This is a genomic window from Pinisolibacter aquiterrae (genome assembly GCF_019160155.1).
Taxonomy (GTDB): domain Bacteria; phylum Pseudomonadota; class Alphaproteobacteria; order Rhizobiales; family Ancalomicrobiaceae; genus Pinisolibacter; species Pinisolibacter aquiterrae.
In genome coordinates, this window is record NZ_JAFNIH010000018.1 from 55,975 (window position 1) to 112,485 (window position 56,511).

At 68.4% G+C, this 56,511-nt stretch carries 53 protein-coding genes (1 of these 53 only partly in view); 33 read left to right on the forward strand and 20 right to left on the reverse strand.

Going from position 1 to position 56,511, the window contains the following annotated elements; all coding sequences use genetic code 11:
* Positions 1 to 171, reverse strand: the 5' portion of a protein-coding gene (locus J3S89_RS03355) for an efflux RND transporter periplasmic adaptor subunit (protein ID WP_217926062.1). The gene continues 885 nt to the left of window position 1, outside the view; the window shows 171 of its 1,056 coding nt (coding positions 1–171); its start codon is at positions 169 to 171; its stop codon lies off the left edge, out of view.
* A gap of 249 nt (positions 172 to 420) precedes the next feature.
* Between J3S89_RS03355 and J3S89_RS03360 the strand changes: the two genes are divergently transcribed.
* Positions 421 to 624, forward strand: coding sequence for a YgaP family membrane protein (locus J3S89_RS03360; protein ID WP_217926063.1), 204 nt, complete (start codon positions 421 to 423; stop codon positions 622 to 624).
* A 93-nt stretch (positions 625 to 717) separates the two neighbouring features.
* Here the strand turns inward: J3S89_RS03360 and J3S89_RS03365 are convergent, their stop codons facing one another.
* The 4 genes from J3S89_RS03365 to rpiA form a co-directional block, all read right to left on the reverse strand.
* Positions 718 to 2,724, reverse strand: a complete 2,007-nt coding sequence (locus J3S89_RS03365; protein ID WP_217926064.1) for a potassium transporter Kup — start codon at positions 2,722 to 2,724, stop codon at positions 718 to 720.
* Positions 2,725 to 3,021: 297 nt separating this feature from the next.
* Positions 3,022 to 4,389, reverse strand: a complete 1,368-nt coding sequence (gene gorA, locus J3S89_RS03370; RefSeq protein ID WP_217926065.1) for a glutathione-disulfide reductase — start codon at positions 4,387 to 4,389, stop codon at positions 3,022 to 3,024.
* A gap of 81 nt (positions 4,390 to 4,470) precedes the next feature.
* Positions 4,471 to 4,968, reverse strand: a complete 498-nt coding sequence (locus J3S89_RS03375; protein ID WP_217926066.1) for a DUF2059 domain-containing protein — start codon at positions 4,966 to 4,968, stop codon at positions 4,471 to 4,473.
* A 91-nt stretch (positions 4,969 to 5,059) separates the two neighbouring features.
* Positions 5,060 to 5,752 (reverse strand): ribose-5-phosphate isomerase RpiA, encoded by a 693-nt coding sequence (rpiA, locus tag J3S89_RS03380; RefSeq protein WP_217926067.1) that lies wholly within the window; start codon positions 5,750 to 5,752, stop codon positions 5,060 to 5,062.
* Between the two features lie 203 nt (positions 5,753 to 5,955).
* Here rpiA and J3S89_RS03385 point away from each other — a divergent pair, with 203 nt between their 5' ends.
* Complete coding sequence (locus J3S89_RS03385) at positions 5,956 to 6,627, forward strand: HAD hydrolase-like protein (protein ID WP_217926068.1); 672 nt, start codon at positions 5,956 to 5,958, stop codon at positions 6,625 to 6,627.
* 13 nt (positions 6,628 to 6,640) lie between these two features.
* Here the strand turns inward: J3S89_RS03385 and rpe are convergent, their stop codons facing one another.
* The 3 genes from rpe to J3S89_RS03400 all read right to left on the reverse strand — a co-directional run bounded on the left by rpe (position 6,641) and on the right by J3S89_RS03400 (position 9,493).
* Positions 6,641 to 7,339, reverse strand: a complete 699-nt coding sequence (rpe, locus tag J3S89_RS03390) for a ribulose-phosphate 3-epimerase (protein WP_217926069.1) — start codon at positions 7,337 to 7,339, stop codon at positions 6,641 to 6,643.
* A 60-nt stretch (positions 7,340 to 7,399) separates the two neighbouring features.
* On the reverse strand, positions 7,400 to 8,446 hold the full coding sequence (locus J3S89_RS03395) for an acyltransferase family protein (protein WP_274383120.1): 1,047 nt from the start codon (positions 8,444 to 8,446) through the stop codon (positions 7,400 to 7,402).
* Between the two features lie 195 nt (positions 8,447 to 8,641).
* Positions 8,642 to 9,493: a hypothetical protein gene (locus J3S89_RS03400; RefSeq protein WP_217926071.1), complete on the reverse strand. Its 852-nt coding sequence runs from the start codon at positions 9,491 to 9,493 to the stop codon at positions 8,642 to 8,644.
* Positions 9,494 to 9,591: 98 nt separating this feature from the next.
* On the opposite strand from J3S89_RS03400, the gene J3S89_RS03405 reads away from it, so the two are divergent.
* From J3S89_RS03405 to J3S89_RS03435, 7 genes are all read left to right on the forward strand, one after another.
* On the forward strand, positions 9,592 to 9,867 hold the full coding sequence (locus J3S89_RS03405; RefSeq protein WP_217926072.1) for a metal/formaldehyde-sensitive transcriptional repressor: 276 nt from the start codon (positions 9,592 to 9,594) through the stop codon (positions 9,865 to 9,867).
* A 35-nt stretch (positions 9,868 to 9,902) separates the two neighbouring features.
* Positions 9,903 to 11,030 (forward strand): S-(hydroxymethyl)glutathione dehydrogenase/class III alcohol dehydrogenase, encoded by a 1,128-nt coding sequence (locus J3S89_RS03410; RefSeq protein WP_217926227.1) that lies wholly within the window; start codon positions 9,903 to 9,905, stop codon positions 11,028 to 11,030.
* Positions 11,031 to 11,110: 80 nt separating this feature from the next.
* Positions 11,111 to 11,953, forward strand: a complete 843-nt coding sequence (gene fghA, locus J3S89_RS03415) for an S-formylglutathione hydrolase (RefSeq protein ID WP_217926073.1) — start codon at positions 11,111 to 11,113, stop codon at positions 11,951 to 11,953.
* A gap of 221 nt (positions 11,954 to 12,174) precedes the next feature.
* A complete protein-coding gene (locus tag J3S89_RS03420) occupies positions 12,175 to 12,459 on the forward strand; it encodes a hypothetical protein (protein WP_238483830.1) in 285 nt (94 codons plus the stop codon).
* Positions 12,460 to 12,577: 118 nt separating this feature from the next.
* A complete protein-coding gene (locus J3S89_RS03425) occupies positions 12,578 to 12,964 on the forward strand; it encodes a COG4315 family predicted lipoprotein (protein ID WP_217926229.1) in 387 nt (128 codons plus the stop codon).
* A gap of 46 nt (positions 12,965 to 13,010) precedes the next feature.
* Positions 13,011 to 13,523 carry a sigma-70 family RNA polymerase sigma factor gene (locus J3S89_RS03430; protein ID WP_217926074.1) on the forward strand — a complete coding sequence of 171 codons (513 nt, stop codon included), beginning with the start codon at positions 13,011 to 13,013 and terminating at the stop codon, positions 13,521 to 13,523.
* Between the two features lies 1 nt (position 13,524).
* Positions 13,525 to 14,337, forward strand: a complete 813-nt coding sequence (locus J3S89_RS03435; protein WP_217926075.1) for an anti-sigma factor family protein — start codon at positions 13,525 to 13,527, stop codon at positions 14,335 to 14,337.
* 134 nt (positions 14,338 to 14,471) lie between these two features.
* On the opposite strand, the gene fba is transcribed toward J3S89_RS03435, so the two are convergent.
* The 3 genes from fba to J3S89_RS03450 form a co-directional block, all read right to left on the reverse strand.
* Positions 14,472 to 15,536 (reverse strand): class II fructose-bisphosphate aldolase, encoded by a 1,065-nt coding sequence (gene fba / locus J3S89_RS03440; RefSeq protein WP_217926076.1) that lies wholly within the window; start codon positions 15,534 to 15,536, stop codon positions 14,472 to 14,474.
* 188 nt (positions 15,537 to 15,724) lie between these two features.
* Positions 15,725 to 17,731, reverse strand: a complete 2,007-nt coding sequence (gene tkt / locus J3S89_RS03445) for a transketolase (protein WP_217926077.1) — start codon at positions 17,729 to 17,731, stop codon at positions 15,725 to 15,727.
* Between the two features lie 282 nt (positions 17,732 to 18,013).
* On the reverse strand, positions 18,014 to 19,027 hold the full coding sequence (locus J3S89_RS03450) for a class 1 fructose-bisphosphatase (protein ID WP_217926078.1): 1,014 nt from the start codon (positions 19,025 to 19,027) through the stop codon (positions 18,014 to 18,016).
* A gap of 293 nt (positions 19,028 to 19,320) precedes the next feature.
* Between J3S89_RS03450 and J3S89_RS03455 the strand changes: the two genes are divergently transcribed.
* The 4 genes from J3S89_RS03455 (at position 19,321) to J3S89_RS03470 (ending at position 24,860) form a co-directional block, all read left to right on the forward strand.
* Entirely contained in the window at positions 19,321 to 19,968 is a 648-nt protein-coding gene (locus tag J3S89_RS03455) for an LbetaH domain-containing protein (protein ID WP_420801294.1), read from the forward strand.
* 177 nt (positions 19,969 to 20,145) lie between these two features.
* Positions 20,146 to 21,993: a PHA/PHB synthase family protein gene (locus tag J3S89_RS03460; RefSeq protein WP_217926080.1), complete on the forward strand. Its 1,848-nt coding sequence runs from the start codon at positions 20,146 to 20,148 to the stop codon at positions 21,991 to 21,993.
* A 206-nt stretch (positions 21,994 to 22,199) separates the two neighbouring features.
* Entirely contained in the window at positions 22,200 to 23,831 is a 1,632-nt protein-coding gene (locus J3S89_RS03465) for a fumarate hydratase (RefSeq protein WP_217926081.1), read from the forward strand.
* Between the two features lie 417 nt (positions 23,832 to 24,248).
* Complete coding sequence (locus tag J3S89_RS03470; RefSeq protein ID WP_217926082.1) at positions 24,249 to 24,860, forward strand: L,D-transpeptidase; 612 nt, start codon at positions 24,249 to 24,251, stop codon at positions 24,858 to 24,860.
* Between the two features lie 97 nt (positions 24,861 to 24,957).
* On the opposite strand, the gene J3S89_RS03475 is transcribed toward J3S89_RS03470, so the two are convergent.
* Positions 24,958 to 25,323, reverse strand: a complete 366-nt coding sequence (locus J3S89_RS03475) for a gamma-butyrobetaine hydroxylase family protein (protein ID WP_217926083.1) — start codon at positions 25,321 to 25,323, stop codon at positions 24,958 to 24,960.
* A 128-nt stretch (positions 25,324 to 25,451) separates the two neighbouring features.
* Between J3S89_RS03475 and moaA the strand changes: the two genes are divergently transcribed.
* The 5 genes from moaA to J3S89_RS03500 all read left to right on the forward strand — a co-directional run bounded on the left by moaA (position 25,452) and on the right by J3S89_RS03500 (position 31,655).
* Entirely contained in the window at positions 25,452 to 26,495 is a 1,044-nt protein-coding gene (gene moaA / locus J3S89_RS03480) for a GTP 3',8-cyclase MoaA (protein WP_217926084.1), read from the forward strand.
* 125 nt (positions 26,496 to 26,620) lie between these two features.
* Positions 26,621 to 27,541, forward strand: a complete 921-nt coding sequence (locus J3S89_RS03485) for a DMT family transporter (RefSeq protein ID WP_217926085.1) — start codon at positions 26,621 to 26,623, stop codon at positions 27,539 to 27,541.
* 83 nt (positions 27,542 to 27,624) lie between these two features.
* On the forward strand, positions 27,625 to 28,692 hold the full coding sequence (locus tag J3S89_RS03490) for a DUF475 domain-containing protein (protein WP_217926086.1): 1,068 nt from the start codon (positions 27,625 to 27,627) through the stop codon (positions 28,690 to 28,692).
* 199 nt (positions 28,693 to 28,891) lie between these two features.
* Positions 28,892 to 29,584, forward strand: a complete 693-nt coding sequence (locus J3S89_RS03495) for a TRAP transporter small permease subunit (protein WP_230488933.1) — start codon at positions 28,892 to 28,894, stop codon at positions 29,582 to 29,584.
* 67 nt (positions 29,585 to 29,651) lie between these two features.
* Positions 29,652 to 31,655: a TRAP transporter large permease gene (locus J3S89_RS03500; protein ID WP_217926087.1), complete on the forward strand. Its 2,004-nt coding sequence runs from the start codon at positions 29,652 to 29,654 to the stop codon at positions 31,653 to 31,655.
* A 94-nt stretch (positions 31,656 to 31,749) separates the two neighbouring features.
* On the opposite strand, the gene J3S89_RS03505 is transcribed toward J3S89_RS03500, so the two are convergent.
* From J3S89_RS03505 to mobA, 3 genes are all read right to left on the reverse strand, one after another.
* Positions 31,750 to 32,844: a TRAP transporter substrate-binding protein gene (locus tag J3S89_RS03505; protein WP_217926088.1), complete on the reverse strand. Its 1,095-nt coding sequence runs from the start codon at positions 32,842 to 32,844 to the stop codon at positions 31,750 to 31,752.
* Positions 32,845 to 33,146: 302 nt separating this feature from the next.
* Complete coding sequence (locus J3S89_RS03510; RefSeq protein WP_217926089.1) at positions 33,147 to 34,244, reverse strand: TRAP transporter substrate-binding protein; 1,098 nt, start codon at positions 34,242 to 34,244, stop codon at positions 33,147 to 33,149.
* Positions 34,245 to 34,409: 165 nt separating this feature from the next.
* A complete protein-coding gene (gene mobA / locus J3S89_RS03515; RefSeq protein WP_217926090.1) occupies positions 34,410 to 35,033 on the reverse strand; it encodes a molybdenum cofactor guanylyltransferase MobA in 624 nt (207 codons plus the stop codon).
* Positions 35,034 to 35,182: 149 nt separating this feature from the next.
* Between mobA and dusA the strand changes: the two genes are divergently transcribed.
* Positions 35,183 to 36,199, forward strand: coding sequence for a tRNA dihydrouridine(20/20a) synthase DusA (gene dusA, locus J3S89_RS03520; RefSeq protein ID WP_338019775.1), 1,017 nt, complete (start codon positions 35,183 to 35,185; stop codon positions 36,197 to 36,199).
* 9 nt (positions 36,200 to 36,208) lie between these two features.
* Here the strand turns inward: dusA and J3S89_RS03525 are convergent, their stop codons facing one another.
* Together J3S89_RS03525 and cobS are read right to left on the reverse strand one after the other, a co-directional pair.
* A complete protein-coding gene (locus J3S89_RS03525; protein ID WP_217926091.1) occupies positions 36,209 to 36,445 on the reverse strand; it encodes a DUF1289 domain-containing protein in 237 nt (78 codons plus the stop codon).
* 71 nt (positions 36,446 to 36,516) lie between these two features.
* Positions 36,517 to 37,326 (reverse strand): adenosylcobinamide-GDP ribazoletransferase, encoded by an 810-nt coding sequence (cobS, locus tag J3S89_RS03530; RefSeq protein WP_230488934.1) that lies wholly within the window; start codon positions 37,324 to 37,326, stop codon positions 36,517 to 36,519.
* A 135-nt stretch (positions 37,327 to 37,461) separates the two neighbouring features.
* Between cobS and cobT the strand changes: the two genes are divergently transcribed.
* A complete protein-coding gene (cobT, locus tag J3S89_RS03535; RefSeq protein ID WP_217926092.1) occupies positions 37,462 to 38,475 on the forward strand; it encodes a nicotinate-nucleotide--dimethylbenzimidazole phosphoribosyltransferase in 1,014 nt (337 codons plus the stop codon).
* A gap of 342 nt (positions 38,476 to 38,817) precedes the next feature.
* Here cobT and J3S89_RS23470 read toward each other — a convergent pair whose 3' ends face one another.
* A complete protein-coding gene (locus tag J3S89_RS23470; RefSeq protein WP_338019776.1) occupies positions 38,818 to 40,368 on the reverse strand; it encodes a sensor histidine kinase in 1,551 nt (516 codons plus the stop codon).
* 114 nt (positions 40,369 to 40,482) lie between these two features.
* On the opposite strand from J3S89_RS23470, the gene J3S89_RS03545 reads away from it, so the two are divergent.
* From J3S89_RS03545 to J3S89_RS03560, 4 genes are all read left to right on the forward strand, one after another.
* A complete protein-coding gene (locus tag J3S89_RS03545; protein ID WP_217926093.1) occupies positions 40,483 to 41,034 on the forward strand; it encodes a thermonuclease family protein in 552 nt (183 codons plus the stop codon).
* Positions 41,035 to 41,056: 22 nt separating this feature from the next.
* Positions 41,057 to 41,719 carry a uracil-DNA glycosylase family protein gene (locus J3S89_RS03550; RefSeq protein ID WP_217926094.1) on the forward strand — a complete coding sequence of 221 codons (663 nt, stop codon included), beginning with the start codon at positions 41,057 to 41,059 and terminating at the stop codon, positions 41,717 to 41,719.
* Positions 41,720 to 41,820: 101 nt separating this feature from the next.
* Positions 41,821 to 42,315 (forward strand): Lrp/AsnC family transcriptional regulator, encoded by a 495-nt coding sequence (locus tag J3S89_RS03555; protein ID WP_476643701.1) that lies wholly within the window; start codon positions 41,821 to 41,823, stop codon positions 42,313 to 42,315.
* Between the two features lie 111 nt (positions 42,316 to 42,426).
* A complete protein-coding gene (locus tag J3S89_RS03560) occupies positions 42,427 to 44,820 on the forward strand; it encodes a hybrid sensor histidine kinase/response regulator (RefSeq protein WP_217926096.1) in 2,394 nt (797 codons plus the stop codon).
* Here the strand turns inward: J3S89_RS03560 and dorR are convergent.
* On the reverse strand, positions 44,802 to 45,500 hold the full coding sequence (dorR, locus tag J3S89_RS03565; RefSeq protein WP_217926097.1) for a two-component system response regulator DorR: 699 nt from the start codon (positions 45,498 to 45,500) through the stop codon (positions 44,802 to 44,804). The genes J3S89_RS03560 and dorR overlap by 19 nt on opposite strands.
* 163 nt (positions 45,501 to 45,663) lie before the next feature.
* Between dorR and J3S89_RS23350 the strand changes: the two genes are divergently transcribed.
* From J3S89_RS23350 to J3S89_RS03590, 5 genes are all read left to right on the forward strand, one after another.
* Positions 45,664 to 46,827: a NapC/NirT family cytochrome c gene (locus tag J3S89_RS23350; protein ID WP_338019777.1), complete on the forward strand. Its 1,164-nt coding sequence runs from the start codon at positions 45,664 to 45,666 to the stop codon at positions 46,825 to 46,827.
* A complete protein-coding gene (locus tag J3S89_RS03575) occupies positions 46,824 to 47,492 on the forward strand; it encodes a molecular chaperone TorD family protein (protein WP_217926099.1) in 669 nt (222 codons plus the stop codon). Before J3S89_RS23350 ends, J3S89_RS03575 begins: the two co-directional genes overlap by 4 nt.
* A gap of 31 nt (positions 47,493 to 47,523) precedes the next feature.
* The gene (torA, locus tag J3S89_RS03580) at positions 47,524 to 49,995 is read left to right on the forward strand and encodes a trimethylamine-N-oxide reductase TorA (RefSeq protein ID WP_217926100.1); all 2,472 of its coding nucleotides are present in this window, start codon (positions 47,524 to 47,526) and stop codon (positions 49,993 to 49,995) included.
* A gap of 92 nt (positions 49,996 to 50,087) precedes the next feature.
* Positions 50,088 to 50,612, forward strand: coding sequence for a molybdopterin-guanine dinucleotide biosynthesis protein B (gene mobB / locus J3S89_RS03585; protein WP_217926101.1), 525 nt, complete (start codon positions 50,088 to 50,090; stop codon positions 50,610 to 50,612).
* A 177-nt stretch (positions 50,613 to 50,789) separates the two neighbouring features.
* On the forward strand, positions 50,790 to 51,965 hold the full coding sequence (locus tag J3S89_RS03590; RefSeq protein WP_217926102.1) for an alpha/beta hydrolase: 1,176 nt from the start codon (positions 50,790 to 50,792) through the stop codon (positions 51,963 to 51,965).
* 10 nt (positions 51,966 to 51,975) lie between these two features.
* On the opposite strand, the gene J3S89_RS03595 is transcribed toward J3S89_RS03590, so the two are convergent.
* On the reverse strand, positions 51,976 to 52,701 hold the full coding sequence (locus tag J3S89_RS03595) for a ParB-like protein (protein ID WP_217926103.1): 726 nt from the start codon (positions 52,699 to 52,701) through the stop codon (positions 51,976 to 51,978).
* A 111-nt stretch (positions 52,702 to 52,812) separates the two neighbouring features.
* Between J3S89_RS03595 and J3S89_RS03600 the strand changes: the two genes are divergently transcribed.
* From J3S89_RS03600 to J3S89_RS03615, 4 genes are all read left to right on the forward strand, one after another.
* Positions 52,813 to 53,592: a transporter substrate-binding domain-containing protein gene (locus J3S89_RS03600; RefSeq protein WP_217926104.1), complete on the forward strand. Its 780-nt coding sequence runs from the start codon at positions 52,813 to 52,815 to the stop codon at positions 53,590 to 53,592.
* Positions 53,593 to 53,631: 39 nt separating this feature from the next.
* Positions 53,632 to 54,501 (forward strand): NAD(P)-dependent oxidoreductase, encoded by an 870-nt coding sequence (locus tag J3S89_RS03605; protein ID WP_217926105.1) that lies wholly within the window; start codon positions 53,632 to 53,634, stop codon positions 54,499 to 54,501.
* Positions 54,502 to 54,843: 342 nt separating this feature from the next.
* On the forward strand, positions 54,844 to 55,557 hold the full coding sequence (locus J3S89_RS03610; protein WP_217926106.1) for an HAD family hydrolase: 714 nt from the start codon (positions 54,844 to 54,846) through the stop codon (positions 55,555 to 55,557).
* The gene (locus J3S89_RS03615; RefSeq protein WP_217926107.1) at positions 55,554 to 56,456 is read left to right on the forward strand and encodes a LysR family transcriptional regulator; all 903 of its coding nucleotides are present in this window, start codon (positions 55,554 to 55,556) and stop codon (positions 56,454 to 56,456) included. Before J3S89_RS03610 ends, J3S89_RS03615 begins: the two co-directional genes overlap by 4 nt.
* Positions 56,457 to 56,511 lie beyond the last annotated feature (55 nt).

A 56,511-nucleotide genomic window follows, 5' to 3' on the forward strand; every position in this document is an offset into this window, starting at 1 on the left:
CTTGGCGTCGTCGACCGAGACCTCGGCGACGGTCACCGTCTCGGCGGCGCGGACCGGCGAGACGAGAGCGGTGAGACCGAGAGCGGCGGCGAGAACCGCGGCGGCGGGGAGATGGCTCCCGATGCGCCGGACGGTGCGGCGAAGGGGGCGAGCGACGATCGACAGGGGCATGCGTCCCGGGTCTCCTCGAGATCCGCGCCTCGGCACGGTTTCGACAAACGACTGGATCCGCCCGGAACCGAGGGTCCCGTGCGATTCATTCATGGGGTATATATATTAGTCGTTGCTAATCTCACAAGGCTCCATATATACCCGTTTTCGGATCCACAGTCGCCCTGGCGATCCGTCTCATGCGCGCTTTCCCGAGTGCCGCGAGGTGGGGTCGACCGGGGTCCGTCACCCTCACGAGGAGCTTCGCTCATGAGCATCGATCGCGTCGTCTTCGCCTTCGCCGGCACCGTCATCCTGGTTTCGCTGCTTCTCGGCACCCAGGTTCACGTCTATTGGCTGTTCCTGACCGCCTTCGTCGGCCTCAATCTGCTGCAGTCGGCCTTCACCGGCTTCTGCCCGCTGGCGATGATCCTCAAGAAGCTCGGCGTGAAGCCCGGCTGCGCCTTCGAGTGATCGCCCGCGCATCGTCGCGAAGAGAAAAGGCCCCGGTCGCGAGACCGGGGCCTTTTTTCTCGTTTCGGACGTCGATCGCCTGCGATCGGACCCTCAGATGGTGATCTGGGCGCCGAGGTCGACGACGCGGCCGGGCGGGATCTGGTAGTACTCCGCCGGGTCGGCCTGATTGCGATAGAGGAAGATGAAGAGGCCGCGCAGCCACGTCCAGAAGCCGCCCTCCTCGCCCTCGACCAGATGGGCGCGGCTGACGAAGAAGCTCAGGTCCTTCTTGTCGACGTGGATGCCCATCGTCTCCGACACCCGGACGGCCGCCGGCACGTCCGGCGTCTCCATGAAGCCGAAGCGCACCCGGACCAGGGCGATCGCCTCGCCGAGGATCTCGACGGCGACGCGCTTGTCCGCCTCCACCCACGGCTCCTCGGCGGTCTGGACCGACATGAAGACGATCTGCTGGTGGGCGCACTTGTTGTGCTTGAGGTTGTGCAGGAAGGAGCGCGGCGCCAGCGCCGGGTCTTCCATCATGTAGACCGCGGTGCCGCGTACGTGCTCGATGCGCGGCGAACGCAGCGCCGAGAGCGCGATCTTGATCGGCACGCCCTCGTGACGGCGCCGCGCCGCCAGCCGGAGCCGGCCCATGCGCCAGGCCGCCATGATGAAGACCAGCAGGAGGCCGATCACCAGCGGCAGCCAGGCGCCGTGCAGCACCTTGGTGGCGCAGGAGAGGAAGAAGCCGACGTCGAACAACATGAAGAAGGCGACGGTCGGAATGGCCCGCCAGATCGGCCACTTCCACGCGCCGCGCGCCACCAGGAAGGCCAACATCGAGGTGACGACCATGGTGCCGGTCACCGAGAAACCATAGGCCTCGGCCAGTTTCTCCGACTTCTGGAACATCAGGACGATGGCGATGACGGCGATGAAGAGCACCAGATTGACCACCGGCACATAGACCTGACCGCGCTCGGCGGCGGAGGTGTGGCGGGTGTCGGTGCGTGGCCAGAAGCCGAGATGGGCGGCCTGATGGGTGACCGTGAAGGCACCGGAGATCACCGCCTGCGAGGCGATGACGGTGGCGAGGGTGGCGAAGACGATCAGGATCGGCTGGAAGTGGGGGCCGACCATCTGGAAGAAGGGGTCGTCGTGGCCGTGCAGCGGATCGGCGAGCGCCTGGGCGCCCTGGCCCATGTAGACCAGGATCAGTGAGGGCACGACGACGAAGGCGAAGGCCTTGCGGACGGCATCGCGGCCGACGTGGCCCATGTCGGCGTAGAGCGCCTCGGCGCCGGTCACCGCCAGGACGGCGACGGCGAGGATGGCGAAGACGCCCCAGCCGGAGTGGAACATGAAGGCGATCGCCCAGCGCGGATCGAGCGCCCACAGGACGCCCGGATAGAGCATCAACTGTTTGAGGCCGAGGATCGCGAGGAGGCCGAACCAACCGAGCATGATCGGTCCGAACCAGCCGCCGACCTTGGTGGCGCCGCCGCGTTGGACCGCGAAGAGCGTGGTCAGGATGACGACCGCGAGCGGAAGGACGATCGGTTCGAGCGCCGGTGCCGCGACCGCGATGCCTTCCACCGCCGAGAGAACCGAGATCGCCGGTGTGATCACGGCATCGCCGTAGAAGAGGGAGGCGCCGATGATGCCGAGCACGGCGATCAGCGTGCCGAGTTCGGGCCGGGCGCGATGGGCGAGCGCCATCAGCGCGAAGATGCCGCCCTCGCCGCGGTTGTCCGCCCGCATGATGAAGATCGCGTACCAGATGCCGACGACGATGATCAGCGACCAGATGATCAGCGACAGGAAGCCGAGGATGTCGCCGGGGACGGGCTGGATCACGCCGACCTTGAAGGCCGTGCCGAGGGTGTAGATCGGCGAGGTGCCGATGTCGCCGAAGACGATGCCGAGCGCGGCGAGAAGGCCGGCATGGGTGTGGCCCGTGGCATGCGCCGGCGCGGTCACGGCTTCGGGCGCCTCCTTGGCGGCGGCAGGCTCACCCGCTCCGAGGTCGGCACGCGCGGCATCGGCGGCCGAGTCTCGCGGAGGCTCGGCGGCGACGTCGACCGGCGTCGGGTGTTCCTGATCGTTCTGGGCCATGGCCCTCTCCTCGGGGAGGTGTGCTGGGACGAAGTGTCGAGATCGTCGGGCGTGAGATCGGCCGGCGCGGCCGGCGGAATTCGGATCACCAGACCGGGAGGGATCGCGCGGTTCGCGCCGTTTCGCCGGTCTTGCTCCGATCACTGATCTGCGGGCTCGCCCCCTGGGTTCGCGCGTCTCGGGCACGATCGCGTGACCGCCCCTCCTCGACGAGGCGGAAAATAGCCCCGCTCGGATGCAGGGTCAAATCGCTCCGATTCCCTACCGAATCGAGCTTACGAGGCGCGGTTCGCGGCGTCACGGACGCCAATGGTCGGAGGGTTGACGCATGGTCACCAGCTCCTCGGCGGCGCTGGGATGGAGCGCCATGGTGCGGTCGAAATCGGCCTTGCGGGCGCCCATGCGCATCGCCACGGCGACCAGCTGAACCATCTCGGCCGCGTCCGGTCCGACGACGTGGACGCCGAGCACGCGGTCGTCGGCCTCGCCCACCAGGATCTTCATCAAGGTGCGTTCCTCGCGGCCGGCGAGGGTGGCGCGCATCGGGCGGAAGGTCGAGCGGAAGATCGCGTGGGCGATCCCCGCCGCTCGCAGATCCTCTTCGCCGGCGCCGACGGTGCCGACCTCCGGCGTGGTGAAGACGGCGGTCGGGATCAGCTCGTGCGAGACGTCGCGGTCGAGGCCGCCGAAGACGATGTCGGCGAAGGCGTGGCCGTCGCGAATCGCCACCGGCGTCAGCGCCGGGCGGCCGGTGACGTCGCCGACCGCATGGAGCCAGGGCAGCGTCGTGGCGGCGGCGCCGGTGACCGGGATCGATCCGTCGGGGCGCAGGGCGAGATCGACCGTGTCGAGCCCGAGATCGGCGGTGGCGGGCTTGCGGCCGATCGCCAGCAGGACCTCGTCGGCGTCGATCACACGGCCGGCCTTCGTGGTCAGACGCAGCGCGCCGTCGCGGCGCTCGAGGCGGGTGGGCGCATCCTCGGTGACGACGTCGAGCCCACGGGCGACGAGCGCGCCGTGGAGGTGGCGACGGACCTCGCCGTCGAAACCGCGCAGGATCTCCTCGCCGCGATAGAGGACCGTCGCCTTCGTGCCGAGGCCGGCGAGGAGCGAGGCGAATTCGAGCGCGACATAGCCGCCCCCGATCACCACCACGCGCTCGGGCCGGCGCGGCCAGTGGAAGAGTTCCTCCGAGGTGGCGGCGAGATCGGAGCCGGGGAAGCCGCCGTCGCGCACCGGGGTGCCGCCGGTGGCGATCAGGACGTGGCGGGCGGTGATCACCCGGCCGTCGGAGAGGCGGACGCGGTTCGGCCCGTCGAGCCGGGCGCGGGCGCGGACGATCTCGACGCCGGAACGCTCGAGATTGGCGGCATAGAGCCCTTCGAGGCGGGTGATCTCGCGATCCTTGGCGGCGATCAGCGCCGACCAGTCGTGCGCGGTCTCGCCGATCGACCAGCCGAAGCCCTTCGCGTCCGAGAAATCGTCGGCGAAGCGGGCGGCATAGACCATCAGCTTCTTCGGCACGCAGCCGCGAATGACGCAGGTGCCGCCGACCCGATAGTCCTCGGCGACGGTGACCTTCGCGCCGTGGCCGGCGGCGATGCGGGCGGCGCGCACGCCCCCCGATCCCGCGCCGATCACCAGGAGATCCCGATCGAAGGTCATGGCGTCGTCTCCCGTGGAACCGCCGTCCACGATCGGGACCCGGACGGGTCCGAGAGCATCAGGGGGCGATCGGACGGCCGATCAGAGGGCGACGCCCTTGGCCTTGGCGGCCTCGCGCACCTTCTGGAGCATCTCCTGGCCGATCTTCTGCTGCCAGACCTGGGCGGCGACGCCGCTCATCTGGACCATGCCGGCGGTCTCCTTGGAGAGCTTCTGGCCGAGCGGCGAGTTGTAGAACTCGGCGATCTTCTGCAGCTCTTCCTTGGTGAAGCGGGCGGCCCAGACTTCCTGGATCTGCTTGTCGAGCTCGGGACGCTTGGCGGCCAGCTCGAGGGCGGCGGCGTTGGTCAGCTGGTCGATCAGGTTGGACTGGGCGGGATGGGTGCGCACCAGAAGGCCCTTGGTCTGCTGGGCGACGCCGATCAGGATGTTGTCGAGACCGTCGCCGACGTGGCTGGCTTCGATCGCCGCCTTGGCGGCCGCCAGATGGTCGGCCGTGTAGTCCTCGGCGAAGGCCGGGCCGGCGAGGCCGAAGACGAGCGCGGCGGCGGCGAGACGGGAAGCGAGCGAACGGGTCATCGGAGGCTCCGGTTGAGTGTTCTCATGGGGCCCGCGGGAGCGCGGGCCGGATCGAGGGCCGCGCGCGGGAGCGCCGACCGGAAAGATGGGGTCAGGGCGACAGGATGTCGACCCCGTCGGCACGGGCCACCACGGCGGCGGAGGCCAGACCGATGAAGAGGCCGTGCTCGACGACGCCGGGGATGTCCACCAGCGCGCGCGCCAGACTCATTGGATCGGGAATTCGGCGAAATGATGCATCGAGGATCAGATGGCCGCCGTCGGTGACGAAGTCCGAGCCGTCGGCCTTCACGCGCTTGACGAGCGGCCCGTCGAGGCCGAGCTCGGCGGCGGCGCGGGCGATCTTCAGCGCCGTCGAGCCGAGACCGAAGGCGTTGACCTCGATCGGCAGCGGGAAGGCACCGATCGGATCGACCACCTTGGAGGCGTCGGCGATCACCACCATGCGGGCGGAGGCGGCGGCGACGATCTTCTCGCGCAGGAGCGCGCCCCCGCCGCCCTTGATCAGGGCGAGGCCGGGGCCGATCTCGTCGGCGCCGTCGACGGTCAGGTCGAGTTCGGGCATCTCGTCGAGGGTGGCGAGGCGGATGCCGAGCGAACGGGCGAGATCGGCGGTGCGCACCGAGGTCGGCACGCCGATCACGTCGAGGCCGGCGGCGACCTTCGCGCCGAGCAGTTTCGTGAACTCGTCGGCGGTCGATCCGGTGCCGATGCCGAGCCGCATGCCGGGCCGCACGAACTCCAGAGCGGCCGCGGCGGCTCGTTTCTTCAGGTCGGCGCTCATCGTCGATCGCATCCTCATGTCGGGCGGCGAGAGCCTCCCTGCCCTCGTCGACAGGGTTTCCATAGCGCAGGCGGGCGCGGCTCGCCAGTCCGAACGGTCCGGCGCGAGAAACCGACGCAGGCCGAGGCCCCGGGGTTTCGCGCCGCCACGGGGGCGGCTAGTGTCGCCGGCTCGCGACGTCCTTCTCTCGGAGATCCCCGCTCATGACCCGTCCGCTGCTCGTCCTCGACCTCGACGGAACCCTCGTCGACACCGCCGACGATCTGATCGCGACGCTCAATCGGATCCTCGCCGACGAGGGCATCCGCACCATGACGCGGGCCGATGCCGGCGCGCTCCTCGGCGCGGGCGCGCGGGCGATGATCGCGCGCGGCTTCGCGCTCGCCGAGACGCCGCTCGCCGAGAACCGGCTCGACACGCTGTTCGCCCGCTTCATCCCGCTCTATTCGGAGGCGATCGCGGTCCATTCCCGCCCGTTCCCCGGCGCGGTGGCGGCGCTCGACCGTTTCTCCGCCGCCGGTTGGGGGCTCGCCGTGTGCACCAACAAGCTCGAGGGCCTGTCGGTGCGGCTCCTCGACGAACTCGGACTCGCCTCGCGCTTCGCGGCGATCTGCGGCGGCGACACCTTCCCGACCCGCAAGCCCGACGCCGGCCATCTCCTCGGCACGATCGACCGGGCCGGTGGCGCGCGCGAGAGCTCCGTGATGGTCGGCGACAGCGGCACCGACGTGAACGCGGCCCGGAACGCCGGCGTGCCGGTCGTCGGCGTCACCTTCGGCTACACCGACAAGCCGGTCGAGAGCTACGGCCCCGACGCGGTGGTCGATCGGTTCGACGACCTCTTCGAGGCGGTGATGGGGCTGAGGATCGCCTGAGGCGATCGTCCGCTCAGACGTCGATCGTCTCACCGCGACCGCGCGCGATCTCCGCCTTCATGGTCGAGATGATCCCGGCATAGTCGGGCTTGCCGAAGATCGCCGAGCCCGCGACGAAGGCATCGACGCCGGCGGCGGCGATCTCGGCGATGTTGTCGATCTTCACGCCGCCGTCGATCTCGAGACGGATCGACTTGCCCGAGGCGTCGATGCGCTCCTTGACCGCGCGCGCCTTGTCGAGGACGTGCGGAATGAAGCTCTGGCCGCCGAAGCCGGGATTGACCGACATCAGCAGGATCACGTCGAGGCGGTCCATCACCCAGTCGAGCACCGAGAGCGGCGTCGCCGGGTTGAGGACGAGGCCGGCCTCGGCGCCCTTCTTTCGGATCAGGTCGAGCGAACGGTCGACGTGGCCGCTCGCCTCCGGGTGGAAGGTGACGATGTCGGCACCGGCGTCGGTGAACATCTCGATCATCCGGTCGACCGGCTCGACCATCAGGTGGACGTCGATCGGCGCCTTGGTCAGCGGACGGATCGCCTGGAGCACCATCGGGCCGATGGTGAGATTCGGGACGTAGTGGTTGTCCATCACGTCGAAATGGATCCAGTCCGCACCGGCGGCGAGCACGTTCGTCACTTCCTCTCCGAGACGAGCGAAGTCGGCGGAGAGGATCGAGGGGGCGATGACGGGGGCGAAGGCGGAACTGGACATGGGCGGGGGTCTCGAGGTCGGGGTCCGAAGCCGGACCCAAACGCCTCCGAGGCGCCCCTGTCAACCCGATGATCCGCTTCCCGCCTCCCGCAGCCGGAGACGGCGATGGCGGAACACGTGGCCGAGCGGCACCTCCACGAAGCGGTTGACCCCGAGGCCGACGGCGATCGATGCGGCGAACAGCAGCGCGACCTCGACCAGGAGCGGCAGCACCTGGCGCGGCATCACCTGGTCGACCAGCACCAGGAAGACCTCGTTGGCGAGATAGATCGAATAGGAGGCATCGCCCCATCGCTTCAGCCAGCCGATCGGCCGAGCCCGCAACCGATCCTCGAGGCTCACGGCCAGGAAGGCGAATGCCACCGCCGGCACCCCGAAGACGAGCGCCCGCGGCCATGCCTCGACATGAGGTCGGGTCACCAGGATCAGGAAGGCCACGGCCGCCACCGCCGCCAGCGGCCGCAGGATCGACACGAAGGCCGCTCCCGCGAACCGCTCCCAGGCGATCGCCAACGCCATGCCGGCGAGGAACTCGAGAGCGAGCGGACTGGTCAAGCGGAAGGCGATCGGCGTCTCGGCGCCGATCACCACCCGCAGTCCGATCAGAACCGCGAACACCGTCACGACCAGAGCCACCCGGAGGCGGAGATCGGCGATCAGGAGACCAGCGCCGAACACGGCGTAGAAGATCATTTCGTGGGTCAACGTCCAACCGCTGGTGAGATAGGGCGAAATCAGATCGGTGGCCGGGTCGCGATAGGGCACGAAACCGAAGGCGAGGATCACCTCGGAGAGCGACGGTGCCCCATCGAGCCCGCGCAAAGCGACCAGGATCGGCCAATAGAACGCCAGCGCCACCCAATAGAGCGGCACGATGCGGGCGATACGGGCCCGCCAGAAGGCGAGTGGGCCGATCGATCGCCGCGAGGTGGTCACCCACATGACGAAGCCGGAGACCACGAAGAAGACGTCGACCCCGCTCGACCAGATCTGATAGGCGAAGCCGGTGCGATCGGCCGGCGCCAGGGCGCCGTAGAAACAATGGTAGACGACGACCATGGCCGCCGCGATCGCTCGCAAATATTGAATAGAGAGAATTTCGCGCATGATCGCCCCTGGGTTGACGAACCCGAAGCAGCATTTCACGAAACGCACGAGAAATCTCGCATGAAGGTCAGAGGCGGCAGACGTCGGTGGAACCTCGCCGTGCCGCTCGAGGCGACCGGCGATACGGCCGTCCCGCCGTTTCCGTTCGCGGGGATCGGCCACGCCGTCGGACGAGCCGGACCACGCCGACGTCGCTCACACGTATCGGTGTGACGCCCACCAGATGTTGGCCATGAAGATGTCCGGGGCGGCGAAAGTCGCCTCGACGCTGTCGTCGGCGATCGCATCGGGCGACTTGCCGTCCCAGCGGCTGGTGTCCATGCCGTAGGGAACGCCGTCGCGATGCTCATAGGGGACCGCCCCTGTCTCGAGCATTTTCAGGATGCAGGCTCGGACGAAGACGCGCTGTTCGGCGGGGTCGTCGGTCAGCCGCTGAGCTGCGCCTTCAAAATCCCACATCGGCTTGTCGTCGACGAAGAACTCGTAGCCCCGCACGTCGCGAATGGGCAGATTCACCATGGCTTTTCTCGTGAAATCGCGACTGTTGTGGATCCTCATACTCTCCCGCCGAGTTAGGAAGAACGAACCGCTCATCAGGTCGATGGTCCACCCGGGATACTCGCTGTCTCGGAGACCGACGATACCACCACTCGTGGTTTCATAAGATATTCCCCTATAGCGAATATCGAGCGGCAGCAGCCGAGCCCCCGCAGAAAGCTCCTGCCAAATGGACTCGAGGACCGATGGCGAGACCGTCGTCACGTCGCTCCCGGCCCTCTCGAACCGTTCGCCGACCCATTCGCCGTTCGGGCGGTGGATCTCGGCATCGGTGCGACGGCCCGTTCCGTCGCGGTAGACGAATTTCGAAGCCGTTCCCTGCTCGTAGTCCAACTCGCGCAATCGCTCTTCGGCGGCGAGCGTTTCTCTTTCCAGTGTTTCGATGGCGCCACGCGGCGTCGCGTAGAGGCTCGCCGGCGGACGCCAGGAGGGATCGCGCTTCCACACCTCGGCCAAACCCGCCGCGCGGTCGACACGCCAGCCGATCATCTCGGCCTCCTCGCCTTCCACACCAGATCGGCATACCCCCCGGAGTATGTTGACAAGGCCTCGCCCCTCCCCGAGACTGCGTCGCGATCGGAGGGTTCATGCCCCATTCGCCGGAGGACAAGAAACGCGCGCTGACGCGCCTCGCCCGCATCAAGGGGCAGGCGGAGGCGCTGGAGCGCGCGATCGAGGCGGGCACCGAGTGCCGCGACCTCCTACAACAGATCTCGGCGCTGCGCGGCGCCGCCGGCGGGTTGATGGCGGAGGTGCTCGAGAGCCACCTGCGCGAGACGCTCGGCATCGACCGCGCCGCCTCGAGCGAAACCGAGACCGATTTCGACGCCACCATGCGCATCCTGCGCACCTACTTGAAATGACGCCGCGTTCGTCGGCGACGGGAGGAGAGACCATGATCAAGAGCCGCGCCGCGGTGGCCTGGGAGGCCAACAAGCCGCTGACCATCGAGACCATCGACATCTCCGGCCCCAAGGCGGGCGAGGTGCTGATCGAGATCATGGCGACCGGCGTCTGCCACACCGACGCCTACACGCTGTCGGGGCTCGATTCGGAGGGCAAGTTCCCGGCGATCCTCGGCCACGAGGGCGCGGGCATCGTCCGCGAGATCGGCGCCGGGGTCACCTCGGTGAAGCCCGGCGATCACGTCATCCCGCTCTACACGCCGGAATGCCGAGGCTGTAAGACCTGTCTCTCGCAGCGCTCCAACCTCTGCACCGCGATCCGCTCGACCCAGGGTCAGGGACTGATGCCGGACCGGACCACGCGCTTCTCCTGCGAGCCGGTCGGCGGGCGCGGATCCGAGATCTTCCACTACATGGGCTGTTCGACCTTCTCGAACTTCACCGTGCTGCCGGAGATCGCCGTCGCCAAGGTCCGCGAGGACGCGCCCTTCGACAAGATCTGCTACATCGGCTGCGGCGTCACCACCGGCATCGGCGCGGTGATCTACACCGCCAAGGTGCGGCCGGGCTCCAACGTCGTCGTCTTCGGCCTCGGCGGCATCGGCCTCAACGTGATCCAGGGCGCGCGCATGGTCGGCGCCGACAAGATCATCGGCGTCGATCTCAACCCGGCCAAGGCCGAGATGGCGAAGAAGTTCGGCATGACCCACTTCGTCAACCCGGACGAGGTCGGCCGCGACAAGGTGGTCGAGGCGATCGTCGACCTCACCGACGGCGGCGCCGACTATTCCTTCGAGTGCATCGGCAACACCACGACCATGCGGCAGGCGCTCGAATGCTGCCATCGCGGCTGGGGCGAGAGCATCATCATCGGCGTGGCCCCGTCGGGCACCGAGATCTCCACCCGGCCGTTCCAGCTGGTCACCGGACGCGTCTGGAAGGGCTCGGCCTTCGGCGGCGCGCGCGGGCGCACCGACGTGCCGAAGATCGTCGACTGGTACATGGAGGGCAAGATCGACATCGACAGTCTGATCACCCACACCATGCCGCTCGAGGAGATCAACACCGCCTTCGATCTGATGCACGAGGGCAAGTCGATCCGTTCGGTGGTGATCTTCTGAGGCGCCCACCAGGGCGTCGGTGCCGAGGCGTATTTTCCACGAACGATCGCGGCGGCGACGCCCGTCAAGTGAGGCTTTCCATGGCTCTCGAACAGGTCTCCGCCGCCAAGTGTTTCGGCGGCACGCAATTCGTCTACAGGCACGCCTCCGCCGAGACGCAGTGCGACATGCGCCTCGCGGTCTTCGTGCCGCCGGCGGCCGAGCGCGGGCCGGTTCCGGTCGTCTGGTTCCTCTCCGGGCTCACCTGCACGGAAGAGAACTTCACGGTGAAGGCCGGCGCCCAGCGCGTCGCCGCCGAACGCGGGTTGATGTTGATCGCCCCGGACACCTCGCCCCGAGGCGAGGGCGTGCCGGACGATCCGGCCGGATCTTACGACTTCGGCCTCGGCGCCGGGTTCTACGTCGACGCGACCGAGGCACCGTGGGCGAAGAACTACCGGATGCGCTCTTACCTCGAGCGGGAACTGCCGGCGATCGTCGGCCGCGAACTGCCGGCCGACATGATGCGGCAGGGGATCATGGGTCATTCGATGGGCGGCCACGGCGCGCTGACGATGGCGCTGCGCGAGCCGTCGCGCTTCTCGAGCGTCTCGGCCTTCGCGCCGATCGTCTCGCCGATGAACTGCCCGTGGGGGGAGAAGGCGCTCACCGGCTATCTCGGCGCGACCCGCGCGGCGTGGCGGGACTACGACGCCTGCGCGCTGATCGAGGACGGGGCGCGGCTCCCCGGGCTCCTCGTCGACCAGGGCACGGCGGACGGGTTCCTCACCGCGCAGTTGAAGCCGGAGCTCCTGGAGGCGGCCTGCGAAAAGGCGCGGATGCCGCTGACGCTGCGCCGCCAGGACGGCTACGATCACTCGTACTATTTCATCGCCAGCTTCATCGCGGATCATTTGCGCTGGCACGCGGAGAGATTGGGGTGAGGCCTCGTAGGGTGGAACAGCGGAGCGTATTCCACCATCCGCGCGTGAGTGGGCCGGGCGCTCGGCGTCGAGAAGAGAGGTGCAATACGCTGCGCAATTGCACCCTACGAGCCCGGGGTGCGGCGGCGGCGCGGCCACACTCGAATTCGTTGACCATGATTTTCATATACAATCATTGATTGCATAGAGTTCGTGGCGAGCCGGCGTGGCCGAGATGAAGGATGTCCCGTCCCAACGGGAGAGACTTCATGCGCGCCGCCGTTCTGCTCTTCCTCGCCGCCGTCGCCCCAGTCGCCACCGCCGATCTCGCCGAAGCCAAGGGCGGGCGCAGCGGCTATCACTATGTCGCCCCCTACACGACGTCCAAGGGGACGCATGTGCAGGGCCACTACCAGACCGATCCGAACGGCACACGCGCGGACAACTGGTCGACCCGGGGCAACGTCAATCCGATGACCGGAAAGCCGGGCACGAAGCCGCTCCATCCGCTTCATCCGGCACGTTGACGCCGAGGGATACGAGCCCCCTCCCCTGCCCTCGATAAATTCACGGTGCGCGGGAATAATCCCCGCCACTCCGTCGTCTTCTTCTCGTCGACCCAACCCGACGAGGAGACTTCCGATGATGCAAGCCCCCTTCCGCACCCTCATCGCCGCCGCCGTGCTCGCGGCCGGCACCACCTTCGCCCTCGCCGCCGATCCGGCCATGACCGGCGACACCGCCAAGGGCAAGGTGCTGACCGACACCAAGGGCATGACGCTCTACACCTTCGCCAAGGACGCCGACGGCAAGTCCGCCTGCAACGGCCCCTGCGCCACCAATTGGCCGCCGCTCAAGGCCGGCGCCGACGCCAAGGCGATGGGCGACTGGAGCGTGATCACCCGCGACGACGGCTCCAAGCAATGGGCCTACAAGGGCAAACCGCTCTATGCTTGGGTCAAGGACACCAAGCCCGGCGACACCACCGGCGACGGTTTCCTGAACGGGGCCTGGAGCCTGGCCAAGCCCTGATCGACGGCGCGCACCCCCGAGACTGCCTCGCTCGAGGACCGACACCATGTCGCGGACGGACCCCACCGCCCTGCTCGAACCGCAGATCCCGGCTCTGCGCCGCTATGCCCGCGCGCTCGTCGGCGACCCGGACGTCGCCGACGATCTCGTCCAGGATTGTCTCGAGCGCGCGCTGTCGCGCTGGTGGATGCGGCGGCCGGGCGAGGATCCCCGCCCGTGGCTCTTCACCATCCTGCGCAATCTCCATCTCGATCGACTGCGGCAACGGCGACGACAGGGCCGGGCGGTGGCGATCGACGAAGACGCGATGCCGGCGATCGCGCCCGATCAGGACGGCGGGCTCGGCGTGCGCGACGCGCTCGCCGCGCTCGAGTTGCTGCCGGAGGAGCAGAAGTCGCTGTTGCTCCTGGTCGGCGTCGAGGACCTCTCCTATGAGGAGGCGGCGCGGGTTCTCGGCATTCCCATCGGCACCGTGATGTCGCGCCTCGCCCGGGGCCGGCAGCGGTTCCGCGCGATCCTGGAAACCGGACGCATCCCCCTTCTGAGACGAGTGAAGTGACATGAGCGGCGAGCGACCTCCCATCGGTGAAGACGATCTCGTCGCGGCGGTCGACGGCCGGCTGACGCCCGAGCGCGCCGCCGCCGTGGACGCTTTCGTCGCCGGTTCACCCGACGTCGGCGCGCGGATCGCCGCCGAACGGCGCGACCGCGAGGCGCTGCGCGAGGCGCTGGCGCCGATCGCCGCCGAGCCGATCCCGAGCCGGCTGCGGATCGCCGCCCTCCAGGCCGAGCGTCGCCGTCGCGGCGGCGGGCTCGGGCGGATCGCGGCGGCGGGCCTGATCTTCGCGATCGGGATGGGGGCCGGAGCGGCGGTGACCCGACGCTACGACGACCCGGGGACGGTCCGGGTGCCGGCCTATGCCACCGTGGCGGAAGAGGCGAGCGCGGCGCATCGCACCTTCGTGGTCGAGGTGGCGCATCCGGTCGAGGTCGACGCGGGCCGCGAGGCGCATCTCGTCGGCTGGCTGTCGAAACGGCTCGGCCGGCGCATCGTCGCGCCGGATCTCGCGGGGCTCGGCTGGAAGCTGATCGGCGGGCGGCTGCTGCCGGCGGGGACGACGGCGGCGGCGCAACTGATGTACGAGGACGCCGGCGGCAAGCGGATGACGCTGTGGGTCCAGGCGATCGACGGCGAGACCACCGCCTTCCGCTTCCGCAAGGACGCGACGTCCTCGACCTTCGCCTGGGTCGATCGCGGCTGGGGCTTCGCGGTGACGGCGCCGCTCGATCGCGACGGCCTGTTGCCGATCGCCGAGGCGGTCTACGAACGGCTCGACGCGGGCGGCGACGCCGGCGCGGCCGGGCGATCCTGACGGGGGACGCGATGGGAACGACGACGCCGCGGATCGCTCCGCGGCGGCGTCTCTCCCGGGCGGCGCGGGTTTGCCCCCACGCACGTTTCCTCGAACCCGTCACGGGCGGGCGGCGAGGCGCCCGCCGCGTGAGATCACTTCACGATCTGCTCGAGCTTGCCGGAGGCATAGGCGGCGGCCATGTCCTCGAGCGGCATCGGCTTGATCTTGTCGGCCTGGCCGGCGGCGCCGAAGGCCTCGTAACGGGCCTTGCAGACCTTGGAGGCGGCCTTCTGGGCCTCGGCATTGTACTTGCGCGGGTCGAACTCGCTCGGCTTCTCGGCCATCATGCGGCGGATCGCGCCGGTCATGGCGAGACGCAGGTCGGTGTCGATGTTGACCTTGCGGACGCCGTACTTGATGCCCTCGACGATCTCCTCGACCGGAACGCCGTAGGTCTCCTTCATGTCGCCGCCGAATTCACGGATCTCGGCGAGGAGTTCCTGCGGAACCGAGGAGGAGCCGTGCATCACCAGATGGGTGTTCGGGATGCGGGCATGGATCTCCTTGATGCGCGAGATGGCGAGGATCTCGCCGGTCGGCTTCTTGGTGAACTTGTAGGCGCCGTGCGAGGTGCCGATGGCGATGGCGAGGGCGTCGACCTGGGTCTTCTTGACGAAGTCGGCGGCCTGATCGGGATCGGTCAGGAGCTGCTCGCGGGTCATGGTGCCCTCGGCGCCGTGACCGTCCTCCTTGTCGCCCTTCATGGTCTCGAGGCTGCCGAGCACGCCGAGCTCGCCTTCGACGGAGACGCCGATCGAATGGGCGAAGTTGACGACGGTGCGGGTCGTCTCGACGTTGTACTCGTAGGAGGCGACGGTCTTGCCGTCGGCCTGGAGCGAGCCGTCCATCATCACCGAGGTGAAGCCGGAGCGAATCGCCGCCTGACAGACCGCCGGCGAGGCGCCGTGGTCCTGATGCATGCAGACGGGGATCTCGGGATAGGCTTCGATCGCCGCCAGGATGAGGTGGCGCAGGAAGGCCTCGCCGGCATATTTGCGGGCGCCGGCGGAACCCTGGAGGATGACCGGGCTCTTGGTCGCGCGGGCCGCTTCCATCACGGCGCGGACCTGCTCGAGATTGTTCACGTTGAAGGCCGGCAGGCCGTAGCCGTTTTCGGCGGCATGGTCGAGCAACTGGCGCATGGAAACGAGAGGCATCGGGGTCTCCTCAGAACTGTTCGAGGGTGAGGCCGAACGCGGCCCCGCTCGACTGGTTTCGGTTTAAACCACGGGCGTGGGCTTTCAAGTGAAACGTTCGCTCATCGTGAAAGTCACGGACGGGGTTTCGACGGACACCCTTCACCGCGATGCAAGAAGTTGCTCGCATCGCGGTGAATTTCTTCGCTTCAGCCGACGATGCGGCGGACCGTCGCGGCGACGTTCTCGGCGGTGAAACCGAACAACGGCCACAGAGCCTTTTCCGGGGCGCTCTCGCCGAAGCGATCGATGCCGATCACCGCGCCGGTGCGGCCGGCGATCTTCCACCAGCCGCGGGTCACGCCGGCCTCGACCACGACGGTCGGAAGATCGGGCAGGACCGCGTCCTGCTCGGCCTTCGGCTTGCGCTCGAAGGCCTCGACGCAGGGCATCGAGACGACGCGGACGGGGAGCCCCTCCTCACCGAGCGTCTTCGCCGCGGCGACCGCGAGCTGGACCTCCGATCCGGTGGCGACGATCACCGCCTTCGGCGCGGACGCGGGCTCGACCAGGACGTAGCCGCCCGAGGCGATCGCCGCGAGCTGCTCGGGCGAGCGGGGCTGATGGGCGAGGTTCTGGCGCGACAGGAGCAGGGCCGAGGGGCCGTCGGCGCGGGTCACCGCGCTGGTCCAGGCGGCCTGGGTCTCGACGGCGTCGCAGGGACGCCAGACGTCGAGGTTCGGGATGACGCGCAGCGCCTCGGCGTGCTCGACCGGCTGATGGGTGGGGCCGTCCTCGCCGAGACCGATCGAATCGTGGGTATAGACGTGCACCACCTTCTGCTTCATCAGCGCCGACATGCGCACCGCGTTGCGGGCGTAGTCGGAGAAGACCAGGAAGGTCGCGACATAGGGCAGGAAGCCGCCGTGGAGCGCCATGCCGTTGGCGATCGCGGTCATGCCGAACTCGCGCACGCCGTAGAGCACGGCATTGCCGGCGGGATCGCGGGTGATCGGGGTCTGACCCTTGTAGTTGGTCAGGTTGGAATGGGTGAGGTCGGCCGAGCCGCCCATGAATTCCGGCAGGATCGGGCCGAGGCGCTGAAGCGCGTTCTGGCTCGCCTTGCGGGTGGCGATGGTCGCGGCCTCGGCGGCGACCGCCTCGAGGGCGGCCTGGGCGAGAGCGTCGAAATCGGCGGGCATCTCGTGGTTCGTCCGCCGGGTGAATTCGGCGGCGAGATCGGGATGGGCCTCGGCATAGGCGGCGAAGCGGGTCTCCCAGGTGCCGGAGAGTTCGGCGCCGCGGGTGGTGCGGTCCCATTCGGCGCGGACGTCGTCGGGGATCTCGAAGGGCGCATAGGGCCAGTCCATGGCGACGCGGACGGCGGCGATCTCCTCGGCGCCGAGCGGGGCGCCGTGGGCGCCCTCGGTGCCCTGCTTCTTGGGCGCGCCCTTGCCGATGACGGTCTTGGCCTGGATAAGCACCGGCTTGGTGGTGATCGCCTCGGCCGCCTTCATGGCGGCATCGAGGGCGCGCGGGTCGTGGCCGTCGACGTCGCGGACGACGTGCCAGCCGTAGGCCTCGTAGCGGGCGCAGACGTCCTCGCCGAACCATTCGGCGACCTTGCCGTCGATCGAGATGCCGTTGTCGTCCCAGACCACCTTGAGCTTACCGAGGCCCAGCGTGCCGGCGAGCGAGGAGACCTCGTGGGAGACGCCCTCCATCAGGCAGCCGTCGCCGACGAAGACCCAGGTGCGATGATCGACGATCTCGTGGCCCGGACGGTTGAACTGGGCGGCGAGGGTGCGCTCGGCGATGGCCATGCCGACGGCGTTGGCGATGCCCTGGCCGAGCGGGCCGGTGGTGGTCTCGATGCCCGGCGTGTAGCCGAACTCGGGATGGCCGGGCGTCCTGGAATGGAGCTGGCGGAAGGACTTGATGTCGTCGATCGAGACGTCGAAGCCGGTCAGGTGCAGGAGCGCGTAGAGCAGCATCGAACCGTGGCCGTTCGACAGGACGAAACGGTCGCGGTTCGGCCATTTGGGCTTCTTCGGATCGAAGGAGAGGTGCTCGCGCCACAACACGGACGCGATCTCGGCCATGCCCATCGGGGCGCCGGGGTGGCCGGAATTGGCGGCCTGCACGGCGTCCATGGCGAGGGCGCGGATCGCGGCCGAGACCTTCCAGGTCAGTGCGTCGGTCACGGGCTTCGTCATCTCGAACTCTCCTCGGATCGATGGCCGGCCGTGATCACGACCGCCATCGTGTGGCAACGCGATACCATGTTTCACCGCCTCCGCCGCTGCGGCCAATCGGCCTCGCCGCGGGAACCGGCGGGATCGGGCGCTTTCGGCGCGATCACAGAGGGGTCAAGCGCCAGAGCCTGCGACGAAAGTCAACCGGGCGCCACGAAAAAGCGCGCGGCCGTCCCCGACCGCGCGCCGATTTCGCCGATCCCCGCCGCCAGATCTTCCGGCGGCGGCATCGCTTGCGGAGTGTCACTCCGCCGCTTCGCGCTCGTCCTCGTCGACGACGTGATGGCTCTCGATGCGTTCCACCTCGTGGCGGGAGCCGAAGATCAGCGGGATGCGCTGATGGAGCACGCGCGGCTCGAGATCGAGCAGGTTCTCATTGCCGGTCGAGACGGCGCCGCCGGCCTGTTCGACCACCCAGCCGATCGGGTTCGATTCGTAGATCAGGCGCAGACGGCCCTCGTCGTAGCCCTTGCGCTTGTCGGCCGGGTAGAGATAGACGCCGCCGCGCACCAGAATGCGATGGCCGTCGGCGACGAGGCTGCCGACCCAGCGCATGTTGGTGTCCTCGCCGCGGGCGCCCTCGGCGCCGTGGACGCATTCGTCGATGTAGCGCCGGGTGGGTGCGTTCCAATGACGCCGGTTCGACGAGTTGATGGCGAATTCCTTGGTCTTCTCGGGGATCTTCATCGCCCGGTTGGTGAGGATGAAGGTGCCGCGGCGACGGTCGAGGGTGAACATCTGGGTGCCCTTGCCGAGGGTCATCACCAGGGTCGTCTGCGGTCCGTAGAGAATGTAGCCGGCGGCGAGCTGGTCGCGGCCCTTCTGAAGGAAGGCGTCGTGGGTCGAGGCGTCGACATGGTCGGGCGACTTCAGGATCGAGAAGATCGTGCCGATCGAGACGTTGGTGTCGATGTTCGACGAGCCGTCGAGCGGATCGACCGCGACCAGGACGGTGCCGTCGTGGTGCAGCGCGATCGGGTGATCCAACTCCTCGGAGGCGATGGCGGCGACGGGCGCCCGCTTGCAGGCCTCGATCAGAAGGTCGTTGGAATGGACATCGAGGAACTTCTGGACCTCGCCCTGGACGTTCTCGGTCATGGCGGCGGCGAGTTCGCCGGCGAGGGGGCCGTCGGAGACCAGCGCGGCGATGTCGCGGCCGGCGTCGGCGAGAGCATGAACGGTGGCGGCGACGTCCCGCTTCAGCTGATCCTGGCCGGCCCATTTCTCCAGGAACGAATACAGGCTCTCGTTCTTCATCGTCGTCTCCATCGATCTCGTCCGGCGCGAGGGGCGGCAATCCCCCCTCGACGCGCCGGGCCATTGCGTCGCACCATCCGATGCCCCCGCGAGACGCGAGCCGCAACGGCCTTTCCCTCGAGACGGGATGGTATTCGCTCGTCAATTGGTCGATATCGTCGATCCACGAAGCGGAAATGACGGCTTTCGTGCGTATTTCGGTCAAGCCTGCAAGAAATGTCGAGACGATGACCCAGCGACCCTCCCCTCCCCCGCCGACCGGAGCCCATGGCGACGAAGGTCTGCCGGCGCATGTGCGCAAGAAGCGGCTCGGGGCCCGGCCGCTGATCCACGAGACCGCCGTCACCCGCGACAGCCGCTTCGGGAAATTCGTCAAGATCGGCGCGCGCACGACGGTGATCGAGACCGCGTTCGGCGACTATTCCTACGCGGTCAACGACTGCGAGATCGTCTATGCCGACATCGGCAAATTCGTCTCGATCGGGGCGATGGTCGGGATCAATCCGGCCAACCATCCGATGGAACGGGCGGCGCAGGCGCATTTCACCTATCGCTCCTGGCAGTATTTCGAGGACGTCGCCGACGAGACGGAAGAGTTCGAGCGGCGGCGGGCCGAGCGGGTGGTGATCGGGCCCGACGCCTGGATCGGCCGGGCGGCGATCGTGCTGCCGGGGCGGACGATCGGCACCGGGGCGATCGTCGGGGCGGGGGCGATCGTCACCAAGGACGTGGCGCCCTATACGATCGTCGCCGGCAATCCGGCGCGGCCGATCCGGCGGCGCTTCTCGGAGGCGATCGAGGACCGGCTGATGCGGCTCGCCTGGTGGGACTGGCCGCACGCGGTGCTGAGACGCGCGGTGCCGGATTTCCGGGCGCTCTCGGTCGAGGACTTCCTCGACGCCTGGGAGGGGCGGGTCGTCGACGGACGTATCCTCATCTGAAATTTCCCCCATGCGGAAATTGATGGGAATCATGGCGAGCCACGCGTTCCGCGCTAGTGTGCGGCGCGAAAACGCCTTTATTGCACTGCCTATAAAGGCGCGAATCGGACGGGGTCCGCTCTTCTCGAGCGTGGATCCCGGCGACGGGGGCGGGAGGCGCCTCCGAGAGGAGGATGCATGTCGACCGCCGTGATCGAAAAGAAACCCCTGCCCGCCGAAGGCGCCGTCGTGGCGGCCGAGCCGCGGCTCTCGCCGACGCCGGTGTCGCGCAAGCTGCGTCAGGAGCCGCATGTGGTCGAGCTCAATCCGCGCCTCGAGGCGGCGGACGTGATCGACCGGGCGTCGCACGCGATGATCGCGCGCTTCACCGGCGGGATGAGCCCGGCGGCGATGGCGATGGCGCAGTTCGACTGGGCGATGCACCTGGCGGCCTCGCCGGGCAAGCTCGGCGCGCTGGTCGATTCCGCCATGCACAAGTGGATCGAGTTCGGCCGCGTCGCCACCGACGCGATGGTCGACGGCAAGGACGCCATCCACGAGGCCTCGCGCGACCCGCGCTTCCGCAATCCCGCCTGGAACCAGATGCCGTTCCGCCTGATGGCCGACGCCTTCCAGCTCTCGGAGGCGTGGTGGAAGGAGGCGACCACCAACGTGCGCGGCGCGAGCCCGCATCACCTGCGCATGGTCGAATTCTCGGCGCGCCAGATCCTCGACGTGTTCTCGCCGTCGAACTGGGCGCCGACCAATCCGGAAGTGCTCGACGCGACGATGAAGGAGGGCGGCGCCAATCTGCAGCGCGGGCTCACCAACGCGATCGACGACGCCGAGCGCCAGTTCGCCGAGATGCCGCCGGAAGGCTTCGAGAACTTCCGTCCCGGCGGCACCGTCGCGACGACGCCCGGCAAGGTCGTGTTCCGCAACCGGCTGATCGAGCTGATCCAGTACGGGCCGACCACCAACGAGGTCCATCCCGAGCCGATCCTGATCATCCCGGCCTGGATCATGAAGTACTACATCCTCGATCTCAGCCCCCACAATTCGATGATCCGTCATCTGGTGGCGGCGGGCTTCACCGTGTTCTGCATCTCGTGGAAGAACCCGGGCAGCGAGGATCGCGATCTCGGCCTCGAGGCCTATCGCGAACTGGGTCCGGTCGCCGCCCTCGAGGCGATCGAGGCGATCTGCGGCCCGACCAAGGTGCACGGCGTCGGCTATTGTCTCGGCGGCACGCTGATGTCGATCGAGGCGGCGCGTCAGGCCCGCGACGGCGACGAGCGCTTCGGCTCGCTGACGCTGCTCGCCGCTCAGACCGACTTCACGCAGGCGGGCGAGCTGATGCTCTTCATCGACGAGAGCCAGCTGTCGCTGCTCGAGGACATGATGTGGGAGCGCGGCTATCTCGACACCAAGCAGATGTCGGGCGCCTTCCAGATGCTGCGCTCGCGCGATCTCGTCTGGTCGAAGATGGTGCACGACTATCTGCTCGGCAAACGCGTCGCCATGAACGACCTGATGGCCTGGAACGCCGACGCCACCCGGATGCCCTTCCGGATGCACGCCGAATATCTCCAGCATCTCTTCCTCGACAACGATCTGGCCGAGGGCCGGCATCACGTCGGCGAGACCTCGATCGCGATCGAGGACATCCAGGTCCCGATCTTCGCCGTCGGCACCGAGACCGACCACGTCGCGCCGTGGAAGTCGGTGCACAAGATCACGCTGCTCTCCGACTCGGAGGTGACCTTCGTGCTGACCACCGGCGGCCACAACGCCGGCATCGTCTCGGAGCCCGGCCACAAGCATCGTGCCTATCGCATCGCCACCAAGCCGGCCGACGCGCCCTATGTCGATCCCGAGCATTGGGGCGAGACCGCCAAGGCCCACGAGGGCTCGTGGTGGCTCGCCTGGTTCGACTGGCTCGCCGCCCGCTCCGGCGAGAAGGTCGCCCCGCCGCCCATGGGCGCGCCCGACAAGGGCTACGCCCCGCTCTGCGACGCCCCCGGCACCTATGTGCTGATGCCCTGAGGCGAACCCACATCCTCGAAGACGGATCCCCGCGCCCACCGGCGCGGGGATCGTCGTTTTCGCCCCCCGACCAAACGACGCCTTGGCGTGGCGATGGAAGCGTTCTAGAACGCGGCATTCGCGGCGATCCGCCGCAGGAACGGCGTCGGTCGCCCGCGCCTTCCACGTCCTTCGCGAGACCCCTCGCCTTCGGGAGACGTTGAGAGATGACCACCGAGACCCCGGCTTTCCAGTATTCCGAGATGTTCCCGCTCGCCAAGGACACGACGCCCTGGCGCAAGCTCACCTCGGACTTCGTGAAGGTCGAGACCTTCCAGGGCGAGGAGATGCTGGTGGTCGATCCGGCCGCGCTGAAGCTGCTGGCGGAGACCGCGCTCGGTGAGATCTCGCATTATCTGCGCCCCGGCCATCTCGCCCAGCTCGCCAAGATCCTGAAGGACCCGGAAGCGACCGAGAACGACAAGTTCGTGGCGCTCGATCTTCTGAAGAACGCCTGCATCTCGGCCGGCGGCGTGCTGCCGATGTGCCAGGACACCGGCACCGCCATCGTCATGGGTAAGAAAGGCCGCCGGGTCTTCACCAAGGGCGGCGACGAGGCGGCGCTCTCGGAGGGCGTGCGCGACTCGTATCTGAAGCGCAATCTGCGTTACTCGCAGCTCGCGCCGATCACCATGTACGAGGAGAAGAACACCAAGACCAACCTTCCGGCGCAGATCGACATCTACGAGGACGGCGAGGACGCCTACAAGTTCCTCTTCATGGCCAAGGGCGGCGGCTCGGCCAACAAGACCTATCTCTTCCAGCAGACCCCGTCGATGCTGACCGAAGACCGGATGCTCGCCTTCATCAAGGAGAAGATCCTGACGCTGGGCACCGCCGCCTGCCCGCCCTATCATCTGGCGATCGTCATCGGCGGAACTTCGGCGGAACTGAACCTCAAGACCGTGAAGCTCGCCTCGGCGCGCTACCTCGACGGACTGCCGACGCGAGGATCCGAACTCGGCCACGCCTTCCGCGACCTCGACATGGAAGAGAAGGTCCTGAAGCTGACGCAGGCCTCCGGCGTCGGCGCGCAGTTCGGCGGCAAGTACTTCTGCCACGACGTCCGCGTGATCCGTCTGCCGCGTCACGGCGCCTCGCTGCCGATCGGCATGGGCGTCTCCTGCTCGGCCGACCGTCAGTGCCTCGGCAAGATCACCAAGGACGGCGTCTACATCGAGGAGCTCGAGCACGATCCGGCGCAGTACATGCCCGAGATCGGCGACGACCACCTCGACACCGACGTGGTGAAGATCGACCTGAACCGGCCGATGGCCGAGATTCTCGCCGAGCTCTCCAAGTATCCGATCAAGACGCGTCTGTCGCTGACCGGCCCGCTGATCGTCGCCCGCGACCTCGCCCATGCCAAGATCCGCGAGCGGCTGGAGAAGGGCGAGGGCATGCCCGACTATTTCAAGAACCACCCGATCTATTACGCCGGTCCCGCCAAGACCCCGGAAGGCATGGCCTCCGGCTCCTTCGGCCCGACCACGGCGGGACGCATGGACAGCTACGTCGACCAGTTCCAGTCGTTCGGCGGGTCGATGGTGATGCTCGCCAAGGGCAATCGCTCGGCGGCGGTGCGCGACGCCTGCAACAAGTACGGCGGCTTCTACCTCGGCTCGATCGGCGGCCCGGCGGCGCGTCTGGCGCAGGACTGCATCAAGAAGGTGGAGTGCATCGAGTACCCGGAACTCGGCATGGAAGCGATCTGGCGCATCGACGTCGTCGACTTCCCGGCCTTCATCGTCTGTGACGACAAGGGCAACGACTTCTTCAAGGAGTTGAACCTCGGCTGATCGCCGGCGTCCTCCACGTTCCCCAGAGGAGACCCGCGTCGAGCGATCGGCGCGGGTCTTCGGCTTTCAGGGGCGCGATTCGATGGGCTGGCGCCACCACCTCGGCGCGAGTCGCGCCGTACGGGCAAGGCCATAATCGCGCTCGGCTCCCGCGAAAATTCTCGAGAAATCGTTTCACGAGCGTGCCGAAACGACCCGTTCGCTCTCCTTGGGGCACCTCGAGGCCGTGTCGGCCGTTGCATCGCGAACACAGGCGGGTGGCAATATCGTCACGGCGGACGGTTCCCCCCGTCCGGTGGCCGTCCGGCCCTTGCCCCGTCGCGGAGCCATCCGCCATTATACGCACGACGACCGGGACGGACGACGTTCTCCCCGGTCCCGATTCATTCGAGATTTCGATATCGACGAGGGCGTGGTATGCGCGGGTCTATGCTTGTGGCGGCTGCCGTTGTGGTCGGGGCCGTGTCCCTGTCCGTTCCGGCGGGCGCGGAATACAATCCGGCGGTTCAGTCGCGTTACGACGCGCTCGGCAACGTCGTCGAAGGCCCGGGGGCGAGCAACTATTCGTCCTCCGCACCGAATTTCACGCCGGTTCCGCGCGAAATCGTCTCGTTCGACGGCCGCTACGCGCCCGGCACCGTGGTCGTGAAGACCGCCGAGCGTCGTCTCTATCTCGTGCTCGACAACGGTAAGGCGCTCCGCTACGGCATCGGCGTCGGCCGTCCGGGCTTCGCCTGGGCCGGTCAGCACACCGTGACCCGCAAGGCCGAGTGGCCGGGCTGGACCCCGCCCCCGGAGATGCGCCGCCGTCAGCCGCACCTGCCCGCCTACATGGCCGGCGGTCCGGAGAACCCGCTCGGCGCCCGCGCCATGTACATCGGCTCGACCTACTATCGCATCCACGGCTCCAACGAGCCCTGGACGATCGGTCAGGCGGTGTCGTCGGGCTGCTTCCGCATGACCAACGACGACGTGACCGACCTCTACGAGCGCGTCCGCGTCGGCGCCCGCGTGGTCGTGATCAACTGATCGACGCGCGAGCGTCCATGAAATGGAAAGAGGCCGGCGAGGGAATCGCCGGCCTCTTTCGTTTCCGACCCCCGGGCGTCACGCGGCCGGGTGCGGCTCAGCGATCGCGCGAGAGGCCCTTGGCGGCGAGTTCGTCGAGATACGCCGCCCAGGAGCGATCGTAGTCGCGGCCGAGTTCGGCGAGGTGGTCCCAGGTGTAGATGCCGGTCGAATGGAGATCGTCGAAGGAGAGCTTCACGGCGTAGTTGCCGACCTCCTCGATCGACAGGATCTCGACGTTGCGCTTGCCGGCCACCGTCTTGCGCTGGTCGGGGGCGTGGCCCTGGACCTCGGCGGAGGGACTGCGGACGCGCAGATATTCGGCCGGGAGTTCGAGACGCTCGCCGGTCTCGAAGGTGACGACCAGGGTCCTGCGATCCTTCGTCAGCCGCAATTCGGTCGGCCAGACGTTCACCTCGGTCATCGCGCTTCCTCCTTTGGTGCGAATTTCCCCTCGCCAATAGGCCCTGTCGGGGATTGGGACAAGCGTGCCGGTTGACGCGGGGCCGTCGCGCCATATGGTTCCTGGCGACGATCGGCGAGGAGACGAGCATGACCGCACTATTCGGGACGGAGCGACGCGGAGCCGAACGACCGGCGCCTCTGGTCGATCCGTTCGGGCGCACCATCCGCTATCTGCGCGTCTCGGTCACCGACCGCTGCGACTTCCGCTGCCACTACTGCATGTCGGAGGACATGACGTTCCTGCCCAAGCGGGACGTGCTCAGCCTCGAGGAACTCGACCGGCTGTGCTCGGCCTTCGTCGGGCTCGGCACGCGCAAGATTCGCCTGACCGGCGGCGAGCCGCTGGTGCGCAAGGGCGTGATGACGCTGATCGCCTCGCTCGCCCGCCATCTCGAGAGCGGCGCCCTCGACGAGTTGACGCTGACCACCAACGGGTCGCAACTCGCTCACCGGGCGCGCGAACTGGCCGACCTCGGCATTCGCCGCATCAACGTCTCGCTCGACACGCTCGACGCGGACAAGTTCCGCAAGATCACCCGCTGGGGCGAGATCGGGCCGGTCCTCGCCGGTCTCGACGCGGCGCTGGCGGCCGGGCTCGACGTCAAGATCAACACGGTGGCGGTCAAGGGGTTCAACGACGGCGAGATCGACGATCTCCTGCGCTTCGCCCATGGCCGCGGCATGGCGATGACGCTGATCGAGACGATGCCGCTCGGCGAGGTCGGCGGCGAGCGCGCCGATCAGTATCTGCCGCTGTCGAAGGTGCGCGCCGATCTCGAGACGCGGTGGACGCTCGCCGACCTCGACGTCAGCTCGGGCGGGCCGGCGCGGTACGTGCGGGTGGCGGAGACCGGCGGGCGGCTCGGCTTCATCACGCCCATGACCCACAACTTCTGCGAGAGCTGCAATCGCGTCCGCCTGACCTGCACCGGCACGCTCTACATGTGTCTCGGCCAGGACGACAGCACCGACCTGCGCAAGGTGCTGCGCGAGAAGCCCGAGAGCGACGGAGCGATCGAGACGGCGATCCGCGAGGCGGTGGCGCGCAAGCCCAAGGGACACGATTTCGTGATCGACCGCACGGTCGGTGACGGCGTGTTGCACCGGCACATGAACACGACCGGCGGCTGAACCGCGACGGCCGCCGCGAACGCGGGGCCGGGTCGCGACGAAGCCGGTGGCGGGGCACTCGACGAAAGGCTATGGGTGGTATCGCCTACCCCCTTCCTTTCCGTCATTCGCCGATTCGAGGCCCCATGACCGACCTTCGGGACAATCGTCGCGGCATTCTGGCGATGGCGATCGCCATGGCGGCGTTCAATCTCTCCGACGCGTTGACCAAGCTCGCGACCCAGCAGCTGCCGCTCGGCGAGACGATCTTCATGCGCGGTCTGTTCGCCTCGCTGGCGGTGGCGGCGGTCGTCGCCGCCGACGGGTCGTGGCGGCGAGCGCGGGATCTCGCCACCCCGACGGTGGCGCTGCGTCTCGTCGGAGAGATCGGCGCGACGCTCTTCTATCTGATGGCACTGGTCCATGTGGCGCTGCCCAACGTCTCGGCGGTGTTTCAGGCGACGCCGCTGGCGATGACGGCGGCGGCGGCGCTGTTCCTCGGCGAGAAGGTGGGGCCGCGCCGGTGGGTCGCGATCGCGGTCGGCTTCGTCGGGGTGATGATCATCGTCCGGCCGGGTGTCGCCGGGTTCGAGCCCAATTCGATCTGGGTGCTGGTGTCGGTCGGCTTCGTGGTGGCGCGCGACGTCTCCACCGCGCGGCTCGGCACGCGCCTGCCGACCTCGCTGGTGACGCTGGCGACGGCGGTGACGGTGACGCTGCTCGGGCTGGCGCTCCAGCCCTTCGAGGGGATGGTCTCGACGGTTCCGGTCTGGGTGATGCCGAACGTGGCGCAGACGGTGCTGCTGATGGCGACCTCGGTGGCGCTCCTGACCGGCTACGTCTGCCTGATCAAGGCGACGCAGATGGCCGAGACCTCGGCGATCGCGCCCTATCGCTACACGCTGCTGGTGTGGGCGTTCCTCTGGGGCATCGTGCTCTTCGGCGACACGCCGGACGGACCGACGCTGATCGGCGCCGCGATCGTGGTGGCGACCGGGCTCTACACCTTCCACCGCGAGCGGCTGAAGCGCGTCTCGCGCGGGGCTCGGGACGAACCACGCGCTTGACGGGACCGTCCCGCCATCCGACAAGACGGGACCGAACGTCGTCTCCCCTCCACTCGGAGACCGCGACACAGAGGCCGCCACGCATGTCCGATCCGCTTCCCCGCCGCCCGACGCTCCACTATTTCCGGGGAGCGTTCGGGGTCACCGTCGTGGGGCTCCTGATCGCGGCGATCTACGGCTGGGGCGTGAGCGGCGGCGCGTCGGGCGCGGGCAAGCTCTTCTTCATCTGCGCCGTGCTGGCGATCCTCGAGATCTCGCTCTCGTTCGACAACGCGATCGTCAATGCCAACAAGCTCAAGGAGATGGCGCCGATCTGGCAGCGACGCTTCCTGACCTGGGGCATCGTCGTCGCCGTCTTCGGCATGCGCATCGTGTTCCCGCTGATGATCGTCGCGATCGCGGCGCGGATCGGGCCGGCCGAGGCGCTGCATCTGGCGACCACCCGGCCGGCGGAATACGCCCGCATCATGCACGAGGCGCATCTGCCCATCGCCGCCTTCGGCGGCACCTTCCTGATGATGGTCGGCCTCACCTATTTCTTCGACCAGGAGAAGGACGTCCATTGGATCTTCGTCCTCGAGAAGAACATGGCGCGCTTCGCGACGGTCGAGGGCATCCAGGTCGCGGTGGCGATCGGCTTCCTGTTGCTGTTCTCCAACCTCATCGGCGGCGAGGCGTCGGTCACCTTCGTCTTCGCCGGGCTCTACGGGCTCCTCACCTTCCTGGCGGTGGAGGTGATCGGCGGCGTCCTCGACGCGGCGCAGCGCACGCTGCGCGAGACCGCCAAGGGCGGCGTCGGCGCCTTCCTCTACCTCGAGGTGCTCGACGCGAGCTTCTCCTTCGACGGCGTGATCGGCGCCTTCGCGCTCACCCACGATCTGATCGTCATCGCCATCGGTCTGGGGATCGGCGCCATGTACGTCCGCTCCATGACGATCATGCTGGTGGAGCGCGGCACGCTCACCTCCTATCGCTACCTCGAGCACGGCGCCTTCTATTCGGTCTTCGTCCTCGCGGTGATCATGTTCGTCCAGACTCTCGTGCCGATTCCGGAAGTGGTCACCGGCCTCGGCGGCGCCGCCCTGATCGGCCTCTCCTTGTGGTCGTCGATCCTCTACAATCGACGGTCGGCATCTCTGGACGGCGATTGACCCCCTCCCTTGCCGCAACGTGAACCGTAAAACGACACGCGCGCCGGACGGCGTCTAAAATGTCGCGCGCGCTCCCTCGGACGGCTAGGACTCCCCGTCGCGCCTTGCTATAGGTGACGATGTTCAGACATCGGAAGCGGTCGAAAAAGCCGATGAATTTCGGCACTTCTCCGCCTCCGAGACGAGGGAGGACGTCTGCTTGAACGCATTCATCGCCTTTTCGCGCGCCATCGACCGATCGACCACATGGCTCGGCCGCGTGGCCGCGTGGCTGATCGTCCTGGCGGTGTTGATCTCGACGATCAACGCGGTGATCCGCAAGGTGTTCGACGCCTCGTCGAACACTTGGCTCGAGCTGCAATGGGTGCTGTTCGGCGCCGTCTTCCTGCTGTGCGCCTCGTGGACGCTGCAGGCCAACGAGCACATCCGCATCGACATCGTGAATTCCAACCTGTCGAAGAAGACGCGCAACATGATCGAGATGATCGGTCACGTCTTCTTCCTCCTGCCGATGGTCGCGGTATTCCTCTACACCGGCCTGCCCTTCCTGATGCGCTCGCTGCCCGACGCCGCCTCGGTCGGCGACGTCCTCGGCAATGCCTTCCACCAGTCGCCGGTCACGACGCTGGGGCAGATCTTCGCGCTCGGCGAACAGTCGTCCAACGCCGGCGGACTGCCGCAATGGCCGGCCAAATTCCTGATCGTTCTCGGTTTCGCGGTCCTTCTCGTCCAGGCGATCTCCGAGTTGATCAAGCGGATCGCGATCATGCGCGGCCTCATCGAGGACGTTCATGCGGTCGGCGGCCACCACGCGGCGGCGGAAGCCGAAGCCGCGCGTCTGCTCGCCGAAGCCGAGAAGCTCGCCGCCGACAAGGCCGCCGGAACCCGCTGACCCCCTCGCCGCCGACCCGACGGGCTCGACGCGGTTTTTCCGACCTTCCTTCGATTGGACGAGACACATGGCCGAGTTCATCGCCCACAACATCGCCCCGATCATGTTCGCCTCGCTGGTGGTGTTCCTCCTGCTCGGCTACCCGGTCGCCTTCGCGCTGGCGGGATGCGGACTGTTCTACTTCATCGTCGGCGTCGAGCTGGCGCCGGTGTCGCACGGCACGATCCATCTCGACTGGGTACTGTTGCAGACGCTGCCGGAACGCATCTACGGCGTCATGAACAACGACGTCCTCTTGGCGATTCCCTTCTTCACCTTCATGGGCTTGGTGCTCGAGCGTTCCGGCATGGCCGAGGACCTCCTCGACACCATCGGCCAGTTGTTCGGCACGATCCGTGGCGGTCTCGCCTATGCGGTGATCTTCGTCGGCGCGCTGCTCGCCGCCACCACCGGCGTGGTCGCGGCCTCGGTCATCTCGATGGGCCTGATCTCGCTGCCGATCATGCTGCGCTACGGCTACGATCGGCGGGTGGCGACCGGCGTCATCGCGGCCTCGGGCACGCTCGCGCAGATCATCCCGCCCTCGCTGGTGCTGATCGTCATGGCCGATCAGCTCGGCGCCGACGTCGGCTCGATGTACGAGGGCGCCTTCGTCCCCGGATTGGTGCTCGCCGGCCTCTATGCCGGCTACGTCTTCCTGGTGACGATCTTCTTCCCGAAGGCGGTGCCGGGCCTGCCGACCGAGGCGATCGGCTTCCGCGAAACCGACCCCAAGGCCGCCTCGATCCTGGCGCGCACCAACGCCGGTCTGATCCTCGCCGGTCTCGGCGCCGCCGCCGTCGGCTTCGGCATGGGGCTCAAGGACACGATCCTCGCCGGCTTCTCGTCCGGCAACGTCGGCGACACGCTCGGCGCCGTCGTGTTGCTGGTGATCGTCGTCCTTCTCCTGCTGTTCGTGATCAAGTTGATCCGCGTTCTGGCCGGGGGTGACGAGAGCCGCGGCATCCTCTCGCTCACCCTCCTGGTAATCGTCTCCGGCATCCTCGGGGTATGGACCATCTCCCGGACCGAGACCAAGGGTGGCGCCGACTTCGTCATCCTGTCGATGTCGGTGGCGGTGGCCTTCTCCTTCGTGATCGCGGTCGTCAACTGGCTCTGCAATCGCTATCTGGGCTTCCGCTTCCTGTCGAAGATCGCCCAACAGACCACCTTCGTGATGGTGCCGCCGCTGGCGCTGATCTTCCTGGTGCTCGGCACGATCTTCATCGGCGTCGCCACGCCGACCGAAGGCGGCGCCATGGGCGCGTCGGGCGCCATGCTGCTGGCGGCGCTGAAGCGGTGGATCGACAAGGATCCGACCCGCTTCAACTTCCAGATCGTCCGCCAGGCGACCGAATCCACCGCCAAGCTCTCCGCCTTCGTCGTCTTCATCCTGATCGGCGCGCGCGTGTTCTCGCTGACCTTCTACGGCGTCAACGGTCACGTCTGGGTCGAGGAGATGCTGTCGTCGCTGCCGGGCGGCCTCTACGGCTTCCTGATCGTCGTCAACATCGCGGTATTCCTCCTGGCCTTCTTCCTCGACTTCTTCGAGCTGGCCTTCATCATCATTCCGCTGTTGAAACCCGCCGCGGAGAAGATCTTCACCACCGATCCGACCGCGCTGATGATCGCGGCGCAGTACGGGCTGACCACGCCGGAGGACATCGCCAAGACGATGATCGTCTGGTTCGGCGTCATGCTCGGCGTCAACATGCAGACGTCGTTCATGCATCCGCCGTTCGGCTTCGCGCTGTTCTTCCTGCGCTCGGTGGCGCCGCGCAGCCCGTATATCGACAAGATCACCGGCAAGACGATGGAGCCGGTCAAGACCACCCAGATCTACTGGGGCGCGGTGCCCTTCGTGATCATCCAGCTGATCATGGTGACGCTGGTGATGACGACGCCCGGTCTGGTGGTCTCGGAACGGGAGAAGCCGAACCTCGCCGACCAGAAGAAGGCGCTGGAGCAGCTCGACAACATTCCCTCGATCGAGATCCCCGGGCTCGACCTCGGCGCCCCGCCGAAGTTCTGATCGGGGCGCGCTCCTCCCCGAACGACGAAGCCCCGGCGATCGCTCGCCGGGGCTTCTTCTTTCGAGACGTCCACTCCGCGTGGCGGACGCGGCCTCAGCCGCGACGGGCGCGGATCATGAAGGCGTCGTAGGTGAATTCGGCGATCTGCCACCACAGATATTCGTCGTTGCGGAAGGCCATGACGGCGTCGTGCATCTTCTTGAAGGACTCGTTGTCCTTGGAGATCTCGGCGTAGAGCTCGTTGGAGGCCTTCTGCGCCGCGTCCATCACGTCGGTCGGGAAGGGATGGAGCTGGGCGCCGCTCTGGACCAGACGCTTCAGGGCGGCCGGGTTGCGGGCGTCGTATTTGGCCTGCATGTCGCCGTTGGCCATGGCCGCCGCCGAGGTGACGATCGCCTGATAGGACTTCGGCAGCTCCGCCCATTTGGCCTTGTTGATGAAGAAGTGCAGCGAGGCGCCGCCCTCCCACCAGCCGGGATAATAGTAGTGCGGCGCGACCTTGTAGAAGCCGAGCTTCTCGTCGTCGTAGGGGCCGACCCATTCGGCGGCGTCGATGGTGCCCTTCTCGAGCGAGGGATAGATGTCGCCGCCGGCGATCTGCTGGGGCACGGCGCCGAGCTTGGCGAGCACGCGGCCGGCGAGGCCGCCGATGCGCATCTTCAGCCCCGACAGGTCCGCGACCGACTTGATCTCCTTGCGGAACCAGCCGCCCATCTGGGTGCCCGTGTTGCCGCCGGGCAGGCTGTAGATGTTGTATTTGGCGAAGAACTCGTTGAGCAGGTCCATGCCGCCGCCATGATAGAACCACGCGTTCTCCTGGCGAGAGTTCAAGCCGAAGGGCACCGCCGTGCCGAAGGCGAAGGTCGGATCCTTGCCGACGTAGTAATAGGGCGCGGTGTGACACATCTCGACCGTGCCGGAGGTGACGGCGTCGGCGGCCTGAAGGCCCGGGACCAGTTCGCCGCCGGCGAAGACCTGGATCTGGAAATTGCCGTCGGTCGCCTCGGAGACCGCCTTGGCCAGCACCTCGGCGGCGCCGTAGATCGTGTCGAGCGACTTGGGGAAGCTCGAGGTCAGGCGCCACAACACTTTGGGAGCGGTCTGAGCGATCGCCGGGGCGGCGAGGGTCGAGGCGGCGGCGACGCCGGCGCCCATCGACGCGGCCTTCAGGAACTTGCGACGTTGCATGATATCGTCTCCTCCCAGAGAACGGTTGTTCGGCGCGCTTCTCTTCCGGCGCGTCGTCAGGGGATCGGCCGTGTCGCCACGGCTTCTGATTGGGTTCCCCGACGGGGAACCGGAGCGTCCGGCCACTCGGCCGATCGATGCCCACCCCAATAGACTAGCAGATATGCGTTGAACGCAATCCTCAAAATACGGCGGGAGGCGCCCTTCCCCCGGCTTCGATCGGGGTGATGGACGGGACGGAACGACGAAAAAGGCCCGGCGGAGGACCGCCGGGCCTTTCGATGGAACGTCGCGCGATGCGATCAGCCGCGACGGGCGCGGATCATGAAGGCGTCGTAGCCGAATTCGGCGATCTGCCACCACAGATATTCGTCGTTGCGGAAGGCAATGACCGAATCATGGAGCTTCTTGAACCACTCGTTCTCCTTGCCGATCTCGGCATAGAGCTCGTTGGCGGCCTTGTAGCAGGCGTCCATGACTTCCGCCGGGAAGGGATGGAGCTGGGCGCCGTTCTGCACCAGACGCTTGAGGGCGCCCGGGTTCTTGGCGTCGTACTTGGCCTGCATGTCGACGTTGGCCATGGCCGCGGCCGAGGTGAGGATCGACTGATAGGTCTTCGGCAGCGAAGCCCACTTCTCCTTGTTGATGAAGAAGTGGATCGCCGCGCCGCCTTCCCACCAACCGGGATAGTAGTAGTGCGGGGCGACCTTGTAGAAGCCGAGCTTCTCGTCGTCGTAGGGACCGACCCACTCGGCGCCGTCGATGGTGCCCTTCTCCAGCGCCGGATAGATGTCGCCGCCGGCGATCATCTGCGGCACCGCGCCGAGCTTGGCGAGGACGCGGCCGGCGATGCCGCCCATGCGCATCTTCAGGCCGGCGATGTCGGCGACCGACTTGATCTCCTTACGGAACCAGCCGCCCATCTGGGTGCCGGTGTTGCCGCCGGGAAGACCGATGAAGTTGTACTTGGCGTAGAACTCGTTCAAGAGCTCGTTGCCGCCGCCATGGTAGAACCAGGCGTTGAGCTGACGGCCGTTGAGGCCGAAGGGCGCCGCCGTGCCCCAGCAGAAGGACGGGTCCTTGCCGACGTAATAGTAGGAGCAGGTGTGGCACATCTCGAGCGTGCCGTTGGTCACGGCGTCCGCGGCCTGCAGGCCCGGGACCAGTTCGCCGGCCGCGAAGACCTGGATCTGGAAATTGCCGTCGGTGGCTTCGGAAACGGCCTTGGCGAGCACTTCGGCGCCGCCGTAGATCGTGTCCAGCGACTTGGGGAAGCTCGACGTCATGCGCCAATTGATCTTGGGCGCGGACTGAGCGATCGCCGGCGCGGCGAGCGTGGTGGTCGCGGCGGCCGCGACGGTGCCGACGCTCGCGTTCTTGAGAAACTGACGGCGCTTCATGGGTGCGTGTCTCCTCGATACCCTACGTTCTCCGCGGACCATGCGTCTTCGGCGCACCTCCCGGTCCACGGCGCGTTCCACGGTTAGACTAGATCCCGCCGCGTCTGACAAGAGGTCGCGAGGCGTTCGCGAATGCTCCGTTCGGCGAGGTTTTCCGGCTCGAGATCACGATCGATCAAGCGCCGCCAGATCTTCCGGCCGATTGAGATTGAGGAACGGGTCACCACATTCGCTCTCGAACGACACGGTGACGAGGCCGCGCGCCTCGACCCAGCGCATCACGCGGCGGATCGAGCCGTCGGCGAGCCCGGCGACGAGGTCGTCGAGCCCGTCGAGACGGTGGAGCGCCGCCACCGGATGGCTGCGGCCCTGCGAGGCGGCGATCGCGACGCGGGCGTCGGGAGCCGCCGCCAGAGCCGCGGCGAGGCGCGCGACGAGATCCGTCGGCAGGTGCGGCGTATCGACCGCGACGGTGGCGAGGAGGTCGATCTCGGGCCGGATCTCGCGCAGGCGCAAGCCGGCGGCGGCGACCCCGGCGAGCGGGCCGGCCGGTTCGGCGAAGGGATCGGCGACGACCTCGACCCCGAAAGGAGCGAACCGCCCGGGGTCGCCGTTGGCGGAGAGAAAGAGCGGCGCCACCTGTGGCGCGAAGCGGTCGACCACATGGGCGAGGAGCGGCCGGCCGCCGAGATCGAGCAGGGCCTTGTCGACCCCACCGAACCGGCGCCCCTGCCCTCCCGCCAGGATCACGCCGGCGATCGGTTCGTGCGAGCGTGAGGGAGGCGTCATGGGCGGGTCCGGGCAGCGGGGCGAAGCGAGGCGCGGATCATGCGTCGGCGAGGCCCGGCGGGCAAGCGCGGGCCGGTAGAGGGTCGCATCCCGCCGCGAGACGCGGTAGAAGACCGGCCTTCCCTTCGCCTCTCGGAGACATCCCGCTCGTGAGCCCCGTCTCGCCCCTGCGTTTCTCGGTCGCGCCGATGATGGACTGGACGGATCGGCATTGCCGGTTCTTCCATCGTCTCCTCACGCGCCGCGCCGCGCTCTTCACCGAGATGGTGACGGCGCCGGCGGTGATCCACGGCGATCGCGATCGGCTGCTCGGGTTTTCGCCCGAGGAGCATCCGGTGGTGTGCCAGCTCGGCGGCTCGGACCCGCGTCAGCTGGCGGAAGCCGCGCGGATCGTCGAGGGGTTCGGCTACGACCAGATCGACCTCAATTGCGGCTGCCCTTCCGACCGGGTCCAGTCGGGCCGCTTCGGCGCCTGTCTGATGGCCGAGCCGGATCTGGTGGCGGAGTGCGTCGATGCGATGCGCGGCGCGGTTTCGCTGCCGGTCTCGGTCAAGTGCCGGATCGGCATCGACGACGCCGAGCCCACCGTGATGCTGCCGGGCTTCGTCGAGAAGGTGGCGGCGGCGGGTGTCGCCTCGCTGACGATCCATGCCCGCAAGGCGTGGCTCCAGGGGCTTTCGCCGAAGGAGAACCGCTCGGTGCCGCCGCTCGACTACGATCTCGTCTTCGCGATCAAGGCCGCTCATCCCACCCTCCCGATCGCCCTCAACGGCGGCATCGGCGATCTCGATCGGGCCGAGGCGCTGCTCGCCCCGCGCGACGGCGTGCGGCTCGACGGGGTGATGCTGGGGCGGGCGGCCTACGACACGCCGGCGCTGCTGGCGGCGGTCGATCGGCGGATCTTCGGCGAGGCGGTCGCCGATCCCGATCCGTTCGAGGTGGTCGAGCGGATGGAGCCCTACGTCGCCGCCCATCTCGCCGAGCCGGGCGCCAAGCTCGGGCAGGTGACGCGCCACATGCTCGGCCTCTTCGCCGGACGGCCGGGCGCGCGGACGTGGCGGCGGATCCTGACGGTGAAGTCGATCGAGAGCGGGGCGGGGCTCGAGGTGTTGCGCGAGGCGCTCGACGCGGTGCGGCGGCCGGTGGCGGAACGCGCAGCCTCGTGAGGGGCGAATTCAGGCGCCGCGCGCGGCCGCCTCGCGGCGCTCGCGCAGGCGGGCCTCCTTCTCGGCATGGGCGGCGCGGCGGGCGGGAAGATCGTCGATGATCTTCGCGCGGCGGGCGTCGGTGAACTTCGTCCACTTGGCGATCTCGTCGATCGTCCGGAAACAGCCGTGACAGACCTTCTCGATCGGATGGAGTTGGCACTGCTTGCGGCAGGGCGAGGCGATCGGGGGGACTTCGGACGGCATCGGCGACCTCTTCGAGACCGGCTCAACATGGGGCGGTCGGGCGGCGCGATCAAGCCGCGCCCCGGCCTCGGTCACATCGAGAGGCCGATCAGCAGGCCGATCTCGGACAGGAGCGTGCCGGCGCCGACGACGTCGCCCGTGACGCCGCCGATCGCGCGCTTGGCCTGAGCGGCGAGCGCGGTGAGAGCGCCGAGCGCGACGCCGAAGGCCGCCAGCGCCTCGGCCGGGCCGACGACGGCCGGCACCACCGCCAGGAAGATCACCGCGGCGACGGCGAAGGCGACGGCGAGCGCCATGGTCTCCGGCCGGCCGACGGACTTCGCCAGACCGTCGGAGCGGGCCGGCGGCAACAGCACCATCAGCGCGAGCGGCGCGACCCGGGCGAGCGGCGCGACGGCGACGAGGAGCAGCGCCGCCCAACCGCCGAAGCGCTCCAGGAGATCGGCGATCAGCGCGACGCGCAGAACGAACTGTGCGGCGAGCGCGACCCCACCGAAGGCACCGATGCGGCTGTCCTTCATGATCGCCAGCCGGCGCTCGGCGGTGCGCCCGCCGGCGAAGGCGTCGGCGACGTCGGCGAGGCCGTCTTCGTGGAAGGCGCCGGTGATCAGGGTGGCGGCGACCACCGTGACGGTGGCGACCACCAGGGCGGAGAGATCGGTGTGATCGAGGAGAGCCGCGATCATCGCCACCGGCGCGACGACGATCAGCGCGGCGAGCGGCAGCATGCGCAGAGCGCGGGCGAAGGGCGGCGGTTCGGCGAGATCGTCGGCGGGGCCGAGACGCGGCAGCGGCAGGCGCGACCAGAAGCGCACCATCGCCGCGGTCTCCGCCAGGAGGCCGGCGAGAAACGTCACGGGTCGGGTCGACGGTTCGCTCACGACTTCCTCCCCCACGATCGCGGACGCCGACGTCCGCTCCCCGCCTTCGTTTCGGACTCCGCTTCGGCTTGCCGCGCGAGCGCCCGAGGTATAGACGGCCCGCACGAGAGCCCTTCAGCCTCACGAGGATCTGCCATGACCGCGCCTTCTCCCTTCGACGACTTCCGCGATCTCGTCAATCTCCTGCCGGATCCGGAGACGGCGGCGGTCGAGGCCTATCGCGCCCGCGACGCGCAACTGACCAAGATCCCGGGCTCGCTCGGCCGGCTCGAGGACATCGCCGAATGGCTCGCGACCGCGACCGGGCAGATTCCGCCCAAGGTGGAGAAGCCGCTGGTCGCGGTCTTCGCCGCCAATCACGGCATCACCGCCAAGGGCGTCTCGGCCTTCCCCTCGGAAGTCACCAAACAGATGGTCGCCAACTACGCCAATGGTGGGGCGGCGATCAATCAGATCTGCATGGTGAGCGACATCGGCCTCAAGGTGTTCGAGCTGGCGCTCGATCTGCCGACCCCGGACATCTCGGAAGAAGACGCCTTCGACGCCCAGGGCTGCGCCGCGACCATGGCCTTCGGCATGGAATCACTCGCCGGCGGCGTCGATCTCCTGTGCCTCGGCGAGATGGGCATCGGCAACACGGCGGTCGCCTCGGCGATCTATCTGGCGCTCTACGGCGGCACCGCCGCCGAATGGGTCGGCCCCGGCACCGGCGTCCAGGGCGCGGCGCTCGCCAACAAGGCGGCGGTGGTGGAACAGGCGGTGCTGCGCATCGGCGGCGAGATGGATCCGTTCGAGATCCTGCGCCGGCTCGGCGGCCGCGAGATCGCGGCGATGGTCGGCGCGATCATCGCCGCGCGTCATCAGAAGGTGCCGGTGGTGGTCGACGGTTTCGTCACCACCGCGGCGGCGGCGCTGGTCCACGCGATGAACCCGCGCGCGATCGACCATTGCCTCTTCGCCCACGTCTCGGCCGAACCGGCGCACGGCAAGGCGCTGAAGGCGATGGGCAAGACCGCGCTCCTCGATCTCGGCATGCGTCTCGGCGAGGGCACCGGCGCGGCGATCGCCGCCTCGATCGTGCGCGCCGCCGCCGCCTGCCACGCGGGCATGGCGACCTTCGCGGAAGCGGGCGTCTCGAACAAGGAGTGAGCCCCGGGGCTCACGGCGGTTCCCGGAGCGGCGGCAGGCGACCCTTGCCGCCGTCTTCACGACCGTCGTCCCCACGACGGCCGACGCACGGCCGTCATCCCCGGCCGAAGCGGAGGGGAAGGGGATCCATTCCCCCAAGGGAGTGCCTCGCGGAGTGCCACACTCGGGGCTCCGTTCCCTCGCCTTCGGCTCGCCGGGAGCGAAGGTGCGGGCGGATGTCGGATGGGGTCGCACGATGGGTCGATCGCCGCTTCGCGGGCCCCCTCATCCGCCCTTCGGGCACCTTCCCCCGCGAGGGAAGAAGGACGGGGCCCGCCCCCCGGCGTTTCGCGCCGATTTCGCTCAGCGACCCGCGCCGGCGCGGCGGACCGGGCGTTCGTCGATGCGCGGCATCACCTCGAGGACGCGCGACTGCGGAATCGTCACCGTCACCTCGGTGCCCTCGCGCAGCTTCGACTTCAAGTCGAAGGTGCCGCCGTGCATGCCGATCAGCGCCTGGACGATGTTGAGGCCGAGGCCGGTGCCCTGCTCGGCCGACTTGATGGCGATCGACCCCTGACCGAAGCGCGACAGGACGATCGGGATCTCCTCCTCGGGGATGCCGGGGCCGGTGTCCTTGACCGCCACGTATTGGCCGCCGCCCGCGGTCCAGCCGACCTTCACGGTGATGGTGCCGCCGGTCGGGGTGAACTTGACCGCGTTGGAGAGCAGGTTGAGGACGATCTGGCGGATGGCGCGCTCGTCGGCCCAGATCTTGGGCATGGCCTCCTCGTATTGCTCGACGATGGTCAGGCCCTTCGAGCGCGCCCGGAGGCCGATCATGTGGGCGCAGTCCTCGACGATGTAGGGCAGCGTCACCGATTCCTCGTTGAGCGAATAGCGCCCCGCCTCGATGCGGGAGATGTCGAGGATCTCGTTGATCAGCTCGAGCAGGTGGCGGCCGCTGTCGTGGATGTCGGCGACGTAGCCGCGATAGGTCTCGTTCTCCATCGGCCCCATGATCTCGTCGCGGATCACCTCGGAGAAGCCGAGGATGGCGTTCAACGGCGTGCGCAATTCGTGGCTCATGGTGGCGAGGAAGCGGGACTTGGCGAAATTGGCCTCCTCCGCCTTGCGCCGGCTCTCGTCGGAGAGGGCGTTGGCGTGTTCCAGCTCGACGATCAGCGCGTCCTTCTCGGCGCGCGCCTCGATCTCGGCGAGCGAGGCGTGGAACAGCCGGTAGCCGAGGCCGATGAAGAAGGCCTGGGTCATCACCGCCATCAGCGCGAAGATCACCGAGGGCGACGGCATCGGCCCGAAGGAGGCGTCGGGGCGCGCGAAATAGCCGAAGACCGTGATCACCGTGATCGGCATGGTCGCGGCGAACATGGCGGCGGGCACGTTGGCGGCGAGCACCGCGCAGACCGCCACCAGGATCATCATCGAGGAGAACTGGAAGACGTCGGTGACGAGTCCGCCGTTGCCCGGGAGAATGAACAGAAGCCCCAGCGACAGGCCGAAGGCACCGTCGAGCGCGGCGAAACGGCGACGCCAGGCCCCGAGTTCGACGTCCTGACGCTCGAGCGCCAGGAAGCGGCCGGCGAAGACCAGCGTCGTCATGTGGCTGATGAGGACGATCACCACCCAGGAGGCGAGCAGGATGCGGTCGGTCCACAGGAAGCCGATCACCGCGATCGCGCCGATCAGCGCGCCGAGCCAGGGCGAGCCGGCGCGGCGCAGCCGAGCGTGCTCGACCATCAGTTCCCAGTCGAAGGCCGGCTTGATGGTGGATCCCGATTCCAGCTGCTCGCGGACGTCGCGCACGGTGCGAGTCATCGAGCGCCGACGCGCGCTGCGCTCGGCGTTTCCGGCGGTCTTGCCGTCGTTGGTGCGGATCGGCGAAACCGCCTCCACGGCCCTTCCCTCTGACCTTGCGTCAATTTGATTTCCGATGCCTCCAGACGCTACGGAGGAATGCTTAACGAAGGTCTCAGAATCACGGTTAACGAAGTCCGAGAGGGGGCCCTCGTGAAATTCTTGCTCGCCCGTCCCCGCTTTCCCACACCGGCGCGACGCTGGGGATATGTCCTCGGCGCGGCGGCGGTCGGGCTCGCCGTGCACATCTGGAACGACTGGTCGGCGGGTCCGCGTTCCGGCGTGCCGGCCGCCGCGCGGGGCATCCTCGCCGGCCGCGCCCGGCTCGCCGACGGCGACAGCGTGACGATCGCCGGGGTGCGGCTGCGACTGGTCGGCATCGACGCGCCGGAGCTGGCTCAGACCTGTGGGCGCGACGGTCGCGCGACCGCCTGCGGCGAGGAGGCGAGAGCCCATCTCGAGGCGCTGATCGGCGGACGGCCGCTCGATTGCGCCTGGGAGCGGCTCGACAAATATGGTCGCGGGCTCGCCCGCTGCCGGGCCGGATCGACCGATCTCGGCGCGGCGATGGTGCGCGACGGCTGGGCGCTCGCCTATGGTGACCACGAGGCCGAGGAGGCGGAGGCACGGCGCCACCGGCGCGGGCTGTGGGCGGGCGACTTCGAACCGCCCGAGGACTTTCGCCGTCGCGAGCGCGGCGACTGAGCCGCAGGGGTGAGGAGACGCCATGACGCAGGATCCGTTGCCGCCGTCGCTGGTGGCGCTCGAGGCGGAGGTCGCCGGCTGTCGCATCTGCCGCGACGCACCGTCGGGCAAACCGTTGCCGCACGAACCGCGCCCGGTGGTGCGGATCTCGGCGACGGCGCGAATCCTGATCGCCGGTCAGGCGCCGGGGGTCAGGGTCCATGCCTCCGGCCTGCCCTTCACCGATCCGTCGGGCGACCGGCTCCGCGCCTGGATGGGGATCGACGAGACGATCTTCTACGACCGCGCGCAAGTCGCGGTGCTGGCGATGGGGTTCTGCTTTCCCGGGCACGACGCCAAGGGCGGCGATCTGCCGCCGCGCCGCGAGTGCGCGCCGGCGTGGCGGGCGCGGCTGATGGCGGCGATGCCGGCGGTCGAGCTGGTTCTGGCGGTGGGGCGGCCGGCGCAGCTGTGGCATCTCGGGCCGCGCGCGGCGGCCTCGCTCACCGAGACCGTCGCCGATTGGCGAGCGATCACGACCGGGACGAGCGGGCCGACGGTGTTTCCCCTGCCCCATCCCTCCTGGCGCAATTCGGCGTGGCTGAAACGGCATTCCTGGTTCGAGGCGGAGGCGATACCGGAACTGCGCCGGCGGGTCGCAGCGGCGCTGACGCATGCTCCCGAACGGGATTCGATTGGGAATTGATTTTTATTTTCCTCGGTCGATTGACCGGAATGGCAAAAAAGATCACGTCTAATGGCGACGGTTTTGGAAATTCATACCCTTCACTCGGAGCCTTCGCCGTGATCGACCGCATCGACCGCAAGATCCTTCAGGTCCTGCAAGAGGACTGCACGGTGCCCGTCGCCGAGATCGGCCGGCGGGTCGGCCTGTCGACGACGCCGTGCTGGCGGCGGATCCAGAAGCTCGAGGAGGACGGGATCATCCTGCGCCGGGTGGCGGTGCTCGATCCCAAACAGGTCAACACCAAGGTGACCGCCTTCGTCTCGATCACCACCAACACCCATTCCGACGATTGGCTGAAGCGCTTCGCCGAGGTGGTGGCGCAGATGCCGGAGGTGGTCGAATTCTACCGGATGGCCGGGCAGGTCGATTATCTCCTCAGGGTGGTGGTGCCGGACATCGAGGCCTACGACGCCTTCTACAAGCGTCTGATCGCCAAGATCGACATCGCCGACGTCTCCACCACCTTCGCGATGGAGCAGATCAAGTACACCACCGCCCTGCCGCTCCAATACGTGCCGGTGGAAAAGCCGGGACCGGAGAAGTCGAGCGGCTGACGCCCCCTCGTCGGGCGGGCGGCGTCGGCATTCCTCCTGAAGCGCGGCCGCGTTTCTTCGACTATGGTGCGTGACCTCCGAGGTCGCGATGTTCGAAGACGGGACGACGGCATGGACCAGATGCGACGGCTCCACGACGTCGTGGCGGCGAACGAAGATCGGCTCACGGCGCGGATCATCGACTACGCCAAGGCGCGCGGCTACACGCCCTTCACCTCGACGCTCGAGCAGGCGTGGCGCGCCTCGATCCGGGGGCTCTCGACGCCGCTCCTGGCGGTTCTGGCGGAGGGGCGGGCCTGCACCGCCGTGGTCGCGGAGGCCGAATACGGGCGCGACCCCATCGCCTTCTACGGCATCGAGGCGGCGCGCCGGCATCGCACCCGTGGCATCACCCTCGGCCTCTTCCTCGGTCTGATGAAGAGCTATCGGCGGACCTACCTCGATCTCGCCTGCGACGAGGCGGCGGACGACGACGAGCGACGCGCCTGGGTCGCGGTGATCGAGAATTTCTTCGACCGGATGGAGGTCGGGTTCTGCGACGAGTGGGCGGATCATTCGGCGGTCGAGGACGTCGAGCAGCTGCGCGCGCAGAACCGGCTGATCACCAACGAGAAGAACCGCTATCTCACGATCTTCGAGAGCCTCGACGATCCGGTCTTCCTCATCGGCGAGAACGGCCGGGTGGAGAACATGAACCATGCCGCCGCGCGGCTCTTCGCGGTGACGCGGACCCCGGGCGCCGGCTATTACGGCGGCGCCTCGCTCGATCTGACGGCGCTGCTCGGCTTCGACGTGGAGAGCTGCCGGGAGCCGGTGTGCGAACGCGAGCTCGACACCCGCCTCGGCCGGCGGTGGTTCGACATCCGCAGGCAACGCATGCTCGACGTCTCCGAGAAATATCTCGGTACCGTCGTCATCCTCGTCGACGTCACCGAATATCGCAAGGCGAAGGAGGAGGCGGAGGCGGCCAACCGGGCGAAGTCCGCCTTCCTCGCCAACATGAGCCATGAGATCCGCACGCCGATCCACGGCATTCTCGGGGTCGCGGAACTGCTGCGGGCGAGCCCGCTCGACGAGACCACCCGCGAGCGCGCCGAGGCGGTCGGGCGATCGGCGGAGATCCTCTCCTCGGTCGTCGCCGACATTCTCGACTATTCCAAGATCGAGGCCGGCGTGCTCGATCTCGAACACGTCGCCTTCCCGGTCGCGGCGGTGGTCGACGCCGTCGTCGGCCTGATGCGGCCGATGGCGCGGCGCAAACCCGACCTCGATCTCGTGGTCGATCTCACGGCGCCGGCGACGGTCGTCGGCGATCCCGGCAAGCTGCGGCAGATCCTGCTCAATCTCGTCGGCAACGCGGTGAAGTTCACCCCCGCCGGCACCATCCGCCTCTCGGTCGAGGATCTCGGCGGCTCGGTCGAGACGCGGGTCCTGCGCTTCGTCGTCGCCGACACCGGCATCGGCATCGCGCCGGAGCGCCACGAGGCGGTCTTCGAGCCCTTCACCCAATCCGACGGATCGATCGCGCGCCGCTACGGCGGCACCGGCCTCGGCCTCGCGATCTGCCGGCGCCTCGTCGATCTGATGGGCGGGCACATGACGCTCGACAGCCGGCCCGGCGAGGGCAGCCGCTTCTCCTTCACCGTTCCCTTCGCGAACGGCGCGAGCACCTCGCCCGCCGCCGCGAACGGGACCGGCGCCCCGGCGGCCCTGCCGACGCGCGCGCTCGAGGTGCTGGTGGTCGAGGACAACGAGGTCAACGCCCTGGTCGCGCGCGGCCTGCTCGAACGCGCCGGCCATCATCCGGTGATCGCGGCGACCGGCGAGGCGGCGGTCGCCGCGGCCGCGGTCCACGACTTCGACATCGTTCTGATGGACATCCGTCTGCCCGACATCGACGGGCTCGAGGCGACGCGGCGCATCCGTGGGCTCGCCGACCGGCGCCGCGCGGCTGTGCCGATCGTCGCCCAATCGGCGCAGGCGCTGCACGACGACATCGAGGCGTGCCTGGCGGCGGGCATGAACGACTTTCTCGGCAAGCCGTTCCGCGCCGCCCGCCTGGAGGCGCTCCTGCGCCGGGTGCTCGGCGTCGCCTCGCCGGCCTCCGGGGCGGCCGGCCCGCTCGCAAGCCCCGGCGCCGATGCCGCGATCGACCGGCGCGTCCTCGCCGAACACGTCGCCGTGCTCGGCTTCGACGAGGCGGAGCGGATCGTCGAGACGTGGCGGCGCACCACCGCGCCGGTCGACGGCGACCTCGTCCGCGCCGTCGCGAAGGGAGCTCGGATCGAGGTGGCGGAGATCGCCCATCGGCTGAAGAGTTCGTCGCGCCACGTCGGGCTCACCGGACTGTCCGATCGCGCCGCCCAGGTCGAGCGGCTCGCCCGCGCCGACGCGGGCCGGATCGACGAGCCGGTCGACGATCTCCTCGGCGTCCTCGTCGCCGCTCGCACCGCGCTCGACGGCGCCTGGGAGACGATCGCGGCGGGTCAGCCGGCGAAGACGTAACCGATGCCGTGGACGGTGATGATCAGTTTCGGATGCGCCGGATCGGCCTCGATCTTGCGGCGCAGCCGACCGATCAGGACGTCGACGGTGCGGTCGAGCGGATCGCGGTCGCGCCGGCTGACGTGATCGATCAGCGCGTCGCGGGTGAAGATGCGGCCGCGATGGGAGACGAGCGTCGCCAGGAGCTCGAATTCGGCCCGGGTCAGGCGCACCTCGCGTCCGGCCTCGTCGGTCAGGCTCCAATGGGGGATGTCGAGCCGCCAGCCGGAGAAATACTTGATCGACTCGTCCTCGCGCACCAACCGCGCGGCGGCGACGCGGCGCGCGAGATTCTTGGTGCGCGGCAGGAGCTCGCGCATGTCGTAGGGCTTGGTGACGTAGTCGTCGGCGCCGAGTTCAAGCGCCACGATGCGATCGACCTGATCGTCGCGGCCGGTCACCATGATGACCCCCACCTCGGACTGCCGGCGCAACTCCCGCAGGAGTGACAGGCCGTCCTCTCCCGGCAGGTTGATGTCGAGCAGAATCACCGCGACGTCGCCGCCGGCGAAGACCCGCCGCATCGCCTCGCCGTTCTCCGCTTCCGAAACGCGATGGTTGTCCTTGCGCAGATAGGCGGCGAGCGTCTGGCGAGAGACCGGATCGTCTTCGACGACGAGGACGTGGTGGATTTTGTTCATGGGATCTCAAGAACAGCGGCGCGCGAGATCCGTCAAGACGGCGGCGTCGGCGGTTCACATCCGTTTACAATTCTCTACATCGCGTTCATCGCTCGAGCGAAAGCCGTTCACCGCCCCGGCCCATGGTCCTCCCCGACGCAAATCGGTCGAGGGAAACAGAGCCGTGTGGAAGAAGGCACTCGATCTCCTGAAGCGCCCGACCTCGCTGGGATTGGCCGGAACGGTGGGCATCGCCGTCGGCATCATCGGCTGGGGGGGCTTCAACACCGCCATGGAGGCGACCAACAGCCTCGAATTCTGCATCTCCTGTCATGAGATGCGGAACACGGTCTTCGAGGAATACAAGAAGACCATCCACTATTCGAACCCGGCCGGCGTACGGGCGATCTGTTCGGATTGCCACGTGCCGAAGGACTGGACGCACAAGATCGTCCGCAAGGTCCAGGCTTCGAAGGAACTGTGGGGCAAGGTCACCGGCTACATCGACACGCCCGAGAAGTTCGAGGAACACCGCCTCGAGCTCGCCAAGCACGAATGGGCGCGGATGAAGGCCTCCGACAGCCGCGAGTGCCGCAACTGCCACTCCTTCGAGGCGATGGACTTCGCCCATCAGAAGAAGAAGGAAGCCTCCGACCAGATGCAGAAGGCCTGGAAGGAAGGCGGCACCTGCATCGACTGTCACAAGGGCATCGCCCACAAGCTGCCGGACATGACGACCGGCTACAAGTCGATCTTCTCCGCGCTGGTCGACGCCTCCAAGGGCGCCACCTATGCCGCCGGCGACAAGCCGACGTCGCTCGTCACCAAGGGGTTCTGGCTCGAGAAGCCGGCCTCCGAGAGCGCCGCCGTCGACGGGCGCCTGCTCGCGCCGACCCCGGTCGAGGTGCTCGCCCGAGACGGCGACTTCCTGAAGGTGAAGATCTCCGGCTGGCAGCAGGAGGGCGCCGAACGGATGCTCTATGCCCTCCAGGGCAAACGCATCTTCGTCGCCGCTCTCGGGTCCGACACGCTCGACAAGGTCGAGCACGGCAAGACCATGACCGACCCCGACACCGAGCAGAAGTGGACCGAGGCCTCGCTCGGCGCCTGGATCTCCTCGGCGATGCTGACCCGCAACACGCCCGAACTCGAGTCGTTCGGCGCGGAAATGTACAACGCCTCCTGCGGCCTCTGTCACGCCGCGCCGCAGACCGGCCACTATCTCGCCAACCAGTGGATCGGCAATCTCAATGCGATGAAGCGCTTCGTGGCGCTCGACGACGAGCAGTTCCGCTTCCTCCAGAAATGGGTGCAGCTCAACGCCGGAGACACGGGAGGTCACAAATGACCGACCTCTCCTCCGTCCGCGCTCGCCCCGCCGCCACCCCGGCCGCCCTCCTCCTCGACGCCACCGAGGACGCGGCCTCCCTCCTCCTCCTCCTGGCCGGGCTGTTCGCGGCTCCGCCGGAGGAGGGGACCTTCCTCTCGCTCCGCCGGGGCGCCGCGGCCGATCTCCTGACGCGCCTCGCCGACGGCGCGACGCTCGCCGCGCCGATCGCCGCCTTCCGGGCGACGATCGAGACCCCCGAGGACGAGGCGACACTGGCGCGCCGGCTCGCCCCGGTCTTCGGGCTCCTCTTCCTCGGCCTCGGCGGTCCGTCGACCGTCGCGCCCTACGAGTCGGTCCATCGCTGCGGCGGGCGAATGTGGCAGGCCCCGACCGGCGAGATGGAACGGCTGCTCGCCGCGCACGATCTCTCGGCCGCGCTCGAGCGTGAACCGGCCGACCACCTGTCGATCGAGACCGCCTTCCTCGCCCGTCTCGTGGCGATCGGCCATCCCGATCGCCACGCCCTCGCCCGGCGCCTCGGCGCCTGGGTGCCGACCTTCGCCGACGACCTCGCCCATGCCGACGGCACCGGCGTCTTCGCCGCCGCAGCCCGCCTGCTCGTCGCCGCGATCGAGCACGCCTCCGACGCATCCACTCCTCGAAACGAACCCCGAAAGGCGTGACGACGATCACGCGACAACGAAGGAGAGACCGATGTCCATCGTCTCCGACACGGAATTCCAGGCCGAAATGTCCAGGCGCAGCCTGCTCGGATGGGGATTGGCCGCGGGCGTCTTCGGCTTCGCCGGCCCGTCGCTGCTCTCGGTCGGCGCCCGTGCCGCCACGCCCGACGGCGAGGTGCTGACCGGCAGCCACTGGGGCGCCTTCCGCGCCAAGGTCGAAGGCGGTCGCGTCGTCTCGGTGAAGCCCTGGGAGAAGGATCCGGCGCCGAGCCATCAGCTCGCCGGCGTCCTCGACAGCATCTATTCGCCGACCCGCATCAAATATCCGATGGTGCGCCGCGCCTGGCTCGAGAAGGGCCCCGGCGCTGCGCCTGAGACCCGGGGCGCCGGCGACTTCGTGCGCGTGACCTGGGATCAGGCGATCGATCTCATCGCCAAGGAACTGCAGCGGGTCGAGAAGACCTACGGCCCGACCGCGACCTTCGCCGGGTCCTACGGCTGGAAGAGTCCGGGCCGGCTGCACAACTGCCAGAGCCTGCTCCGGCGGATGATGAACCTCAAGGGCAACTTCGTGAACGCCTCCGGCGACTATTCGACCGGCGCGGCGCAGGTGATCATGCCGCATGTCGTCGGCACGCTCGAGATGTACGAGCAGCAGACGGTGTGGCCGGTCGTCGTCGCCGAGACCCAGCTGATGGTGTTCTGGGGCGCCGACCCGATGGTCACCAACCAGATCAGCTGGACGATCGGCGATCATGGCGGCTACGAGGGCATGAAGGCGCTCAAGGCCAAGGGCACCAAGGTCATCTGCATCGATCCGGTCAAGACCGAGACCTGTGACTTCTTCGGCGCCCAGTGGATCGCGCCGCGCCCGCAGACCGACGTCGCGCTGATGCTCGGCATCGCCCATACGCTCGTCGTCGAGAAGCTCCACGACGAGAAGTTCCTGAAGGACTACACCGCCGGCTTCGACAAGTTCCTGCCCTATCTGATGGGCGAGACCGACAAGCAGCCGAAATCGGCCGAGTGGGCCGCCGAGATCTGCGAAGTGCCCGCCGAGACGATCAAGGAACTGGCGCGGGCCTTCGCCAAGAACCGCACCATGCTCGCCGGCGGCTTCTCGCTGCAGCGCCAGCACTACGGCGAGCAGCGCCACTGGATGCTCGTCACCCTCGCGGCGATGCTCGGCCAGATCGGTCTGCCCGGCGGCGGCTTCGGCTTCTCCTATCACTATGCCAACGGCGGCGCGCCGTCGGCCGACGCGCCGGTGCTGACCGGCATCACCGACGGCGGCAAGGCCAAGGAAGGCGCCGCCTGGATGACGGAGGCGGGTGCCGCGACCATCCCCTGCGCCCGTGTCGTCGACATGTTGATGAACCCCGGCAAGGAATTCGACTTCAACGGCAAGAAGGCCAAGTACCCCAACGTCAAGATGGCCTATTGGGTCGGCGGCAATCCGTTCGCCCACCATCAGGACCGCAACCGTCAGGTCGCCGCCTTCCAGAAGCTCGACACCTTCGTGGTGCAGGACTTCCAGTGGACCCCGACCGCCCGCTTCGCCGACATCGTCCTTCCGGCGACCACCTCCTACGAGCGCAACGACATCGAGAGCGTCGGCGACTATGCCGGCTCGGCGATCCTGGCGATGAAGAAGGTGATCGAGCCGGTGTTCGAATCGAAGACCGACTACGAGATCTTCGCGCTGATCTCCGAGAAGCTCGGCAAGGGCAAGGAGTTCACCGAAGGCAAGAGCGAGATGGACTGGATCAAGTCGTTCTACGACGCCGCTCTGACCCAGGCCAAGGCCAAGAAGATCGCCATGCCGGAGTTCGACGCCTTCTGGAACGGCGCCGGTGTGGTCGAATTCCCGGTCACCGTCGGCAAGACCTTCGTGCGCTACGGCAAGTTCCGTGAGGATCCGCTCCTCAACCCGCTCGGCACGCCGTCTGGCAAGATCGAGATCTACTCGAAGAACATCGAGAAGATGGGTTACGACGACTGCGGTCCGCATCCGATGTGGTACGAGCCGGTGGAGCGCCTCGGCGGTCCGACGACCAAGTACAAGCTGCACGTCGACACCAGCCACCCGAAGAGCCGTCTGCATTCCCAGCTCTGCGGGACCTCGCTGCGCGAGACCTACGCGATCGCCGGTCACGAGCCCTGCCTCATCAACACGAAGGACGCGGAAGCGCGCGGCATCAAGGACGGCGACGTCGTCCGCGTCTACAACGATCGCGGTCAGATCCTCGCCGGCGCCAAGGTGAGCGACGCCATTCGTCCGGGCGTGATCCGGGTCAACGAAGGCGGCTGGTACGATCCGCTGGAAGGCGGCAAGCCCGGAACGCTCTGCCGCTACGGCGACGCCAACGTCCTCACCGTCGACATCGGCACGTCCAAACTCGCTCAGGGCAACTGCGGTCACACCGCCGTCGGCGAGGTCGAGAAATACACCGGCCCCACCGTCACCATCGGCGTCTTCACCGCCCCGAAGGGCGCCGCCTGAGCCTCCCCGTCCGGGCGGCTCGCCCCCGCCCGGACGCACCTCCGGCTCGGAGGGGGAACCCCCTCCGAGCCCTTCCCCTGGAGACCCCCGTCATGATGATCTTCGGCCTCGTCGGTCGCAGCGGTTCGGGCAAGACCACGCTGATGGAACGGCTGCTGCCCATCGTCCGTTCGCACGGCCCGACGGTCTCCACCGTCAAACACGCCCATCACGGGTTCGACATCGACAGGCCGGGCAAGGATTCCCGGCGCCATCGCGAGGCCGGGGCCGAGGAGGTCCTTCTGATCTCCGGCGGCCGGTGGGCGCTCCTCCACGAGGTGCGCGAAGAGGCCGAACCGACGCTCGAGGATCTGTTGCCGCGACTGGCGCCGGTCGATCTCGTCCTCGTCGAGGGCTTCCACACCCACGGCCTCCCGTCGATCGAGGTGCACCGCCCGAGCGCGGGTCATGCCCTGATGTGGCGGCCGGGCTCGCCGATCGTCGCCGTCGCCTCCGACGTGCCGGTGGTCGGCCTCGGCGTGCCGCGGCTCGATCTGAACCGGCCGGAGACGGTGGCGCGCTTCATTCTCGCCCGTCTCGGCGAGACCGCATCGCCCGCGCTCGTCGCGCGCGGCTGAGGCGCCCGCTCGCCCCTCCGTTCCCGTCCCCCGCTCCTCCTTCGGCGGTCCCCACCCGTGGAGACCGCCGCATCGCCTGAGGCGCGCGCGAAGGCCGCGCTTGTGGTCGACGGGCGGCTCGCCCACAATGGCGCACCGAGAGGCCTCGCCCGAGGGGCCGCGCAACGGAACGGATGCATGATCGCCACCTCTCGCCCCTCGCCCGGCCGCCGGTACGGTCCGATCGCCGTTCTGACGGTGGGATTGGTGCTCACCGCCTGCTCCGGCCGCCCCGAGGGCGTCCTCGGGGTCACCGGACCGCTGCCGCCGGGAGCCTCGACGGTCGACATGCTGGTGGTGACCACCCGCGAGCCGGTCGACGACGAGACCCGCCTCTTCAACGGCGAGCGCGGCAAGACGATCCATCAGACCGAGATGGTGGTGTCGATCCCGCCGGATCCGCAGCGCAAGGTCGGCGAGGTCGAATGGCCGAGTTCGACGCCGCCGGATCCGACCCGCTCCTTCGCGGTGATCCGCCGGGTCGAGCACGACGAGGCCGGCGCCGAGGCGTGGTTCCGCCGGGTCGGCAACGGCCGGGCTCTGATCTTCGTGCACGGGTTCAACACCCGCTACGACGACGCGGTGTTCCGCTTCGCCCAGTTCGTCCACGATTCCGGCACCGACTTCACACCGATCCTGTTCACCTGGCCGTCGCGCGGCACGCTGGTCGCCTACAATTACGATCGCGAGAGCACCAATTATTCGCGCGACGCCTTCGAGGCCCTGATCCGGGCGGCGGCGGCCGACCGCGACATCTCGCAGATCTCGATCCTCGCCCATTCGATGGGGACGTGGCTGACGATGGAGACGCTGCGCCAGATCGCCATCAAGGACGGCCGCCTGCCGGCCAAGATCCACGACGTGGTGCTGGCGGCCCCCGACATCGACGGCGACGTGTTCCGCCGCCAGATCGCCCGGCTCGGCCAGCCACGGCCGAGGGTGTCGCTGTTCGTGTCGCGCGACGACAAGGCGCTCGACGTCTCCAGGCTCATCGCCGGCGACGTCGACCGGGTCGGCGCGATCGACCCCCGGGTCGAGCCGTGGAAGTCGACGCTCGAGAAGGAGAACGTCCACGTCTTCGATCTCACCGACGTCTCCACGTCCGACCGGCTCGCCCACGGCAAGTTTGCCGCCGACGGCGACGTGGTGCGGCTGATCGGCAGCCGCCTGATCGCCGGGCAACCGATCTCCGACAGCCGCGTCGGGTTCGGCGACCGGGTCGGCGGGGTGGTGTCGGGGACCTTCGGCGCGGTCGGCGGCGTCGCCGGCACGGTGGTCGGCGCGCCCTTCACGGTGATCGGCGCGGGGCGCTGAGGCGCAGCGCTCAGCCCCCGTCGCCCGGGGCGCCGTCGTCGGTGTCGTCGTCGCGACGGCCCTCGGCGGTCTTGCCGGCCTTTTCCGTCCTTTCCGCCTTGGTCGCCTTCCCCGCCTTCTCGTCCTTGCCGTTCCGCTCGCCGTCGTCGGCGCCGAGCCAACCGGGCAGGTCCTGGGCCTCGTCGAGGCGGGCGAGACGGCGGGCGAGATCGGTGGCGAGACCGACGTCGGTCTCGATCAGGCGGCGGCTCATGAAGGAGCGGAAATAGTCGCCCCACATGAATTCCTGGAACGGCGTGTCGAGGTCGGCGAAGGCCTTGCCGCGCACCCGCCGCGCCAGGGTGCGCCAGGGGTTGTCGGTCAGGCGCGAGACGTGATCGGGGATCGCGGCGAAGGGGCGGCGATTGCCGTCGGCGTCGATCGGCCAGCACAGGGCCTCGTCGTCCATGCGCGTCCAGAAGGTCTTCACGTCCAGGCGCGACCAGTCGGCGACGCAGAGGCCGAGCATCGCGTGGGGCTTGTTCTCCTCCCACAGGGCGCGGACGAGATGGTGGTGATCGGTCATGTAGACGCGCCCCTCCGGGCCGATCACGTGGGGCACCGCCTTGCGCTCGAGATAGGCGGCGAGATCGGCGGCGTTCATCGCCGCGATCTTGGCGCGGCGGCGGCGGACGTCGTCCATCCCGAGGGTCAGCTGGGTCGGCCGCAGACGGTCGAGGGCAATGGGAGCGGTCATGGGGAGGCGGCGTCCATGGATCGGGGGTGGCGCGCGACGGCGCATCCCGTGTTATAGGACCGATCCGGCGGGGTCGCGACTCCGTCGCCCCCGTCTCCGGTCGAGATCCGAATGCGCGCCCTCTTCCGCCTCCTCGCCGTCGCCGTCATCGCCGCCGCCACGTCGGCCGCGCCGGCGGGCGCGCGCGATCCGGTCCGGCTCAGGATCGCCACCGACGGCGCCTATCCGCCCTTCAGCCGGGTCGGCGACGACGGCCGCGTCGTCGGCTTCGACGTGGAGGTGGCGGAAGAATTGTGCCGGCGTCTGGAGACGACCTGCGAGATCGTCGCGGTCGGCTGGGACGCGCTGATTCCCAGCCTGCAGAAGCGCACCGCCGACGTGCTGGTCGCCTCGATCCCGATCACCGACGCGACGCGGCGGCTGGTCGACTTCACCTCTCGCTACCACCGCGTCGCGCCGCGCTGGGTCGGACGGACGGTCGACGCGCCACGCGATCCCGAACACGCCTCGCTCGCCGGATTGCGGGTCGGCGTGCGCGCCGGCACCGCCCATGCGCTGCACGTGAAGGCGACCCATCCGGAAGCGACGCTGGTCGAATTCCCGAGCGAGGCGGCGGCCGGCGCGGCGCTCGCCGAGCGCACGGTCGATCTGGTGTTCGGCGACACGCTCGCTCTCTATCGCTGGCTCGACGGCGAGGCGCCCGACGGGGTCTCGCGGTTCGTCGGCGGCGAGGTGCTCGACCCCGCGCGCTTCGGCGACGGCGCCGGCATCGCCTTCCGCCACGAGGATCGCGCCCTCGGCGCGCGGCTCGACAAGGCCCTGCTCGACATCGGCCGCGACGGGACGCTCGATCGTCTCGCCGGCCACTGGTTCCCCTTCGCGATCCGCTGAGGCGGTCGCCCGTACCACCAACCTCGCAGGGAGACGACGATGGCCAAGGTCGCATTTTTGGGGCTCGGCGTGATGGGAGCGCCGATGGCGCGGCATCTCAAGGTCAAGGGCGGCCACGACGTCGGGGTCTACAACCGCACCACCGCCAAGGCCGAGGCCTGGGTCGCGGCCAACGGCGGCGCCTTCGCGGCGACCCCGGCCGAGGCGGCGAAGGACTGCGACATCGTCTTCGCCTGCGTCGGCAACGACGACGACCTGCGCGCCGTCACCACCGGCCCCGACGGGGCCTTCGCCGGCATGAAGCCGGGCGCGATCTTCTGCGACCACACCACGGCGTCGGCCGACGTCGCCCGCGAACTCGCGGCGGAAGCCGAACGCCTCGGCCTCGCCTTCCTCGACGCGCCGGTCTCCGGCGGTCAGGCCGGCGCGGAGAACGGGGTGCTGACCGTGATGGTCGGCGGCACCGAGGCCGCCTTCGCCACCGCCGAGCCGGTGATCGCCGCCTTCGCCCGCGCCACGACCCACATGGGTCCGGCCGGCGCCGGCCAGCTCGCCAAGATGTGCAACCAGATCTGCATCGCCGGTCTCGTCCAGGGGCTCGCCGAGGCGATCCACTTCGCCCACAAGGCCGGGCTCGACGTGGAGAAGCTGATCGCCACCATCTCCAAGGGCGCGGCCCAGTCGTGGCAAATGGAGAACCGTTGGAAGACGATGGACGCGGGATCGTTCGAATTCGGCTTCGCGGTCGACTGGATGCGCAAGGATCTCGGCATCGTCCTCGACGAGGCGCGGCGCAACGGGGCGCGGCTGCCGGTCTCCGCGCTGGTCGATCAGTTCTATGCCGACGTCCAGGCCATGGGCGGCGGTCGCTGGGACACCTCGGCGCTGATCGCCCGGCTGGAGCGCTGAATTCCGCCAATTTTCATCGAATGAGAGCGACCGCGTCCACGCGCGGTCGACTCTGTCGCGGAGAAGGGTCCGTTTCACATTCGGATTCGATTGCATACGATTTCGAGTCGAATTAGGACGACCGCGCACACGGGAAACAGAGCCGCGGCCGCAACCAGAACAACAACGAGGCCGCCGTTCGGCGGGCGGTCGTTTCCTCGACGATCGTCCGCCCGCATCCCGCTGCTCCCCTCTGCGCGCTCGTCCCCGCCGCCGTCGATCTTCCGGCCTCGGCCGCACGAGCGGCTTGCATCCGATCCCTGCTGCCCCCTAGTCTTCGCGCCTCAGCCGTTCGAGGACGCCATGGCACTGCGCATTCTGGGGTTCGACGCCGACGACACGCTCTGGCACAACGAGACGATCTTCCAGCTCTCGCATCAGCGCTTCGCCGATCTCCTCGGCGCGCATGCGGCGCCCGATCATCTCGTGGAGCGGCTGGAGGCGACCGAGCGGCGCAACCTCAAGCTCTACGGATACGGCATCAAGGGCTTCACCCTGTCGATGATCGAGACGGCGCTGGCGGTCGGCGACGCGGCGCTGCCGCCCTCGGTGATCGCCGAGCTTCTGGCGATCGGGCGCGACATGCTGGAACATCCGGTCGAGCCGCTGCCGGGGGTGGTGGAGACGCTCGAGGGGCTGCGCTCCGCCGGCCACCGACTGGTGCTGATCACCAAGGGCGATCTGCTCGACCAGGAGCAGAAGATCGCGCGGTCGGGGCTCGCGGAGGCGTTCGACGCGATCGAGATCGTCTCGGAGAAGTCGGCGGCGACCTATGCGCGGATCTTCGGGCGCTTCGGCGCGGGCGAAGGCGAGGCGGTGATGGTCGGCAATTCCGCCGCCTCCGACATCCTGCCGGCGCTGCAGGCGGGCTATTGGGGCCTGCACATTCCCTATCACGTCACCTGGACCCACGAGCTGGCCGAGGTCCCCGACGACGCGCCGCGGTTCCGCCGGCTCGCGCGGATCGAGGACGTGCCCGAGGCGATCGCCGGGATCGCCGGGGCGGCGGTCCGATGATCGACAAGCTCGAATATCTCATCGCTCTGGCGCGCGAGAAGCATTTCGGGCGGGCGGCGGAGGCGTGTCACGTGTCGCAGCCGACGCTCTCCTCGGCGATCCGGCAGCTCGAGGACGCGCTCGGGGCACCGCTGGTGGAGCGCGGGTCGCGCTTCATCGGCTTCACGGCGGAGGGCGAGAAGGCGCTCGACTGGGCGCGACGGATCGTCGGCGACCACCGCGCCATGCGCGACGACGTCGCCTCGATGCGGCGCGGGCTCACCGGCCATCTGAGGCTCGCGGTCATTCCGACTGCGCTGCCGATGGTCTCGCGGCTCACCACCGCCTTCTCCGAGCGCTGGCCGGACGTGAAGCTCTCGATCTTCTCGCGCAATTCCGCCGAGGCGCTGCGGCTCCTCGAGAACCTCGAGATCGACGCCTGCCTCACCTATCTCGACAACGAACCGCTCGGAAAGGTCGCCGCGACCCCGCTCTATCGCGAGCGCTATCATCTCGTCACCGGCGGCGACGGACCCTTCGCGGGGCGCGAGACGATCACCTGGGCCGAGGTCGGGCGGATCCCGCTCTGCCTGCTCACGCCGGACATGCAGAACCGGCGCATCATCGATCACCTCTTCGCCGAGGTCGGGCTGACGGCGGAGGCCAAGCTCGAATCGAATTCGATCATGGTGCTCGCCGCCCATGTGCGGACCGGGCGCTGGTCGAGCGTGATGCCGCGCATCCTCGCCGAGGCGCTCGGGCTCCATGCGCCGTCGATCGCCGTCATCCCGATCGTCGAGCCCGAGGAATTCCACACCATCGGCCTCGTCACCACGGCGCGCGACCTGCGACCGCCGCTGATCGAGGCGCTGACGGCGGAGGCGCGCCGGCTCGCGCCCTCGCTCGGCGATGCCGCCTGAAGGCCGCGAGCCGCCGCGAAGCGAATTGTTCGATAGTTCATCTCATATTGATGCG

Bases quoted from the DNA above. Each gene is read 5' to 3' on its own strand.
- fghA (WP_217926073.1), top strand. From the start codon at position 11,111: ATGGCTCTCGAACAGGTCTCCGCCGCCAAGTGTTTCGGCGGCACGCAA.
- J3S89_RS03590 (WP_217926102.1), top strand. From the start codon at position 50,790: ATGATCGCCACCTCTCGCCCCTCGCCCGGCCGCCGGTACGGTCCGATC.
- J3S89_RS03470 (WP_217926082.1), top strand. From the start codon at position 24,249: ATGCGCGGGTCTATGCTTGTGGCGGCTGCCGTTGTGGTCGGGGCCGTG.
- J3S89_RS03420 (WP_238483830.1), top strand. From the start codon at position 12,175: ATGTCCCGTCCCAACGGGAGAGACTTCATGCGCGCCGCCGTTCTGCTC.
- J3S89_RS03500 (WP_217926087.1), top strand. From the start codon at position 29,652: ATGGCCGAGTTCATCGCCCACAACATCGCCCCGATCATGTTCGCCTCG.
- J3S89_RS03460 (WP_217926080.1), top strand. From the start codon at position 20,146: ATGTCGACCGCCGTGATCGAAAAGAAACCCCTGCCCGCCGAAGGCGCC.
- mobA (WP_217926090.1), bottom strand. From the start codon at position 35,033: ATGACGCCTCCCTCACGCTCGCACGAACCGATCGCCGGCGTGATCCTG.
- J3S89_RS03425 (WP_217926229.1), top strand. From the start codon at position 12,578: ATGCAAGCCCCCTTCCGCACCCTCATCGCCGCCGCCGTGCTCGCGGCC.
- J3S89_RS03600 (WP_217926104.1), top strand. From the start codon at position 52,813: ATGCGCGCCCTCTTCCGCCTCCTCGCCGTCGCCGTCATCGCCGCCGCC.
- cobT (WP_217926092.1), top strand. From the start codon at position 37,462: ATGACCGCGCCTTCTCCCTTCGACGACTTCCGCGATCTCGTCAATCTC.
- J3S89_RS03605 (WP_217926105.1), top strand. From the start codon at position 53,632: ATGGCCAAGGTCGCATTTTTGGGGCTCGGCGTGATGGGAGCGCCGATG.
- J3S89_RS03525 (WP_217926091.1), bottom strand. From the start codon at position 36,445: ATGCCGTCCGAAGTCCCCCCGATCGCCTCGCCCTGCCGCAAGCAGTGC.
- tkt (WP_217926077.1), bottom strand. From the start codon at position 17,731: ATGACGAAGCCCGTGACCGACGCACTGACCTGGAAGGTCTCGGCCGCG.
- J3S89_RS03465 (WP_217926081.1), top strand. From the start codon at position 22,200: ATGACCACCGAGACCCCGGCTTTCCAGTATTCCGAGATGTTCCCGCTC.
- J3S89_RS03400 (WP_217926071.1), bottom strand. From the start codon at position 9,493: ATGATCGGCTGGCGTGTCGACCGCGCGGCGGGTTTGGCCGAGGTGTGG.
- J3S89_RS03575 (WP_217926099.1), top strand. From the start codon at position 46,824: ATGACCGACCTCTCCTCCGTCCGCGCTCGCCCCGCCGCCACCCCGGCC.
- J3S89_RS03435 (WP_217926075.1), top strand. From the start codon at position 13,525: ATGAGCGGCGAGCGACCTCCCATCGGTGAAGACGATCTCGTCGCGGCG.
- fba (WP_217926076.1), bottom strand. From the start codon at position 15,536: ATGCCTCTCGTTTCCATGCGCCAGTTGCTCGACCATGCCGCCGAAAAC.
- rpe (WP_217926069.1), bottom strand. From the start codon at position 7,339: ATGTCCAGTTCCGCCTTCGCCCCCGTCATCGCCCCCTCGATCCTCTCC.
- J3S89_RS03405 (WP_217926072.1), top strand. From the start codon at position 9,592: ATGCCCCATTCGCCGGAGGACAAGAAACGCGCGCTGACGCGCCTCGCC.
- J3S89_RS03485 (WP_217926085.1), top strand. From the start codon at position 26,621: ATGACCGACCTTCGGGACAATCGTCGCGGCATTCTGGCGATGGCGATC.
- torA (WP_217926100.1), top strand. From the start codon at position 47,524: ATGTCCATCGTCTCCGACACGGAATTCCAGGCCGAAATGTCCAGGCGC.
- J3S89_RS03475 (WP_217926083.1), bottom strand. From the start codon at position 25,323: ATGACCGAGGTGAACGTCTGGCCGACCGAATTGCGGCTGACGAAGGAT.
- J3S89_RS03385 (WP_217926068.1), top strand. From the start codon at position 5,956: ATGACCCGTCCGCTGCTCGTCCTCGACCTCGACGGAACCCTCGTCGAC.
- rpiA (WP_217926067.1), bottom strand. From the start codon at position 5,752: ATGAGCGCCGACCTGAAGAAACGAGCCGCCGCGGCCGCTCTGGAGTTC.
- J3S89_RS03450 (WP_217926078.1), bottom strand. From the start codon at position 19,027: ATGAAGAACGAGAGCCTGTATTCGTTCCTGGAGAAATGGGCCGGCCAG.
- J3S89_RS03615 (WP_217926107.1), top strand. From the start codon at position 55,554: ATGATCGACAAGCTCGAATATCTCATCGCTCTGGCGCGCGAGAAGCAT.
- J3S89_RS03375 (WP_217926066.1), bottom strand. From the start codon at position 4,968: ATGACCCGTTCGCTCGCTTCCCGTCTCGCCGCCGCCGCGCTCGTCTTC.
- J3S89_RS03430 (WP_217926074.1), top strand. From the start codon at position 13,011: ATGTCGCGGACGGACCCCACCGCCCTGCTCGAACCGCAGATCCCGGCT.
- J3S89_RS03395 (WP_274383120.1), bottom strand. From the start codon at position 8,446: ATGCGCGAAATTCTCTCTATTCAATATTTGCGAGCGATCGCGGCGGCC.
- J3S89_RS03560 (WP_217926096.1), top strand. From the start codon at position 42,427: ATGGACCAGATGCGACGGCTCCACGACGTCGTGGCGGCGAACGAAGAT.
- J3S89_RS03505 (WP_217926088.1), bottom strand. From the start codon at position 32,844: ATGCAACGTCGCAAGTTCCTGAAGGCCGCGTCGATGGGCGCCGGCGTC.
- dorR (WP_217926097.1), bottom strand. From the start codon at position 45,500: ATGAACAAAATCCACCACGTCCTCGTCGTCGAAGACGATCCGGTCTCT.
- J3S89_RS03550 (WP_217926094.1), top strand. From the start codon at position 41,057: ATGACGCAGGATCCGTTGCCGCCGTCGCTGGTGGCGCTCGAGGCGGAG.
- J3S89_RS03610 (WP_217926106.1), top strand. From the start codon at position 54,844: ATGGCACTGCGCATTCTGGGGTTCGACGCCGACGACACGCTCTGGCAC.
- J3S89_RS03595 (WP_217926103.1), bottom strand. From the start codon at position 52,701: ATGACCGCTCCCATTGCCCTCGACCGTCTGCGGCCGACCCAGCTGACC.
- J3S89_RS03360 (WP_217926063.1), top strand. From the start codon at position 421: ATGAGCATCGATCGCGTCGTCTTCGCCTTCGCCGGCACCGTCATCCTG.
- moaA (WP_217926084.1), top strand. From the start codon at position 25,452: ATGACCGCACTATTCGGGACGGAGCGACGCGGAGCCGAACGACCGGCG.
- J3S89_RS03365 (WP_217926064.1), bottom strand. From the start codon at position 2,724: ATGGCCCAGAACGATCAGGAACACCCGACGCCGGTCGACGTCGCCGCC.
- gorA (WP_217926065.1), bottom strand. From the start codon at position 4,389: ATGACCTTCGATCGGGATCTCCTGGTGATCGGCGCGGGATCGGGGGGC.
- J3S89_RS03510 (WP_217926089.1), bottom strand. From the start codon at position 34,244: ATGAAGCGCCGTCAGTTTCTCAAGAACGCGAGCGTCGGCACCGTCGCG.
- J3S89_RS03490 (WP_217926086.1), top strand. From the start codon at position 27,625: ATGTCCGATCCGCTTCCCCGCCGCCCGACGCTCCACTATTTCCGGGGA.
- mobB (WP_217926101.1), top strand. From the start codon at position 50,088: ATGATGATCTTCGGCCTCGTCGGTCGCAGCGGTTCGGGCAAGACCACG.